General features: G+C 49.6%; 52 protein-coding genes (2 of these 52 cut by a window edge). 18 read left to right on the top strand and 34 right to left on the bottom strand.

Annotated elements, in window-relative coordinates; all coding sequences use genetic code 11:
• The 3 genes in view from arcB to ACXAG2_RS11630 are tightly spaced (at most 8 nt apart) and all read left to right on the top strand, a layout consistent with a single transcriptional unit that may run on beyond the window.
• On the top strand, positions 1-991 hold the 3' end of the coding sequence (gene arcB / locus ACXAG2_RS11640) for an aerobic respiration two-component sensor histidine kinase ArcB (RefSeq protein WP_474843124.1). It extends 1,370 nt beyond the left edge of the window; the window shows 991 of its 2,361 coding nt (coding positions 1,371-2,361); its start codon lies off the left edge, out of view; the stop codon is at positions 989-991.
• A gap of 8 nt (positions 992-999) precedes the next feature.
• Positions 1,000-1,545 carry a PH domain-containing protein gene (locus ACXAG2_RS11635; RefSeq protein WP_474843122.1) on the top strand — a complete coding sequence of 182 codons (546 nt, stop codon included), beginning with the start codon at positions 1,000-1,002 and terminating at the stop codon, positions 1,543-1,545.
• Positions 1,545-3,110: a PH domain-containing protein gene (locus tag ACXAG2_RS11630; protein WP_474843120.1), complete on the top strand. Its 1,566-nt coding sequence runs from the start codon at positions 1,545-1,547 to the stop codon at positions 3,108-3,110. Before ACXAG2_RS11635 ends, ACXAG2_RS11630 begins: the two co-directional genes overlap by 1 nt.
• Before the next feature lie 8 nt (positions 3,111-3,118).
• Here ACXAG2_RS11630 and ACXAG2_RS11625 read toward each other — a convergent pair whose 3' ends face one another.
• The 7 genes from ACXAG2_RS11625 to ACXAG2_RS11595 all read right to left on the bottom strand — a co-directional run bounded on the left by ACXAG2_RS11625 (position 3,119) and on the right by ACXAG2_RS11595 (position 11,121).
• A complete protein-coding gene (locus ACXAG2_RS11625; RefSeq protein WP_474843118.1) occupies positions 3,119-3,388 on the bottom strand; it encodes a hypothetical protein in 270 nt (89 codons plus the stop codon).
• 428 nt (positions 3,389-3,816) lie between these two features.
• Complete coding sequence (locus ACXAG2_RS11620) at positions 3,817-4,377, bottom strand: HD domain-containing protein (protein WP_474843116.1); 561 nt, start codon at positions 4,375-4,377, stop codon at positions 3,817-3,819.
• A 126-nt stretch (positions 4,378-4,503) separates the two neighbouring features.
• Complete coding sequence (gene prpF, locus ACXAG2_RS11615) at positions 4,504-5,688, bottom strand: 2-methylaconitate cis-trans isomerase PrpF (RefSeq protein ID WP_474867140.1); 1,185 nt, start codon at positions 5,686-5,688, stop codon at positions 4,504-4,506.
• A gap of 36 nt (positions 5,689-5,724) precedes the next feature.
• On the bottom strand, positions 5,725-8,316 hold the full coding sequence (gene acnD, locus ACXAG2_RS11610) for a Fe/S-dependent 2-methylisocitrate dehydratase AcnD (RefSeq protein WP_474867137.1): 2,592 nt from the start codon (positions 8,314-8,316) through the stop codon (positions 5,725-5,727).
• 54 nt (positions 8,317-8,370) lie between these two features.
• On the bottom strand, positions 8,371-9,492 hold the full coding sequence (prpC, locus tag ACXAG2_RS11605; protein WP_119502274.1) for a bifunctional 2-methylcitrate synthase/citrate synthase: 1,122 nt from the start codon (positions 9,490-9,492) through the stop codon (positions 8,371-8,373).
• Positions 9,493-9,556: 64 nt separating this feature from the next.
• On the bottom strand, positions 9,557-10,435 hold the full coding sequence (gene prpB / locus ACXAG2_RS11600) for a methylisocitrate lyase (protein WP_119502273.1): 879 nt from the start codon (positions 10,433-10,435) through the stop codon (positions 9,557-9,559).
• Between the two features lie 14 nt (positions 10,436-10,449).
• A complete protein-coding gene (locus ACXAG2_RS11595) occupies positions 10,450-11,121 on the bottom strand; it encodes a GntR family transcriptional regulator (RefSeq protein ID WP_474867258.1) in 672 nt (223 codons plus the stop codon).
• A 245-nt stretch (positions 11,122-11,366) separates the two neighbouring features.
• Here ACXAG2_RS11595 and ACXAG2_RS11590 point away from each other — a divergent pair, with 245 nt between their 5' ends.
• A complete protein-coding gene (locus ACXAG2_RS11590) occupies positions 11,367-11,912 on the top strand; it encodes a hypothetical protein (protein ID WP_303572795.1) in 546 nt (181 codons plus the stop codon).
• Between the two features lie 84 nt (positions 11,913-11,996).
• On the opposite strand, the gene ACXAG2_RS11585 is transcribed toward ACXAG2_RS11590, so the two are convergent.
• Positions 11,997-13,406: an MFS transporter gene (locus ACXAG2_RS11585; protein ID WP_474867135.1), complete on the bottom strand. Its 1,410-nt coding sequence runs from the start codon at positions 13,404-13,406 to the stop codon at positions 11,997-11,999.
• A 21-nt stretch (positions 13,407-13,427) separates the two neighbouring features.
• Positions 13,428-14,201 (bottom strand): IclR family transcriptional regulator, encoded by a 774-nt coding sequence (locus ACXAG2_RS11580; RefSeq protein ID WP_474867133.1) that lies wholly within the window; start codon positions 14,199-14,201, stop codon positions 13,428-13,430.
• A gap of 260 nt (positions 14,202-14,461) precedes the next feature.
• Between ACXAG2_RS11580 and ACXAG2_RS11575 the strand changes: the two genes are divergently transcribed.
• Positions 14,462-15,100 (top strand): RpiB/LacA/LacB family sugar-phosphate isomerase, encoded by a 639-nt coding sequence (locus ACXAG2_RS11575; protein ID WP_119502269.1) that lies wholly within the window; start codon positions 14,462-14,464, stop codon positions 15,098-15,100.
• Between the two features lie 163 nt (positions 15,101-15,263).
• Here ACXAG2_RS11575 and ACXAG2_RS11570 read toward each other — a convergent pair whose 3' ends face one another.
• Genes ACXAG2_RS11570 through ACXAG2_RS11555 form a run of 4 tightly spaced genes read right to left on the bottom strand, consistent with a single transcriptional unit; the run spans position 15,264 to position 18,863 of the window.
• The gene (locus tag ACXAG2_RS11570; RefSeq protein WP_119502268.1) at positions 15,264-15,851 is read right to left on the bottom strand and encodes a BON domain-containing protein; all 588 of its coding nucleotides are present in this window, start codon (positions 15,849-15,851) and stop codon (positions 15,264-15,266) included.
• The gene (locus ACXAG2_RS11565; RefSeq protein WP_119502267.1) at positions 15,851-16,450 is read right to left on the bottom strand and encodes a phosphoheptose isomerase; all 600 of its coding nucleotides are present in this window, start codon (positions 16,448-16,450) and stop codon (positions 15,851-15,853) included. Before ACXAG2_RS11565 ends, ACXAG2_RS11570 begins: the two co-directional genes overlap by 1 nt.
• A 54-nt stretch (positions 16,451-16,504) precedes the next feature.
• On the bottom strand, positions 16,505-16,849 hold the full coding sequence (locus ACXAG2_RS11560; RefSeq protein WP_349588611.1) for a YraN family protein: 345 nt from the start codon (positions 16,847-16,849) through the stop codon (positions 16,505-16,507).
• A 4-nt stretch (positions 16,850-16,853) separates the two neighbouring features.
• Positions 16,854-18,863 carry a penicillin-binding protein activator gene (locus tag ACXAG2_RS11555; RefSeq protein WP_474867131.1) on the bottom strand — a complete coding sequence of 670 codons (2,010 nt, stop codon included), beginning with the start codon at positions 18,861-18,863 and terminating at the stop codon, positions 16,854-16,856.
• A gap of 212 nt (positions 18,864-19,075) precedes the next feature.
• Between ACXAG2_RS11555 and rsmI the strand changes: the two genes are divergently transcribed.
• Positions 19,076-19,918 carry a 16S rRNA (cytidine(1402)-2'-O)-methyltransferase gene (gene rsmI, locus ACXAG2_RS11550; protein ID WP_474867129.1) on the top strand — a complete coding sequence of 281 codons (843 nt, stop codon included), beginning with the start codon at positions 19,076-19,078 and terminating at the stop codon, positions 19,916-19,918.
• 102 nt (positions 19,919-20,020) lie between these two features.
• Positions 20,021-20,287 carry a hypothetical protein gene (locus ACXAG2_RS11545; protein WP_303572802.1) on the top strand — a complete coding sequence of 89 codons (267 nt, stop codon included), beginning with the start codon at positions 20,021-20,023 and terminating at the stop codon, positions 20,285-20,287.
• Between the two features lie 129 nt (positions 20,288-20,416).
• Here ACXAG2_RS11545 and nspC read toward each other — a convergent pair whose 3' ends face one another.
• The 4 genes from nspC to ACXAG2_RS11525 all read right to left on the bottom strand — a co-directional run bounded on the left by nspC (position 20,417) and on the right by ACXAG2_RS11525 (position 24,292).
• Positions 20,417-21,547, bottom strand: a complete 1,131-nt coding sequence (gene nspC / locus ACXAG2_RS11540; protein ID WP_474867126.1) for a carboxynorspermidine decarboxylase — start codon at positions 21,545-21,547, stop codon at positions 20,417-20,419.
• Between the two features lie 14 nt (positions 21,548-21,561).
• The gene (locus ACXAG2_RS11535; RefSeq protein ID WP_119502261.1) at positions 21,562-22,764 is read right to left on the bottom strand and encodes a saccharopine dehydrogenase family protein; all 1,203 of its coding nucleotides are present in this window, start codon (positions 22,762-22,764) and stop codon (positions 21,562-21,564) included.
• Positions 22,765-22,858: 94 nt separating this feature from the next.
• Complete coding sequence (locus ACXAG2_RS11530; RefSeq protein ID WP_119502260.1) at positions 22,859-23,260, bottom strand: hypothetical protein; 402 nt, start codon at positions 23,258-23,260, stop codon at positions 22,859-22,861.
• 129 nt (positions 23,261-23,389) lie between these two features.
• Positions 23,390-24,292, bottom strand: coding sequence for a 1-aminocyclopropane-1-carboxylate deaminase/D-cysteine desulfhydrase (locus tag ACXAG2_RS11525; RefSeq protein WP_474867124.1), 903 nt, complete (start codon positions 24,290-24,292; stop codon positions 23,390-23,392).
• A 111-nt stretch (positions 24,293-24,403) separates the two neighbouring features.
• Here ACXAG2_RS11525 and ACXAG2_RS11520 point away from each other — a divergent pair, with 111 nt between their 5' ends.
• From ACXAG2_RS11520 to ACXAG2_RS11510, 3 genes are all read left to right on the top strand, one after another.
• Complete coding sequence (locus ACXAG2_RS11520; protein ID WP_474867121.1) at positions 24,404-24,934, top strand: chalcone isomerase family protein; 531 nt, start codon at positions 24,404-24,406, stop codon at positions 24,932-24,934.
• Positions 24,931-25,470, top strand: coding sequence for a DUF3833 domain-containing protein (locus tag ACXAG2_RS11515; protein ID WP_474867118.1), 540 nt, complete (start codon positions 24,931-24,933; stop codon positions 25,468-25,470). Before ACXAG2_RS11520 ends, ACXAG2_RS11515 begins: the two co-directional genes overlap by 4 nt.
• Positions 25,471-25,637: 167 nt before the next feature.
• Entirely contained in the window at positions 25,638-26,342 is a 705-nt protein-coding gene (locus ACXAG2_RS11510; protein WP_474867115.1) for a GNAT family N-acetyltransferase, read from the top strand.
• Positions 26,343-26,498: 156 nt separating this feature from the next.
• Here the strand turns inward: ACXAG2_RS11510 and ACXAG2_RS11505 are convergent, their stop codons facing one another.
• Positions 26,499-28,970, bottom strand: coding sequence for a membrane-bound PQQ-dependent dehydrogenase, glucose/quinate/shikimate family (locus ACXAG2_RS11505; protein ID WP_474867113.1), 2,472 nt, complete (start codon positions 28,968-28,970; stop codon positions 26,499-26,501).
• A 443-nt stretch (positions 28,971-29,413) separates the two neighbouring features.
• Here ACXAG2_RS11505 and ACXAG2_RS11500 point away from each other — a divergent pair, with 443 nt between their 5' ends.
• Positions 29,414-30,913, top strand: coding sequence for a DUF3360 family protein (locus ACXAG2_RS11500; protein WP_474867112.1), 1,500 nt, complete (start codon positions 29,414-29,416; stop codon positions 30,911-30,913).
• On the opposite strand, the gene ACXAG2_RS11495 is transcribed toward ACXAG2_RS11500, so the two are convergent.
• From ACXAG2_RS11495 to ACXAG2_RS11470, 6 genes are all read right to left on the bottom strand, one after another.
• Positions 30,914-32,323, bottom strand: coding sequence for a HAMP domain-containing sensor histidine kinase (locus tag ACXAG2_RS11495; protein WP_474867109.1), 1,410 nt, complete (start codon positions 32,321-32,323; stop codon positions 30,914-30,916).
• Positions 32,320-33,000 (bottom strand): response regulator transcription factor, encoded by a 681-nt coding sequence (locus ACXAG2_RS11490; RefSeq protein ID WP_303572813.1) that lies wholly within the window; start codon positions 32,998-33,000, stop codon positions 32,320-32,322. Before ACXAG2_RS11490 ends, ACXAG2_RS11495 begins: the two co-directional genes overlap by 4 nt.
• Before the next feature lie 141 nt (positions 33,001-33,141).
• Entirely contained in the window at positions 33,142-34,860 is a 1,719-nt protein-coding gene (gene aceK, locus ACXAG2_RS11485) for a bifunctional isocitrate dehydrogenase kinase/phosphatase (RefSeq protein WP_474867107.1), read from the bottom strand.
• 127 nt (positions 34,861-34,987) lie between these two features.
• Positions 34,988-35,662 (bottom strand): SDR family oxidoreductase, encoded by a 675-nt coding sequence (locus tag ACXAG2_RS11480; RefSeq protein WP_474843061.1) that lies wholly within the window; start codon positions 35,660-35,662, stop codon positions 34,988-34,990.
• 652 nt (positions 35,663-36,314) lie between these two features.
• Positions 36,315-36,608, bottom strand: a complete 294-nt coding sequence (locus tag ACXAG2_RS11475) for a DUF2845 domain-containing protein (RefSeq protein ID WP_474867105.1) — start codon at positions 36,606-36,608, stop codon at positions 36,315-36,317.
• 128 nt (positions 36,609-36,736) lie between these two features.
• A complete protein-coding gene (locus tag ACXAG2_RS11470) occupies positions 36,737-37,279 on the bottom strand; it encodes an NUDIX domain-containing protein (protein ID WP_474867103.1) in 543 nt (180 codons plus the stop codon).
• A gap of 357 nt (positions 37,280-37,636) precedes the next feature.
• On the opposite strand from ACXAG2_RS11470, the gene ACXAG2_RS11465 reads away from it, so the two are divergent.
• Entirely contained in the window at positions 37,637-40,201 is a 2,565-nt protein-coding gene (locus ACXAG2_RS11465; RefSeq protein WP_474867100.1) for a TonB-dependent receptor plug domain-containing protein, read from the top strand.
• Positions 40,202-40,269: 68 nt separating this feature from the next.
• Here ACXAG2_RS11465 and ACXAG2_RS11460 read toward each other — a convergent pair whose 3' ends face one another.
• Entirely contained in the window at positions 40,270-42,003 is a 1,734-nt protein-coding gene (locus tag ACXAG2_RS11460; RefSeq protein WP_474867097.1) for an alpha-amylase family glycosyl hydrolase, read from the bottom strand.
• A 567-nt stretch (positions 42,004-42,570) separates the two neighbouring features.
• Between ACXAG2_RS11460 and thrA the strand changes: the two genes are divergently transcribed.
• From thrA to ung, 4 genes are read left to right on the top strand one after another with little or no spacing between them, the layout of a single operon-like run.
• On the top strand, positions 42,571-45,036 hold the full coding sequence (gene thrA / locus ACXAG2_RS11455) for a bifunctional aspartate kinase/homoserine dehydrogenase I (protein WP_474867094.1): 2,466 nt from the start codon (positions 42,571-42,573) through the stop codon (positions 45,034-45,036).
• A gap of 16 nt (positions 45,037-45,052) precedes the next feature.
• Positions 45,053-46,003, top strand: a complete 951-nt coding sequence (gene thrB / locus ACXAG2_RS11450; RefSeq protein WP_474867091.1) for a homoserine kinase — start codon at positions 45,053-45,055, stop codon at positions 46,001-46,003.
• A gap of 18 nt (positions 46,004-46,021) precedes the next feature.
• Positions 46,022-47,305, top strand: a complete 1,284-nt coding sequence (thrC, locus tag ACXAG2_RS11445; RefSeq protein ID WP_474867090.1) for a threonine synthase — start codon at positions 46,022-46,024, stop codon at positions 47,303-47,305.
• Positions 47,302-47,958, top strand: coding sequence for a uracil-DNA glycosylase (gene ung / locus ACXAG2_RS11440; RefSeq protein ID WP_474867087.1), 657 nt, complete (start codon positions 47,302-47,304; stop codon positions 47,956-47,958). The genes thrC and ung overlap by 4 nt, the downstream gene beginning before the upstream one ends.
• A 59-nt stretch (positions 47,959-48,017) precedes the next feature.
• On the opposite strand, the gene ACXAG2_RS11435 is transcribed toward ung, so the two are convergent.
• The 3 genes from ACXAG2_RS11435 to tal all read right to left on the bottom strand — a co-directional run bounded on the left by ACXAG2_RS11435 (position 48,018) and on the right by tal (position 51,064).
• Entirely contained in the window at positions 48,018-48,194 is a 177-nt protein-coding gene (locus ACXAG2_RS11435; protein ID WP_303572827.1) for a DUF3545 family protein, read from the bottom strand.
• A 230-nt stretch (positions 48,195-48,424) separates the two neighbouring features.
• The gene (gene pgi, locus ACXAG2_RS11430; RefSeq protein WP_474867084.1) at positions 48,425-50,074 is read right to left on the bottom strand and encodes a glucose-6-phosphate isomerase; all 1,650 of its coding nucleotides are present in this window, start codon (positions 50,072-50,074) and stop codon (positions 48,425-48,427) included.
• Between the two features lie 30 nt (positions 50,075-50,104).
• Positions 50,105-51,064: a transaldolase gene (tal, locus tag ACXAG2_RS11425; RefSeq protein WP_474843025.1), complete on the bottom strand. Its 960-nt coding sequence runs from the start codon at positions 51,062-51,064 to the stop codon at positions 50,105-50,107.
• Positions 51,065-51,417: 353 nt separating this feature from the next.
• Here tal and yaaA point away from each other — a divergent pair, with 353 nt between their 5' ends.
• Positions 51,418-52,194, top strand: a complete 777-nt coding sequence (gene yaaA, locus ACXAG2_RS11420; protein WP_474843023.1) for a peroxide stress protein YaaA — start codon at positions 51,418-51,420, stop codon at positions 52,192-52,194.
• A 21-nt stretch (positions 52,195-52,215) separates the two neighbouring features.
• Here yaaA and ACXAG2_RS11415 read toward each other — a convergent pair whose 3' ends face one another.
• Together ACXAG2_RS11415 and ACXAG2_RS11410 are read right to left on the bottom strand one after the other, a co-directional pair.
• Positions 52,216-53,403, bottom strand: coding sequence for a pyridoxal phosphate-dependent aminotransferase (locus tag ACXAG2_RS11415; protein ID WP_474867082.1), 1,188 nt, complete (start codon positions 53,401-53,403; stop codon positions 52,216-52,218).
• A gap of 409 nt (positions 53,404-53,812) precedes the next feature.
• Positions 53,813-54,811, bottom strand: a complete 999-nt coding sequence (locus ACXAG2_RS11410; protein WP_474867079.1) for an NADP-dependent oxidoreductase — start codon at positions 54,809-54,811, stop codon at positions 53,813-53,815.
• Between the two features lie 146 nt (positions 54,812-54,957).
• Here ACXAG2_RS11410 and ACXAG2_RS11405 point away from each other — a divergent pair, with 146 nt between their 5' ends.
• Positions 54,958-55,593 (top strand): glutathione S-transferase family protein, encoded by a 636-nt coding sequence (locus ACXAG2_RS11405; RefSeq protein ID WP_474867077.1) that lies wholly within the window; start codon positions 54,958-54,960, stop codon positions 55,591-55,593.
• Between the two features lie 28 nt (positions 55,594-55,621).
• Here the strand turns inward: ACXAG2_RS11405 and ACXAG2_RS11400 are convergent, their stop codons facing one another.
• The 4 genes from ACXAG2_RS11400 to ACXAG2_RS11385 form a co-directional block, all read right to left on the bottom strand.
• Complete coding sequence (locus ACXAG2_RS11400; protein WP_474867256.1) at positions 55,622-56,026, bottom strand: DUF4426 domain-containing protein; 405 nt, start codon at positions 56,024-56,026, stop codon at positions 55,622-55,624.
• 114 nt (positions 56,027-56,140) lie between these two features.
• Positions 56,141-56,686 carry a YggT family protein gene (locus ACXAG2_RS11395; RefSeq protein ID WP_119502229.1) on the bottom strand — a complete coding sequence of 182 codons (546 nt, stop codon included), beginning with the start codon at positions 56,684-56,686 and terminating at the stop codon, positions 56,141-56,143.
• A gap of 27 nt (positions 56,687-56,713) precedes the next feature.
• Entirely contained in the window at positions 56,714-57,535 is an 822-nt protein-coding gene (gene proC / locus ACXAG2_RS11390; RefSeq protein ID WP_474867074.1) for a pyrroline-5-carboxylate reductase, read from the bottom strand.
• 50 nt (positions 57,536-57,585) lie between these two features.
• Positions 57,586-57,671: the 3' end of a YggS family pyridoxal phosphate-dependent enzyme gene (locus tag ACXAG2_RS11385; protein WP_474867072.1), read on the bottom strand. The gene runs 601 nt beyond the window's last position; 86 of the gene's 687 nt are visible here — the last part of the coding sequence; the start codon falls outside the window, past its right edge — the gene reads right to left on this strand; the stop codon is at positions 57,586-57,588.

Genomic DNA, 57,671 nt, shown 5'->3' with positions numbered 1-57,671 from the left:
TTTCGCCATGTATTATCAGGTAGACCATCCGGATCATCAGTCTGCAACAGGTACCGGTATCGGTCTGGCTATCTGTAAGCAAATGGTCGATCTGATGAACGGCGATATCCGCGTTACGTCAGAAGTCGGCAAGGGCACACGCTTTGAAATTGAGCTGCCGTTACAGATTTCTAACCGTCCTATGCAGGTTTCCAAACTGCTGGTGACCGATCTCAACATTCTGCTGGTGGAAGACATTGAGCTGAATGTGATGGTGGCAAAAGCGCTGCTTGAGAAATTAGGTCAGACAGTCGATGTGGCCATGACCGGTCAGGAAGCGATCGATAAGGCCCGCGAAAATCACTACGACCTTATCCTGCTGGATATTCAGTTGCCGGATATGACAGGGTTTGATGTGGCCAACACGCTGCGCGATGAAGATTTGGTTATGGGTACGCCGATGGTGGCATTAACGGCTAACGTGATTAAAAAGCGTGAAGAGTACCTGCAAAACGGTATGGATGACGTTATCGCCAAACCTATCAAGAAGAGCCGTGTGATTGAGGTGTTCAACAGTTTATTTGCTGAACCGGCCGCACCGCTGCATACAGAAGTGGAAAACAAGCCTAAGAAAACTGATAACAGTAAAGCGCTGTCCAATATTCTGGATATTGAATTGCTGCAAATGCTGGTGGATACCATTGGTGAAGATATGGTCCGCGCCAGCGTAAAAGTGTTCCAGGATAAAATGCCGGAGTACATGGAAATTCTGCAGTTAAGCCTGAGTGCTGACGAAAAGTCTGAAGTGTGTTCTCAGGCCCATAAAATAAAAGGTGCCGCCGGCTCTGTCGGTCTTGCCCGTGTGCAACGCATTGCCAATCAGATCCAGCAGGGGGATCACCCTGCATGGTGGCAAAATGTGCATGACTGGGTTGAGGAGCTTCAGATGGCAGTTGCTCACGACATGAAAGCACTGCAAGAGTGGCTTAACTCACAAATGATTGAGGACTGATACAAAGCATGACCACGGAAGGTGAAGCCTTTTCAAATACGGTTGTCTCTGCAGACCAACTGCCGTCTCTGGACACGCTGGTTTATGAGCCTTTGTCGCCGCGTTACAGAACACTGAATCTTGCTATCGCGGCGGCAATCTTCATCACCCTTCTGGTGGTCGTAAACTTCATCCGCTTTCAGCCTTTTGTCACATTGCCGGAAGGACTGTTATTTGCCTGGCCATTCGTGACGGCGGGTCTCGCAGCCTTGTGGGGACTGCTGAGTGTTTATCACTGGCTTGCTGATCCGTTGTTGCAGTTCTCACTCAGAGAGCAGGATTTATCTGTTCACAAGGGACTGATATTCCGCAGCATCACCTGCCAGCCGGTACTTCGCATACAGCATATTGAGCTCAAGCGCGGTCCGCTGGAAAGGCTGGCCGGACTGGCAACTTTGCAGGTCTTTTCTGCCGGTGGAGCAGGGCATACCTTTGAAATCCCGGGCCTGCCCGTGGCTCAGGCACAGAAAATCCGCCAGTTCATTCTTGATCACAAGGATGTGGGAGCGCGCTGATGCGGTCACAACAGGAAGCCGCTGTCTCCACCGGCGTTAACTGGCGCAGACTGGCACCGGTTGCGGTTATCTATTTCATTGTCTCCAATGTTCTCAGTTTTATCCGCCAGTTTATTGTGGTGCTTTCTGTACTTGCCTGGTCTGCCAGCAGCTTTGACTATCAGCAGTCGTTCTGGTTTATACCCGTCATGGTGGCTATCTTTCTGGCAACTATCGTCAGTGGCGTTGTGAGTTATTGGTTTTATCAGTACCGCATCCGCAATGAACACATTGAAATACGTAGCGGACTGTTCAGGCGTCGTAATATTAATCTGCCGTTCTGGCGCATTCAGAATGTAAAAATTGAACAACCGTTTTACTTTCGCCTTACCCATTACACCGTGGTGGTGCTGGATACAGCAGGTTCATCCGGAGAGGAAGCGAAAATTGTTGCTGTAGAACGGGATTATGCGCAGCAGCTCCGTCAGGCGGTGTTGATCTCCGGCAGACAGCATCAGGCCAGGACCACAGAGGACAACAAGCCAGAGGCAGTTGACACCGCGACGTCACCGCTAGCGGATGATGAGAAGGTGATTAACCGCCGCAGCCTTTCCGATCTCATCATTCACGGACTGACCAATAACAGGGTGTGGATCCTGCTTGGTGCACTGACGCCTTTTTATGACGAGATATCCGGTTTTGTTTACGACTTTGTGGATGATCTCGGGTTATCCATGGATGCACTGTTCGCTGACCAGCAAGTACTCTGGTGGCAGGTCGGTTTGTATGTCATTTCCACCATGCTGCTGATCCTCAGTGTGATGGCCATGGTGTCGGTAGCCGGCTCGGTGATCACGTATTATAACTACACGCTCACACGCACATCGGACCGGTATATCCGTCGTTCAGGGCTGTTCAGTTTGCAGGAAGTCAGTATGCGTGAGTCCCGTATACAGATGATTTCCGTCAGACAGGACTGGCTGGATTATCTGCTTAAGCGAGCTAATTTCTTTTTTGAGCAGAATAAGACCGGTGACAAACAGGAGCAGGAATTACATGCGACTCACAAGATGCTGGTGCCGTCCGTCACACTTGCTGAGGCACAGGCTCTGGCTACAGATGCAATGCCGGATAACAAGGTGTATCACACCGGCTATAGCAGGATCAGCACCCGCTTTATCAGTCGCTGGATCCTGACACTGGCACTGCCTGCCTGTGCGCTGGTGTCGGCCATGGGCTATGCCCGTGAAGGCTGGCACATTTTCCTTGTCACCATTCCGGCTTTTATGCTCGCCTGTGCAGGGATTTATTTGCGCTGGCGGCGATGGGGATTCGCCTGCGATGATACTTACTGTTATATCAGAAAAGGTATGGCAGGGATTGACCGCTACAGTTTTACACTCTTTAAGGTTCAGCAGGTGGCACTGACTCAAAGTGTGCTGATGCAGAGAAGAGGGCTGGCCAACGTGCATTTTATTCTGGCCAGTGGCAGTATCACCATACCATACATTCCTTATGCGGTTGCCACAGCGCTGGCTGACAAAGCGCTGTGGCATGCCGAATCAGGCCGCCGCTCCTGGATGTAGCAACAGCCCTATTTCGTTTCCTCTTTCTCTGCTTGCTCTGCTTTCCACGCTTTAAAATCTTCATAACGTTGTTCGTAACGCAGCACTTTGCTGTGTGGATCGGCAACAACGGTATCTTTCGGTAGCGCCGGTACACGACGGGTTTTCACCATATCGATAGTTGTGACTTTTCCGTCGATGCTGACGTCGAGAGGCATAGGAAATGGTAAGTCATTTTCAGTCTTCCACGTAAAGGTGACGCCGTTGTCGTCGCGGGTAGTGTTTTTCCGTTTAACCACACCGAAGTGATGGTGAAACGGGTATCTAAATCCACAGAAAGATGTGTTTGCGGGTTGTCTGAGTTAAGCGTGAGTGTGGTATCACCAAATAACACTTCGTTCGTAAAATCGAAGGAAAAATTGAGTCTGGCGTGGCTAACCGACAATCCCTTTTGATACGGGGCGATCTCACCGCCGCTTTTTAACGTGTACGGTGTTGATTCAGTATTGTTGTGAGAAGAGGACGTTGCAGCACAACCACTCAGCAGAGCGGCTGTCATTGCAATAGCAAGGGCATGTTTTTTTCATTGTTCTTGTCCGGGTATCTGTGTGGTTTCCATTCTTCACAGATATCCCGAAAGGTACAAACAGAACAGGAAAAATGTTGTGTAATACAAGTTATATACAGGAAATCAATAGGTTGCCAAGTAATTTGCTGTTCAGACTGGCTAGCTCACCTGATGCAATGCAAGCGGAGAGGCAGGCTGGTTAACCAGCCATCGTTCTACCATTTGTATTAATGCACTATTGGCTTGCGGGAATAGTGGTAAATGCCGGGCAAGCCACTGGCTAAACCCGGGCAGCATGCCGGATTCAAACTCGGTAACCGTTTGTGCCAGTACAAACACGTCAGCGAGTGCCATAGTTTGTAAAAGGGCCGGAGAGGCCTGAATCGCCGGGAAATTCGTTTGTGCAAGGGTTTCGGGGGCGCCGCTGTCCGGCAAATTGAAACTGCGCATGGCAGATACCATGTCTGCAACCTTCTGACCAAAACACATCTCAACTTCATCACTGTCTGCGTAGTCGTCCTGCATGGAGCGTGTCAGCCAGGCCGCAGCCAGCATTTCCCGGTTGTGGGGAAGTTTACTTAACAGTACCGCCAGTTCCCGCGGATGGTGGATAAAGGTTGCGCCATTGTGGCGGCGTAAATGACCGGCTAATGCATACTTGCGTGCGGTAAACAGTGCAGCTGATGATACGTAATCATCTTCAACGAGTAATGCCTGCATAAGGACCTCTTACCTTCAATGTGTTATTGACAGCGGACGCTCTGAACGGCGGCCTTTGAAGTCCTCATTACAAATAGTGTGCCTGTTTTTTCGCCGGTTTTTTGGCACCGTTTTTTCACCCGGTTTTCAGGGCGTCAGAACATCAGCGGGAACCCGCACCCATCCTTCCATCAGCACCCTTGCGCTGCGGCTCATTATCACTTTCTTCACTTGCCACTGGCCGTGATGATATTCAGCCTGTGCGCCGACTTTCAGTGTGCCGGAAGGATGGCCGAATACCACCTGACTGCGTTCCCCGCCACCGGCTGCTTCATTAACCAGTGTGCTGGGAATACAGGCGGCAGTAGCAATGGACACAGCAGCAGTACCCATCATGGCATGATGTAACTTACCCATGGATAAGGCCCGGACATTCAGGTCAATATCCTGCTTCGCTATGTGCTTCCCGCTGGATGCCGTGTAATCTGCAGGCGGGCTGACAAACGCGACTTTCGGCGTGTGCTGGCGCGTGGCTGCCTCATCAATGTGCCCGATGAGGCCCATTTTCACCGCGCCGTGAGCCCGGATAGTTTCAAACATTGCCAGCGCTTTTTCATCACTGTTAATGGCATCCTGTAACTCTGTGCCGCTGTAGCCGCAACTTTCAGCATCAATGAAAATTGTCGGAATACCGGCATTGATCATCGTTGCTCTGAGCCTGCCAACACCCGGGACATCGAGATCATCAACCACATTGCCGGTGGGAAACATCGCGCCATCATCATCCGCCGGGTCCACAAAAGCGATTTCTACTTCTGCCGCCGGAAAGGTAACTCCATCCAGTTCAAAGTCACCGGTTTCCTGTACCTCACCATTGGTCACGGGCACCTTTGCAATAATGCTTTTGCCGATATTCACCTGCCAGATTTTCACGGTGACGATACCATTGTGTGGTATTGAGTCCTTATCAACCAACCCGTTGCTGATGGCAAATGCGCCCACCGCGGCGGTGAGGTTGCCGCAATTTCCTGACCAGTCTACAAAGGGTTTATCAATAGCCACTTGTCCGAACAGGTAGTCCACATCAAATCCTTCCCGTTCACTTTTCGACAGAATAACGGTCTTGCTGGTACTTGACGTTGCACCGCCCATGCCGTCAGTTTGTTTACCGTACGGATCAGGGCTGCCAATTACCCGCAGCAATAACGCGTCTCTTACCGGGCCGGGTTGCTGTGCGGCTTCGGGCAAATCGGTGAGTTTGAAAAACACGCCTTTGCTGGTTCCGCCGCGAATGTAGGTAGCCGGAATTTTGATTTGTGGGGCGAATGTCATGGGTCTTTTCTCTTGTTAGATGATGCGGGGTGTTTGTCAGACGTTTTCTGATTCCAGGAAGTCCTGAGCAAAGCGCTGCAACACACCGCCAGCGGAATAAATGGAAACTTCCTCAGCGGTGTCTAAACGGCATTTCACTTCTGCTTTGTCCGTTTCGCCGCCGGCGCGATGGATGATTAACGTCAAAGTGGCGCCGGGTGAAATATCCCCCTCTACATCGAAGGTTTCAGTACCGTCGATATGCAGGGTTTTGCGTGTTGTGCCCGGCTGGAATTCCAACGGCAATACACCCATACCAATCAGATTGGTGCGGTGTATGCGCTCAAAGCCTTCTGCCACAATCACTTCCACACCAGCAAGCCTTACGCCTTTTGCTGCCCAGTCACGGGATGACCCCTGACCGTAGTCAGCACCCGCTACAATGATCAAAGGCTGCTTGCGGTTCATGTAGGTCTCAATGGCTTCCCACATGCGTACCACTTTTCCTTCCGGTTCGATGCGCGCCAGTGAGCCCTGAACCACTTCACCGTTTTCCGTTACCATTTCATTAAACAGCTTCGGGTTCGCTAACGTAGCGCGCTGGGCGGTTAAATGGTCACCCCGGTGGGTGGCGTAGGAATTGTAATCCTCTTCCGGTACGCCCATTTTTGACAAATATTCACCGGCGGCACTTGACGCCAGTATGGCGTTTGAAGGTGATAGGTGGTCAGTGGTGATGTTATCGCCCAGCACGGCAAGGGGACGCATGCCTTTCATCGTACGCTCTGCTGCCAGCGCACCTTCCCAGTAGGGGGGACGGCGAATATAAGTGCTCTTCGGACGCCATTTGTAAAGCGGATCCAAATCCTTGCCATAGTCGACTTTCAGATCGAACATGGGCTCGTACACTTGTCTGAACTGCTCAGGCTTAACCGCGCTGGCGACAATAGCATCAATTTCTTCATCTGAAGGCCAGATATCTTTCAGCGTGACCGGGTTACCGTCACTGTCTGTACCCAGCACATCTTTTTCGATATCGAACCGCACTGTACCAGCAATGGCATAGGCCACAACCAGCGGCGGAGAGGCTAAAAATGCCTGCTTGGCATAGGGGTGAATACGGCCGTCAAAGTTCCTGTTTCCTGACAAGACAGCAGTGGAATATAAATCACGCTTAATGATTTCTTCCTGAATCTTCGGATCGAGGGCACCGCTCATGCCGTTACAGGTGGTGCAGGCGAACGCGACAACACCAAAGCCCAACTGTTCCAGTTCAGATAACAGGCCGGCTTCTTTCAGGTAGAGTTTTACTGTTTTAGAGCCCGGCGCCAGCGAGCTTTTTACCCAGGGCTTTCTGATCAGTCCTCTGGCATTGGCATTGCGGGCAAGCAATCCGGCGGCAATAACATTGCGGGGGTTGCTGGTATTGGTACATGAAGTGATAGCCGCAATAATGACTGCGCCATCCGGCATTTTGCCATTTTCCTGTTCAACATGACCGGCAATGCCTTTACTTGCCAGGTCTGCCGTCGCCAGTCTTGCATGAGGATTAGACGGGCCGGCCATATTTCTGCCTACCTTCGACAAATCAAAGGTCAGTATCCGTTCATATTCCGCTGTCGCCAGGTCATCAGCCCAAAGGCCGGTGGCTTTCGCGTAAGACTCAACCAGCTCAACCTGTTTGTCTTCACGACCGGTAAGCTTCAGGTAGTCGATGGTTTGCTCATCAATATAAAACATGGCAGCTGTGGCGCCGTATTCCGGCGTCATGTTTGAAATCGTTGCGCGGTCGCCCACGGTCAGCGCCGACGCGCCTTCGCCGTAGAATTCCAGATAAGCAGATACAACACGCTCTTTACGCAGGAATTCTGTCAGCGCCAGTACGATATCAGTGGCGGTAATACCGGGTTGTGGTTTGCCGGTTAATTCTACGCCGACAATGTCAGGCAGGCGCATATAGGAGGCGCGGCCCAGCATGACACTTTCTGCTTCCAGGCCGCCAACGCCCACGGCTATGACCCCAAGTGCGTCAACATGAGGGGTGTGACTGTCTGTACCGACCAGGGTATCAGGAAAGGCAACGCCGTCTCTGGCGTGGATCACAGGGGACATTTTTTCCAGGTTGATCTGGTGCATGATGCCGTTACCCGGGCCAATCACATCCACGTTTTTAAACGCCGTTTTGGTCCAGTTAATAAAGTGAAAGCGATCGTCGTTACGGCGGTCTTCCACTTCACGGTTTTTTTCAAAGGCTTCCGCTTCAAAGCCTGCATGTTCTACAGCCAGTGAATGGTCGACAATCAGTTGAGTCGGTACGACGGGGTTCACTTTAGACGGATCGCCGCCCTTCTCAGCGATAGCATCCCGCAATCCGGCTAAATCGACCAGTGCGGTCTGGCCCAGAATATCGTGGCAAACCACGCGGGAGGGGAACCAGGGAAAATCGAGGTCGCGCTTGCGATAAATTAACTGCTCCAGTGAAGCAGTGAGGTGTTCGGGCTGGCATTTTCTTACCAGGTTTTCCGCCAGCACTCTGGACGTGTACGGCAGCTTTTCATAAGCCCCCGCTTTAATGCTGTTTACGGCTTCACGGGTATCGTAGAAATCTAACCCGGTCTTTAAAAAGGGTTTGCGATAGTCCATATTCATAGTCGGTCTTCTCCGGCAGGCAAAGGCGGGCTGTGGCGGCCCGCCCGCAGCGCATCAGCGTTGTTCGATGGGGGTAACGGGACGTAATTCTTCGCCGGTATATTCGGCAGACGGACGGATGATGCGGTTATCCGCCCGTTGCTCCATCACGTGGGCAGCCCAGCCGGTGAGTCTGGACATAACAAAGATTGGTGTGAATAACTTCGTCGGGATCCCCATAAAGTTATAGGCAGAGGCATGGAAGAAATCGGCATTACAGAATAGTTTCTTTTCACGCCACATCACTTCTTCACAGCGCACAGATACCGGATAAAGCACTTTATCACCAACGTCTGCAGCCAGTTTTTCTGACCAGCCTTTGATGATTTCGTTGCGCGGATCGGATTCACGGTAAATGGCATGACCGAAGCCCATGATCTTCTCTTTGCGGGCAAGCTTACCCATCATCTGTTCTTCAGCATCGTCCGCCGAGGTGAAGCCTTCGATCATTTCCATGGCTGCTTCGTTTGCGCCGCCGTGCAACGGGCCGCGCAATGAACCGATTGCACCTGTAATGCAGGAATGCATGTCTGACAATGTGGAAGCACACACTCTGGCAGTAAAGGTGGAAGCGTTGAATTCATGTTCCGCGTAAAGGATCAGGGAAACATGCATAACCTGCTCGTGAAGTTCACGGGGCTTTTCACCATGCAGCATGTGTAAGAAGTGAGCGCCGATGGAGTCATCATCAAGTTCGGTATCAATGCGTACGCCATCGTGACTGAAGCGGTACCAGTAACAGATGATACTTGGGAAACAAGCCAGCATGCGGTCGGTGACTGCAGCCTGCTCAGAAAAATCCTGTTCCATTTCAAGGTTGCCCAGTACCGAGCAGCCGGTGCGCAACACATCCATCGGATGGGCATCTTTGGGGATGCGTTCGAGGACTTCTTTCAGCGCTTGTGGCAACCCGCGCTGGCTTTTCAATTTTGCTTTGTAAGCTGCCAGTTCGCCGGAGTCCGGTAATTTTCCTTTCAGAATAAGATGGGCGACTTCTTCAAACTGACAATGATTTGCCAGGTCTTTCACATCATATCCGCGATACGTCAGTCCTGAGCCTGACTGACCAACGGTGGAAAGTGCTGTTTTGCCTGCAACTTGTCCGCGAAGTCCGGCGCCGCTTAATTCTTTAGCCATGATCTTGTCTCCCGATTTTCATCGTGTGTAGGGTCAAATGTGGTGTGTTATTAATTTCGTCGTATTACGCCTTTGACTTTGAAAACAGCGCGTCGAGTTTTTGCTCGTAATCGTGATATCCCAGATAGTCGTACAGCTCCATGCGGGTTTGCATAGTATCGACAACTGCCTTCTGGTCGCCATCGGTGAGAATGCTCTGATAAACCCGTTCAGCGGCTTTATTCATTGCGCGGAAAGCACTTAAAGGATACAGCACCATGTCAGCACCCCATTCTCCGAGCTGCGCTTTATTCCATAATTCGGTTTTGCCAAATTCGGTGATATTGGCAAGAATGGGCACATCCAGCGCCTCAGCAAACGCGCGGTAGTGGGCTTCGGTTTGAATGGCTTCTGCGAAAATGCCGTCAGCACCTGCTGCAACATAGGCTTTTGCCCGTTCAATGGCTTTTTCCAGCCCTTCCTGTGCGAAGGCGTCTGTACGGGCCATAATGAAAAAGTCAGGATCGGTGCGGGCGTCAACCGCTGATTTGATCCGGTCGACCATTTCCTCTGTGGACACGATTTCTTTGTTAGGGCGGTGACCACAACGTTTCTGCGCCACCTGATCTTCCATGTGTACCGCCGCTGCACCGGCCTTTTCCATATCACGAATGGTTTTAGCAATATTAAAAGCGCCGCCCCAACCGGTGTCGATATCTACCATCAGGGGTAAATCACAGGCAGAGGTAATGCGCTGCACATCAACGAGCACGTCGTTTAATGACGTCATACCGAGATCCGGCAAGCCGTATGAGGCATTGGCTACGCCGCCACCGGACAGATAAATTGCCTGATGACCAATTTGTTTTGCCATCATGGCGGTGTACGCGTTGATGGTACCGACAATTTGCAACGGCTTGTTGTCAGCTAACGCCTGACGGAATTTCTTACCTGCACTGTGCATGAACTGTTCTCCGGTTAACTCTGTGATGTGATAAGTAACTTGCGTTCGATATTGTTTTTCGAATACAAAATGTGTCTGCGCATGAGTATTTCAGCCAGCTCACCGTCACGGTTTGCAATGGCCTGAACAACGTGACGATGTTCGTCGTAAGCGGTGGTGACGCGGGGACCGGCCATACCAAACTGCACGCGGTACATGCGCACCAGATGATAAATACCGTCAATTAAAACGGTAATCAGGTGGGTGTTTTTACTGCCCAGAACAATGCGGTAATGAAAGTCCACATCGCCGGCTTCCTGATAATAAGACTCGCCGCCTTTTACCTCGTCAAAATGATCGTTGAGCAGGCCTTGCAGCGCGTTAATGTCCTGATCTGACATATTCTGTGCTGCCAGCCGCGCCGCCATGCCTTCAAGTGCTTCCCGTACCTGATACAGCTCAATTAAACCTTGCGGTGTGAGAGTCACGACCCGGGCACCGACATTGGCCTTGCGTTCTACCAGATGGCTGGCGGTAAGACGGTTTATTGCTTCACGGATAATGGCCCGGCTAACGTCGTATTTTGTCGACAATTCGGTTTCACTTAACTTGGAACCTGACGGAATGACCCCTTCAACAATGTCGTTGCGAAGCTTGATAAACGTGCGATCCGCCTGTGTAACGGGGCTTTCAAAAGCGAGTTCCATAAACCTGTCAGTCACAATAAATATGCCTAAAGTGTCGACAATGTAGGCGGTTTTGGAGAGATAGTCAACCAAATGGTGGTCGATTGTCGACAATCCCTGATACTCGTTTAAGTCGGATTGTTGCGAGGACATGAGATAATGCGTATTCTGCCTTCGCCACAAAATGAAACTATGAAGGTGATCTCAATCTTCTGGCATTGCGGCAATAAATATAAAAAAATTTAGTAGTTATAATAAGGATGTATATGTATAAAATTATTGGAATGGCTGCATTTTTGATGCTTACACTAAATCTTGCCGGATGCGCAGGTTTGGGCAATATGAAGGAAATTGAATTTAGAGAAGCTCCGGAACAAAATCAGGCTACAGTAAACTTCGTTCGCCGTTCTATCTTCATGGCGGATGGGGCAAATAGTGAAGTGTGGGATGGTGATGAATTTGTTGGCACACTTAAAGCTGGTACGTTGATTCAGTATCAGACTACGCCGGGGAAACATACTTTTATGGTTAGTCTGCAAGGCCATTGGGCTGTTGCTGAAGGTGAACTGGAAGCAGGTAAGAGTTACTATCTTAAACTCAACCTCACAGGCTGGGGGCCGATCATATTGGGCGTGGCAGACTCTATGGATTCCAGAATTGAAGAGTGGAATACAATGAAAACTGTAGCCAGAGATGATGCAACTTCAAAACCTGTGCCGCCGAAATACATTGAGCAGGCGCGGGCAACGCTTAAACGTGTTGAAGATGGTAATGCGAACGTAACTCATATCACGAGTGAACATGCCAGATAGTTTACCCGGATAAGTTGTCGTTACTTGAGGCCTGCTTTTAAGCAGGCCTTTTTTTTAATTTATACTTTTAAGTGATACTACGGTTCAGGACACCTTTGCGGCCCGCTTATTTAGAATAGCATCACCTGCGTTAGCAGGTAGTTTTGCGCTGTCTATGAGCGCAAGTAAAGAGACTGCGGCCATCATGTAAAAGGTCAGGCTGAAATCAAATACTGACGGATTTTCCGTTGAGGAGCCGGTGATCACGGTGGCCAGCGCAAGGGCGAGGGCACCGGTGGTGATACCCAGACCACGTGTCATCTGCATGAGTACAGCACCTAAGGTATTGGCATCCCGCATTTCATTCTGCGGAATATCTGCGAAGCTGATGGTATTCAGAACGGTGAGGTGCATTGAGCGGTTCATGCCGCTGATAAACAGTACCAGCGCCATTAACCATGACGGAGTGGAAGCATCAAACTGGGCGATAGCGGCGAATCCGGCGGCAATAAATACAGTATTGGCCAACAGTACAGTGCGGAATCCGAATGTATTCATGATCCAGGTTGTTGCCGGCTTGATGGCCAGGTTACCTGCAAATAACCAGAGCAACAGCGTACCGGCTTCTACCGGTGTGAATCCCAGCGCCAGTTGGAGCATCAGGGGAATAAGAAACGGTGCGCTGGATAAGCCTATCCGGATTGCTGAACCGCCGATAACGGTTATTCTGAATGTGGCTACAGACATCGCCTTCAGTGAAAAAAGCGGGCCGGGTGAAACAGCCATGTGTCTGAAAGTGAGAATTAACAGTACGAGTCCGCATGAGGTGAGAAGGCCGGGCACCAGCAGAGAGTCAGGCCGGCCGCTGAATGATTCCAGTCCCGCCATGAACAGGCCGAAACCAATCCCGCTTAAAAGAAATCCCGTGACATCGAAGCGGTGCGGCTCACTTTTATGGTTTTCAATCAATACCATGCCTATGGCCAGAGCGATGATGCCAAGGGGGACATTCATTAAAAATATCCAGTGCCAGCTGAATGTCTGCGCTATCCATCCGCCCAGCACAGGGCCGATGAGCGGTGCAGCGAGGGCAGGCCAGGTAAGGATTGCCATGCCTCTTACAATCTGATTTTTCGGTAACGCCCGTAATACAACAAGCCGGCCTACGGGCACCATCATGGCTCCGCCGAGTCCCTGTAAAATTCGGGCTCCGGTGAAAGTATACAGGTTTGTACTGATGGCACAGAGTACCGAAGCAATCACGAATACACAGATTGCCGCACAAAAAACCGTTTTGGGACCCAGCCGGTCAGCCGCCCAGCCGCTGATGGGAATGAAAACCGTCACGGCTACCAGATAGGCTGATATGCCTACGGACAAATGGGCGGCAGCAACATTGAAGTCGGCAGCAATGATGGGCAGTGCTGTACTGATCACCGTTGCGTCAAGAATTTCCATAAACAGTGTGGCGGCAACCAGTAGTGCGGTTGCTGTTTTGCGGTCAAATTTACTCATTATTTCCGTTTAAATTTTTGGTCAGCCGTCGTTCTGACGACGCAATTGATAAGCATCTCTGTAGATACCACGGGCAGCTTCTTTCGCTAACTCTGCGACTTCACGGACTGATGCCTGAGTAAAAGTTACTGCCGGAGCCGTGATCCCCACTGCTGCCACGACAATGCCGCGGTTGTCCCGCACCGGCACCGCCAGACAACGCACATTTTCATTCAGCTCCCGTTCGTCGACGGCGTAGCCGAGAGCCGTAATGCGCTGAAGTTCCCCTTCCAGGCTGGCTTTGTCTGTTATCGTGTAAGCGGTATGTCGTTCCAGCGGATGCTCTGCAATATATAAATCCAGATTCTCTCTGTACAAAAAGGCCAGAAACACCTTGCCGGTGGACGAACAGTGCATCTGAGCCTGTCCGCCGGGACGTTTCGATACCATCAGCGGGTTCGGGCTGTCGACAACTTCCACGATCAGCACTTTCCCGTTATTGGGTACCGCAAGGTGTGCAGTATGACCACTTTTCAGTGCAAGCCGCTGAATGTGCGGGATTGCAAGCTGATGCATATGGTCTGCATTGATCATATGTAAACCAAGGCGTGTCAGTTCATTTCCGCAGCGGTAAATTTTTCCTTTTTTCTCCAGCATCTGCTCATGGCAAAGGGTACGCAGCAACCGGAACAGCGTCGTGCGTGGTAAATCGAGCTGCTGCTCAATGTCGTGCATGGTCATGCCCTGTGAGGAAGCTGCAAGTATGCGAAAGATCTGGCAGGCGTGAGTTACGCTGGGGATCAGGTATTTATCCATTATTCACCTTTTGTGCGTCTGCGGCCATGTCAATTTCGCTCCGGTGCAATGACATTCAAAAGAACCGCCCCGAAGGCGCTCTGAATCCGCAGAAACACTATTGTACATGTTATTTCATAAGACGCCGACATTGCTGACAGGATTACCTTTGAGAGGATTTTTCCATATATGAAACGAAACGGCGAAACACACCGCCGGGCGTTTACTTTGGCGGGAATTATCGCCACCATTTCCGCCATAACTTTGTTTGGAGATTTTCCATGCGTATTGCATTAATGAATGAATTTAGTCAGGCGTCCAAAAACGCCGTTGTACTTGAACAACTTGAGTCTGTGGCTGCTGAGCAGGGTCACGAAGTGTTCAATGTGGGAATGAAAGATGACAACGACCACCGTCTGACTTATATCCATCTGGGTATTATTTCCGCTTTATTGCTGAACAGCAAAGCGGTTGATTTTGTTATTTCAGGCTGCGGTACAGGGCAGGGCGCGCTGATGTCACTGAACGCCTGGCCGGGTGTTGTTTGTGGCTATTGTATCGATCCCGCTGATGCCTATCTGTTTGCCCAGATTAATAACGGTAACGCGCTGGCATTGCCTTTTGCTAAGGGTTTTGGCTGGGGTGCAGAACTGAATGTGCGCTATATGTTCGAAAAAGCGTTTACCGGTGAGACCGGGCTGGGTTATCCGCCGGAGCGTCGTGAATCACAGAATGCCAATGCCATCATTCTGAATGATGTGAAGGCGGCGACAAACAAGCCAATCCTTGAAGCACTGGCAGCCTTACCTGAAGACTTACTGAAAACGGCAACCGGCGGTGCGCAGTTCCAGGAATGTTTCTTCAGCAACAGTCAGGACGAAGCGCTGAGTGCCTTTGTTAAGGAAGTGGTAAACAGTTAATCCACGCAGCGGACAAAATAAGTTAAAAATTATCTGGTCCGGAAGTTAAAGCCGGAAATAAATAAACCGGATAATAAGTAACTTAAAAAACGACTACTCATAAAAAATGCTGGCACTGCCAGCATTTTTTATGAGTCTGTATCCGACCCGGATAAGCTGACGCTTACATGATCTCGAAGGCGCGGATGACCCGTGTAACACCATTTACGTTACGGGCAATGTCGACCGCATAGGTGCCTTCCTGATTTGTAACTCTGCCCATTAAGAACACTTCGCTGTTCTGAACAATCACCCTGACCTGCAAAGAAGGAACCCGCTCGTCGGCAACCAGCTTGGTTTTTACTTTTGATGCCAGCCAGATATCGTTGGCCTGTGTCGAGGCGTCAATGGGCATTGCCTGGCGGATCTGGTTGTGTACTTTTTTAACGTACTCTACTTTCTCCACACCGGCTATGGCTTCATCGATGAGGATCTGACTGGGAGCCTGTCCTGTGATGAGGGCGACACCGTTGTAAATATCGACCTGAAGATTTGCCCCTTTCTTCAGCGCTTCACTTTTGGACCACTGATAGGACACCTGACCTTCTGCTGTCTGGTCGTCCAGCTGGGTACCTACTGTTCGCCGGTCATTGGCGACTTTTGCTGTCAACGCGCCGGCTGCGCCAACGGCCACCACTGCGCAGCCCTGAACGCTGCTGAGCAGAGAAAATATAACCAGAGCGGATGCTGCCTTCCTTGTACTACACCACATTAATGTTCGTCTCCGTGATCTGCAGGGAATAATATATCATCTATACATTCACATAAATTGTGAATCACAAGTAGATGAACTTCCTGAATTCGCGCCGTTCTGTTAGACGGCACCCTGATTTCAACATCATGCTCACTGAGGAACCCGGCCATTTCACCGCCATCTTTTCCGGTCAGTGCGACGATAGTCATATCCCGGGAAAGTGCGGCTTCCACGGCTGCAATGATGTTTCTTGAATTGCCACTGCTGCTGATGGCCAGCAGGATATCACCCGGTTGACCGAGTGCACGTACCTGACGGGCAAACACTTCATCATAACTGGCGTCATTAGCGATGGAGGTCATGGTTGAGGTATCGGTATTCAGTGCGATGGCCGGCAGGCTGGGACGATCCCTTTCAAACCGGTTAAGCATTTCCGATGAAAAGCGTTGCGCTTCGCTGGCCGAGCCGCCGTTACCACAACTCAGAATTTTATTTCCTCTGATCAGCGCATCAACCATCATATACGCGGCTTTACCAATAGCTTCCGGTAATACCTCGATAGCAGAAATCTTGGTTTGAATACTCTCGGTAAAATTTTCTTTTATTTTTTCTATCATAGTATTTCACTGAACGTCCGCGGGCGTTCACGTTCAGCGAACCACTCACGGTTTTCACACATTCTTAAGCCATTGTAACTTATCACCATCCAATGCTACCACATCCACTCTTGCGAGTGTGTGTATCGGGTTAAGACCACATGACAGTATATAATGTTCAAAGGTGCGTTTGACTTTTCTGAGCTTGGAAGGCGTAACAAACTCTGCAGCGCTTCCGTAGCCGTCGTCATCGCGATACTTTACTTCAATACAGACTAGGGTGTCATTTTCCCGCATCACCAGATCCAGTTCGCCGGTTTTCGCAGTGTAATTTGAGCACAAAAAAAGCAGGCCCTGTCCTTCGAGGTAGTGGCGGGCTGTTTGCTCAGCCCGTAAACCGGTATCTCTGGCAGTGGCCATAATATCAGTGTCCCGGTGCGGCAGCCTTTCCTGAGGAGAGCATTTGAACCGCTTCGTTGCTGATCACTGCCTGGGGCAGGGTACGAACTACATCGCCCTGACTGTTAATGCTGAGTGTACCGGTTAATCCGGACAGTTTCGTTTGCGGTAAAGCCATCATGGATGGCATGTAAGGAAGCAGATTATACGCGTCTACACCGAAGGCGAACAGCCTGGACATTTGCGTTGAACGCTGTGGCCAGAGGGTTTCTGAGCGGCTTTGCAAGGTTTGCCATTGATGCTGTGGCAACATCCAGGGCATGTCCAGGAAGCGCACATTCTGCAAATCACGCCACTGGTTTTTGGTGTCATCATACTCAATAGAACGGGAGGTGGCGAAAACCGGCACTGTCTGCCCGTTGAAAGGGCTCAGGCTGGCTTCTACCATGGGGTTCAGCAATTCAGTCTGCTCAGGCGATGCAAAAACAATGATGGCGTCTACGTCCCGGCGGTTGCGGGGCACGTTGTACAGTTTTTCGTTAACCATGTACTCAATCTGCTTAATTCTGTCGTGACTTTGAGCCACGTCCAGCGACTGAGTAATGCCTTCACGCAGGCTATTGCTGTCGGTAAATTGCACGGTGGTTAATTTAACCTGTTTTCCCTGTGCTTTATTGCCATTTAATTCCTGCCAGCGGGTAGTGAACGCAGTTTCCATACGTTGATTGATGCTGTTCCGGGCAGAAACGACGATTGGCGTTTTAAATCCGTTCTGGTAAATATAATCAGCAAGCTGGGTTGCTTCATCTTCCGGTGCAAGGGCAAAGAAAGCGTGCTGACTGTTGGCTGCGGGCTGAAGATTAAGGGCATTCCTGGCCTGTTCAGTGATGTCTGCCAGCGAAGGGACATCGGACGTCAACGTATTACCTGTTACGCTTTGCTGGTTATCACTGGCTGCTACCGCGTCGGCGCGGTTAAGGGCTAGCAGGTGAGTGCCGGCAGGAATACGGTGCATAATGCCTTCGACATTTTCCTTCAGTAGCGGTCCAATCACCCATTTGTAGCCATGAATTGCGCTAAGCAATTCATCCGCTGTTTTGTTCTGTGTATCAATAAAGTTCAGTGATACCGGCTGTTCACCGGCGCGCAGAGCGCTGGCCTGGTCGTAATAAGCAGAAAGCAAACCTTCTTTAATTGTTGTGCCCGTTGCGCCAAGTTTGCCGCTTAAAGGCAATAATACGGCAACTTCCCGGGGGTGCTCTGTGCGTAATTCCGCACCGGCAACGACACTGGCGGGTATATACTCACTAACAGGATGTCCGCGATAAACCTGATTGAACTGAACCAGTGCGCGGCTCAAGCCTGCCGGAGATAAACCTTCCGTTGCTGCCAGGTCATACAGAGCAAGGTAAGGCCGGAGAGTGGCTGAGGAGGTCTGAGCCTGTTGTCGCTGAGACGGTGTGGCACGGTTAACCAGTGCCCAGATTTTCTCCACACTTTCTGCAGAAGGCTCCAGTGATTCTGCATACGCTTCTGCTGCTCCCGTCCAGTCATGCTTTCGCTCAAGTATCGTTGCACGCAGCGCCTGCTGACGGCGCTTCAGATCACCGGCTGTAGCAAGAGGAGACAGCAGTGACAGTAATTCGTCATCGCTGGCAGCGTCATCGCCGTTATACAAAGTTGCAATCAGGAAATTCAAACGAAGGCGGTTTTCTTCTGCTACGCCATCTTCTTTTAATGACAGCAGTATTGCCTGTGCTTTATTGCTTTCATATTCTTGCAGGTACAGGTCTGCGGCATCAAGCAGATAGCGGTTACGCTGAACGGCATCATGGTTGTCCTCCCATGCAGACCGCGCTTTCTTAATCAGCGACTCCGGAGAGTCGTCTATGTTCACTACAGGTAACTGAGTGTTTGATTCAACCGGCGTGCGGGATTGCACGGTTTTAGGTGTACTGCCACAACCGGCGAGTACTAACGCGCTGGCAATGAGAGTGAGTTGTGAGAAGCGGAGGCAACCTGCAGACAAATTCACCGAAAATTCCTTCTGATGAGAAACCACGTCAGTGTAACGAAAACACACAGAAAATCTATGTTTGCAGCGATAAACTGTCCCTTCGTCATGCTACAATCCGGATACAACAGCTCCTGCCAGGCTGCCCGACGGGCTATGCATCCGCTGCGCCGGTTTCAGCGCCGCCGCTAATGTCAGTTACCTGCGCTTTTTATTTTGTATGAGATAACACTATGTCTGAATCTGCAACGCTTTATATTGTTCCCACTCCGATTGGCAACCTGGATGATATTTCACCCCGGGCATTAACCGTTTTGTCGGAAGTGGACTGGATTGCAGCAGAAGATACCCGGCATACTCATAAACTGTTGCAGCACTTTTCCGTGAATACACGCACGCTGTCATTGCATGAGCATAATGAAGATAAACGCACTGCCATGTTATGCCAGCGTTTAAAAGACGGGGAAGCTGTTGCTCTGGTCAGTGATGCCGGTACGCCTCTTATCAGCGACCCGGGGTTTATACTGGTTCGCCGGTGCCGTGAAGAGGGGATCCCTGTTGTGGCATTACCCGGCCCTTGTGCCGCGATAACCGCGCTGAGTGCTTCCGGTTTGCCCACCGATAAATTCATGTTCGAAGGCTTTTTGCCACCCAAAACCGGACCGCGTAAACAAGTACTGGAAGGGTTGAGCGAACGGACATTCACAACGGTGTATTACGAGGCGCCAAGACGGGTACTGGATACTGTACAGGATATTTGTGAGACCCTTGGCGAACACCGTCATATTGTACTGGCAAAGGAGTTGACCAAGACCTTTGAGACTTACGTTGATGGTGCAGCAAAGGATGTGGCTGAGTGGCTGCAGGAAGACCCGGTGCGTCAGAAAGGGGAATTTGTACTGATGATCAGCCCGGCTGCTGCTCAACAAAAAGCGTTGCCGCCGGAAGCATTATCGCTGCTGGCATCACTCAAGCCGTTGCTGCCGCTGAAAAAAGCGGCAGCCATTGTTGCGGAACACTACAACCTTAAAAAGAATGCACTGTATCAGGCTGGTCTGGAGATGGACGGGGAATAACCGGAAAACGGAGAAACATCCATCACAGATGAAGATTATTGATCCGCAGTTCATGCATGTGGATACAAATCTTCATAGTAATCAAGGAAAACAGGAGCGACCATGATTGAAAAGACGTTGTCTATCGAAATCAACAAGGGAACATGGATGCTCGACGTAGTGGCCGAGCGTAATGATGACGGTGTTTATGATCTGATTTACCCGCATAAAGAAGCGAAGATCCATGTGCACGAAGAGCACATGTACGGGCTGGAGTACAGTATCAGTGCTCCGGAAGGGACGGAGTTTAAGATTCTGCTGGACGGAGAATTGCTGCTGGACGACCGCGTCAGCCACACCGGTATCTGCCGCGGTAGCTGTGTTATCTAAACCTCGTTCTTTTTCACCAGGGCGTCACGGATTTCCTGCTTTGAGCCCGCCGGCGGAAGTTCAGCTTGCAGGCATAAAAAAAGACTGCTGACTTCTCAAGGCAGTCTTTTCGTTTATTGCCGGCGCGTTTTAAGACAAACGGCCTTTAAAATCTTCGTAGCTGAACTGACGGATCAGATCAAAGGTTCCGTCTGACCGCAGTATGCCAATCCCCGGATGCTCAACACCGTTGAAGAACGTGGTTTTCACCATTGTATAATGGATCATGTCTTCAAACTGCAATCGGTCACCAATTTCCAGCGGTTTATCAAAGGAATAGGTGTCAATCACATCACCCGCCAGACAGGAATTACCGCCTAAACGGTAGTCGTGAGCTTTTTCGCCCGGTTCACCGGCACCCAAAATGGCAGGACGGTAAGGCATTTCAAGAACGTCCGGCATGTGTGCAGTGGCGGAAATATCAAGAATGGCAATTTTGCCTTCATTCTCGACAATATCGACTACTTCGGCGATCAATGGTCCGGTCTGCCAGGCAACGGCAGAACCCGGTTCCATAATTACATCGAGGTGAGGATAACGGGCTTTGAAGTCTTTCAGCGTTGCAATTAAATGATCAACATCATAACCAGCACGGGTCATCAGGTGACCACCGCCCAGATTGAGCCATTTCAGTGACGGCAGCCATTTAGCGAACCGTGCCTCAATGGCCTTCAATGTGCGCTCAGTGGCGAAGGAATCACACTCACACAGGTTGTGACAATGAAAACCTTCAATACCTGTCAAATCCACACCTTCAAGCTCAGAAGCACGGATCCCCAGGCGGGAGCCGGGGGCAGCCGGGTCATATAACGGGGTATCAGCTTCCTGATGTTCAGGATTGATACGTAAACCCATGGATATGCCGCCCAGCGCTTCACGGTGGGTATGCCACTGATTGATGCTGTTAAACGAGATATGGTTGACCAGATTTTTCAGCTCAGCAATATCAGCCTGCTTGTAAGCCGGAGAGTAAGCATGGACTTCTTTGCCCATCTCTGCGGCCAGTTTAGCTTCCCATACTGAGCTTGCTGTTGCACCGTGCAGGTAAGGTTTGATGATGTCAAAGCTGGACCACATGGAGAACCCTTTGAGCGCAAGAATAATACGCACGCCGGATTCATCCTGAACACGCTTCATCAACGTCACATTACGAATTAACTTTTCCTCTTCCAGCACATAGCAGGGAGAAGGAATATCATTTCGCTGTGTTAAATCAGTCAACCTGTTGTCTCCAATTAACGTTTGAACGGACTTTCGTCACACTCAATAACATGCCACGGTAAACCGTGAATGTTCAGCTGCTCCATGAACGGATCCGGATCAAATTGCTCCATGTTCCATACGCCTGGCGCTTTCCACTTGTTCTGCAGCATCATCATTGCGCCAATCATTGCCGGTACACCGGTGGTGTACGATACGGCCTGAGCGCCCACTTCTTCGTTACAGACTGCGTGGTCACAGTTGTTGTAGATGAAGATAGTTTTCTCTTTGCCGTCTTTCACACCGGTAATATAGGTACCGATACACGTTTGACCTGTGTAGCCTTCAGCCAGTGAACCCGGGTTAGGTAATACCGCTTTCAGGAACTCCAGAGGGACAATTTTCTGACCCTGGAAATCAACAGGCTCAATGCTGGTCATACCGATACCTTCAAGCACGCGCAGATGATTCAGGTAAGCATCACCGAAAGTCATCCAGAAACGGGCACGTTTCAGGGTAGGGAAGTGCTTAACAATCGATTCCAGCTCTTCGTGGAACATGAGGTAAGACGCACGGACACCAATGTTCTGGTAATCCAGATCTTCACGTACGCTCAATGGATCAGTTTCTTTCCATTCGCCATTTTCCCAGAAACGGCCGCGCTGAGTGATTTCACGGATATTAATTTCAGGGTTAAAGTTAGTCGCGAATGCCTGACCGTGGTCGCCGCCGTTACAGTCGACGATGTCCAGATAATGGATTTCATCAAAGTAGTGCTTTGCAGCGTAAGCGGTGTATACGTTCGTTACGCCGGGATCAAACCCTGAGCCTAACAACGCCATAATGCCGGCATCTTTGAACTTATCCTGATAAGCCCATTGCCAGCTGTATTCGAATTTAGCTTCGTCTTTGGGTTCGTAGTTCGCAGTATCCAGGTAATCTGTTTTGGTTGCCAGACACGCGTCCATGATTGGCAGATCCTGATACGGCAGTGCCAGATTGATCAGCAAGTCAGGCTTTACTTCGTTAATCAGTTTTTCAACTTCAGCAGCATTGTCTGCATCAACGGCATAAACCGCTTTTACGCGATCCGCACCGACTTCTTTTTGCAGGGCTTCGCACTTGGATACAGTACGGCTGGCCAGATAAATTTCATCAAAATATTCTGGCAGGCGGGCACATTTTTTCACTGTTACAGCGGCAACACCGCCAGCACCAATAATTAAAACGCGAGACATATTTTTATTTCCCGTGACGTTAGGTAAATTTGCGCTGAATGCTAGCAGACATCAACTTTTTGGCAAGCAAAGTTAGCCGGTAACCAGCAATTTTTCAGCCCGGAATTGGCGGGGATACCACAATCTTTTTCCCGACCCGGAAGTAGGGATACAGTAGCATAGTTTCATCGCCGTTTGGATGACCGGCATTGATGGCAATGGCGTTGAGTTGTTTGTGTCTGTCTGTGGTAACGGTAGCGGCGTATACCAGCACACTGTAGCTGTCGGTGTCAGTGGTGGTATCGATGATTCGCCATTGAAGCTGTTCGATAAGGTAACTTTCATTTTCGCCGTGGCAACGGTCGTCGGCAAACAGGCAGCCGACGCGGCCATCTTCATAAATTGCAGCAAAAGGATACAACGCGCTGCAGTGAGGAAGCATAAGTTCACAAAGATGAAGTGAGCGGTTAACCAGCAATTGCAGTGGTTCGGGCAATTGTTGCGGATTATTAATCAATCTGGTTCTCCTGATAAAACGTGTTGATTTTTAAGTGTAAAAATTCAACTAAAAAGATAACCCTGCGCATAATCTTTTAGCAGACAGAATATGTGCATTGAAACGGAGAAAATGCCCGTACAGATCACATCACCGTGCGCCCTGAAGACCTCCAGTATGCACTAATACCACAACAGAACCAGAGGAAAATTGACTGTTGGCAATCATATCTTTAACGGCAGCAAACATTTTCCCTGAATAGACCGGCTCAACAGGTATGTTGTAGCTGCGCTGCATATCATTACAAAACGCTTTCAGTTCTTCCGGCGCTTTGCCATAACCACCGCAATGATACTGATGATGAATTTGCCATGCAGGCATCGCGGTGTCCGGCGGAAGCAGGCTCTCTACCAGAGATTCAAGGTACGCTTCACCTTTCAGCACTGCAATGCCTGTTGCGCTCTGTGTTTTTTTTAGTGCGGTAATTAACCCTGCCAGGGTCGCGCCGCTGCCTACGGGGACGATGACATGGTCAAATTCCACATCACATTCTTCAATAATCTCTGCCACGCCTTTCAGCGCGAGATGCTGACTGCCACCTTCCGGAATAATTACTGAACCGGGATAACGTTGAGATAAAGACGAGAGCCAGTCAGGATCATCCCGCAGTTTGTAGGTTTTCTTATCAACGAAGCGGATGTCCGCCTGCCAGCGATACAAATCTTCCAGCATGGGAGTAAGGTTCGCTGAGTAATCTCCCCGCACAATTGCCGTGAATGGTAAACCTGACAATGCACATAAAAAGCCGCAGGCATGAAGATGATTAGAAAAGCCGCCACCAAAACTGATGATGCGTTCGCAACCGGCTGGCAGAGCATCGAAGGTATATTTCAGCTTTCGCCATTTATTACCTGATATAACCGGATGGATGAGGTCATCCCGTTTTATATACAGATTCAGTTTTTCCGCACCCGGCCAGTCAGGGTGGAATGGTTGCAACGGTGAAGGCAGCAATAGCTCTCCGGTATCGTGCAGAGAAATTGGTGAGGTCATTAATACAAATTGTTCTGAACAGCTACATTAACAGATGTTAATGAATGATCAGGCCGGGTGCAAAGCTTGTAATCACTATTAGTTACCTGTTCCGGATAACGGAGGTTGCCCATGTTTACGAAAACGGCCGGTGCGCTGGCATTGTCGGTATTTATGTATTCTGCCGCTGCAGATCCAGTTTCTGATCCAGAGAGAGGCTTCTGGCCGGACAAAGCAAAACTGGCCGGAGAATCACGGCTCAGCTATCTGTTCTGGGATGTATACGACATCAGATTGTTTACCGCTGATGGCAGCTGGCAGGATAAGCGACCGTTCGCCCTTGAGCTCACCTACCTGCGCGATTTTAACGGCAAAGACATTGCAGAGCGGTCGGTGAAAGAGATGAAGGGGCAGGGGATCTCTGACAAAGCCGTTCTCGAACGCTGGGAAAAGGAAATGAAAGCGCTGTTTCCTGATGTTGAAGAGGGGGACCGCCTGACAGGGGTGGCTGACAGTCAGGGAAATACACAGTTTTATTATAACGACGAACCGCTGGGCAAAGTTGAGGAAGAAGCGTTTACTGACGCATTTTTTGCTATCTGGCTGGCGGAAAACACCTCAGAGCCTGCTGTTCGCAAAGCCCTGACCGGAGAGAGAAAATGAAATCAGTTTTACGTATTTTAGTTGCTGTTACCTTTGTTACAGGACTGGCAGGTTGCGCCGGCGCGCCTGAGGGCGATACCTACCGTCAGCAAACGCCTGCATTCGATTTGTATCAATTTTTCAGCGGTGACGTTAAAGCCTGGGGCATTGTGCAGGACCGTTCTGGTGAAGTGGTGCAGCGCTTTATCGTCGATATAAATGCCCGTCAGGAAGGCGATGTACTCATTCTTGAAGAGGCCTTCACTTATCAGCTCGGTGACGGCGTGAAAAAGCGCACCTGGCGCATTACTCCGCAGGGAAATGGCCGGTACGCCGGTGAAGCGGGCGATATTCTGGGCACCGCAAAGGGCACCAGTTACGGCAATGCCTTCAACTTTACCTACAGCATGGATTTGCCTGTTGACGACACCACCTACGAAGTTGCTTTTGATGACTGGTTTTTTGGCATGTCTGAAGACACCATGATGAATCGTTCTTATATAAAGAAATTTGGCATCACCATGGCGGAAGTGACTATTTTTATGCAGAAGCAATAGAGCTTTATAACTGCAAAGTCCTGCATGCTGTTCTATACCGGTAAGCGGCGACTTAAATTTCAGTCGTCGCCAGCTGATGGTGCTTTAAAGTGAAAGAATAGTGGCACTTACTACAGTTCCGGTGGTAGCGTACTTTCAGTTCAAATTAACTCCCGCAAAAGTATAAAATGAAACTGAATGAATACGGACAGCCTGTTGGCGATGCTTTGCCAGACTGGCGACCTGTGGAGCCGCCTGCAGCATTACGCATTGATGGCAAGTTTTGCTGTCTGGAACGTCTCGATGCACAACGTCATGCTGAAAGTCTCTTCCATGCTTTTCAGCAAAGTGATGACGGGCGGAGCTGGACCTATTTACCTTACGGACCGTTTGAGTCATTGCAGGAATACCGCGACTTTCTGCTTAGCATACAGGCTAAAAAAGACCCTTATCAGTTTGCCATAATCGATAAAGTCTCAGGTCGTGCAGCCGGTACCGTTTCTCTGATGAGAATCGATGTGACAAATGGCGTAATCGAAACCGGCCATCTGGTCTATTCACCTTTGATGCAGCGCACGGCGATTTCTACAGAAGTGATGTCTTTGCTGCTTGAATATGTGTTCATCACACTCGGATACCGCCGGCTGGAATGGAAATGCGATGCATTAAATGCCCCGTCCAGAGCAGCAGCGGAGCGTTTCGGCTTTACTTTTGAAGGCATTTTCCGCCAGATGCTGGTCTCACAGGGGCGAAATCGTGATACCGCATGGTATGCGATCCTGGATTACGAGTATGCAAAAATGCGGGCCGGATATGCAGCCTGGCTTGCGTCTGATAACTTCGATGCAGCAGGGCGACAAAAGCAAAGATTAGCTGAGTTTCTTCAAAACTAAAGGCATGTGTTTGACGGCTGTTTAAGTTCCTCCGTTTGCCGGGATTGATCCCGTAAAACAGAGACCGGTACATAAACTGGCAAAAGCTTTCCCTCACCGGCATGCGGAGAAGGGAAGCTTTTGAGATTAGAGAGAAGACCCCTTACTAAACAGCTATCACAGCTGCTCTGATATACTGCCTGCACCGGAAGCACTGCGGGCGATGTTATCGGGCAAGGCATAAGCTATGACATAGTCACCCACCGGCGTTTCCATAAAATGGTGGCCGCCTGCCATGATCACCAGATACTCTTTGCCGTCCTGTTCATACACCATCGGATTGGCCTGAGCGCTGGTGGGAAGTTCATCCTGCCATACCGTGTCACCGGTATTAATGTCGATAGCACGGATAAGCCCGTCAGTGGCTGCCGCAATGAAAATCAGATCACCGGCTGTCACTACTGCGCCACCGTTGTTTGGTGTGCCGATATTAATTGGCAGGTGAGAGGCAATACCGAACGGACCATTATTACGGGCGGTACCAAGAGGTCTGTCCCACAGGGTTTTGCCGGTGGCGATATCAATGGCACGGATCCCTCCGTAAGGCGGTTCTTTACACAGTAATCCGGTAAATGGCAGGCGCCAGCCAGCATTCACATCAATGCCGTAGGGCGTGCCTACTTGTGGATCGCCTGCACCTTCAGCGCCGCCTGCAGGACCACCGAACTTTTCATTCTCTTCTGCACGGGTCAGCCAGCCTTCTTTATCAACTATGTCGCGGGGAACCAGTTTGTTATACATGGGCATATCATTGTAATTGGCAATCATAACGCCGCGCTCAGGGTCGATAGCTACACTTCCCCAGTCAGAACCGCCATTGTAGCTCGGATACTGGATCCAGCGTTGATTGACAGTGGGAGGCGTATACATACCGTCATAAGCGGCTTCCTGAAACTGTATGCGGCATGCCAGTTGATCAAATGGAGTGATCCCCCACATATCCTGCGCTGTCAGCGGTGGTTTGCGCAAAGCATGATATTCACTTACCGGCTGCGTGGCTGAGCGCTCTTCCGGCTCCACACCACCCTGAGCCACAGGTTTTTCAGTCACCCCGGTGAGAGGCTTGCCTGTTCTGCGGTCAAGCACATACAAATCGCCCTGTTTGGATGGCAGCATCAACGCAGGCACCGTACCGTTTTCAACAGGGAAGTCGAGCAGAGTAACCTGAGAACCTAAATCATAATCCCACACATCGGCATGCACGGTCTGAAAATGCCAGACGGGCTTACCGGTGTTTACATCAATAGCGACCAGTGAGCTTGAATATTCATGCTCTTCTTTGCGGCGCATGGAGCTGTAGTAATCAGCAGTTGAGTTACCCATAGGCAAATAAACCAGACCAAGTTCGTTGTCGCCCGTACCTGTAGTCCACATGTTCGGTGTACCTCGGGTGTAGGTTTCACCCTCAGGAGGAATGGTGTCTATGTCCGGGCGAACCATATCCCATGCCCATTTCAGTTCGCCGGTCACTGCATCGTAGGCCTTAATGACGCCTGACGGTTCGTAGCGGGCTTGTCCGTCGATAACCTGATGGCCGGTGATAATCACTCCCTGAACAATGTTTGGCACACCGGTAATGGCTACATAACCGTCGGGAGTTTCTCCCATATGTTCCTTGATGCTTACCTGGCCGTGGTCGCCAAAATCTTCGCAAGGTTTGCCGGTATCCGCATCCACTTCGATAATACGGCCGTCCAGGGTGCCTTCGACAATACGGGCTTTACAGGTTGTCTGTCCTTCTGTCATCGCACTGGCCGGTGTTTCGTAGTACGCCACTCCGCGGCAGGCGGCAGTGTAAGGAATGTCTTTTTGATCCAGCCCGGCATCGTACTTCCAGATTTGCTTCCCGGTTTTACTATCCAGTGCAAACATATTGTTCAGGCCAGAGCACAGATAAAGCCGGTCGTTCACTTTGATAGGCGTGGTTTCCGCTCCCCAGCTTTTTACATCCATCTCGCCGGTTCTGAACTCCCAGGCTCGGGTGAGGCCGGATACGTTACCTGTATTAATTTGTGTGAGGGGAGAGTACCGGGTAGCTGCATTATCGCGTCCGTAGGCCGGCCAGTCTCCGCTGGCAGGTTGATCCGCTTTATCAAGCTGACCGGTGTAAGTTGAAAAAGAGTTTTTTGCCATAGCGGGAACGGCATCGTATTGATTAAAGCCGTAGGGAACAAAAGCGAGGGCAAAGGCTACAACAAAAATTGCCACAGATGCGCCGGCATACGTGTAAGACAACGTTTTACTGAATGGTTGTTTTAACCGGGGCATGGTTAAGGCGACCAGGAGCGCCAGCACCATCACTACATCAAGCCTGGGTACCCAGCGCCAGTAGTCCAGCCCGGATTCCCATGCGGACCATAAAACAGTGCCCAGCACAACCAGGCCATACATCCACACACCGGCACGTGATTGTCTGGCCAGAAGAAAAGCAGATATCAGCATGCCAATACCCGCAAGAAGATAGTACCAGCTGCCACCTGCGGCAGCGAGCCAGCCACCGCCAACAAGCAATGGCAGACCGCATAAAACCAGCAGGGAAGACACAAATAATGTGTACTTGCTGGCAGAAGTCTGACTGGAAGTCGTCACAGTAAAATCCTTCTTAAAAATTGTAAGAAAAGGCCTCTGATGCAGAGGTCTGAAACAGGGCGCGCACAGAACGACGCGACGGGAAGCGGGCTGCGCATTCAGATGTTGCGGTTGCCCGTTACAATTTTGGTTACGGCATGGCGGTGTTTTGGTTCAGCGGGCAGGTAAGAGATAGATGATCAGTCCAGTTATTACGCTTAACAGCATCTATACGACTAATAGCTTATATCGTGGTGTTATATAAATGTTAATTAAAGGTTCTCGTTGTTACTTCTTTTCTGTGCTTTGTTAACGCAGGTTTCCCCGTTGCTCATTGTTCGGCGACGACCATTTATGTCCTTTAATGTTTGTTTTATGTTTATTTTTTCAAGTTATATTAACAATTGGCGGGTGGTGTTTGCTCTAGGATGGCTTTTTTCTTAAGCCAGACATGCGGAGAAAGTATGGGATCAGGTAGCGGGTTTACAAACCCATCTTCAAATCATCAACAGCCTTCAACTTCAGATTACGCAGAACAACACAAGCCTTCTTCAGAGTTTTCAAGCCGGGATGAATACCTTGAGCATGAGTTACAAATCATGTCTCCCAAAAGGTGGCGGCCGAATTTGCCATTCAGGGATTATCGCTTTGAGTGGGAAGACACGATTCCGGCACTCGCCGGCACCATTGGTAAGGTGGTGATGGTAGGTGCCATTGCTGCCACGTTTGCCGGTCAGTTGGGGCTTGGTGATGCGTTTATTCTGGAGAACGTGCGTTACGAGCTGGTGATTGTGGCGTTCTTCATATTACTGTTTTCCGGCTTTTTACTGCCCACCGCAAACCTCGCCGGTACTCACGGCCCGTTAATTCCGCTTATCCCTATTGTGGTTGCAGCCGGCGGACATCCCATGGCATTCGGACTGCTCATCGGGATCTTCGGCATGCTGCTGGCCATCAGTAAAGGCGGAAGTTTGCTGGCTAACCTGACAAGTAAAGGGGTGTGCGGGGGACTCCTGCTGTATCTGGGGTTCATCGGCACTACCTCGCAGGTGAAAAAGCTGTTTGCATGGGCGCAGGGCATAGACATGGCGCACATTGCCTTTGTGGTAATACTCAGCACAATTGTACTCTATGCCTTACTTGAGCACTGGAAGAAGCGCTGGCTGGCAGTGCCGCTCAGTTGTCTGCTTGGCGGCGGGCTGGCCTTTTTGCTGGGCGCACCGTTTGAGTTTCATACCTCTCCGGGGTTACCAAATATGAATCCGGCGTACTGGTGGGGAGAAAACACCGGCTGGATGCTGGGCTTGCCGGGGATTGAGCAGTTCATTGTGGTGCTGCCTTTCGCAGTACTGGCTGTGGCAATGTGGTCACCGGACTTTCTGGGACATCAGGTGTTTCAGAAAATCAGTTATCCGGCAAAAACTGAAAAAGTACAGATGAACATTGATGACACAATGGTGAGTGCAGCCACCCGTCAGGTAGCCGGTTCACTCATGGGAGGCGCTAACTTCACCTCTTCCTGGGGGACGTACATTGTTCCTGCTGCTATTGCTAAACGTCCGATTCCCGCCGGTGCTATCTTAACGGCGCTGTTCTGTGTTGCTGCAGGGCTTCTGGGTTATCCCATGGATCTTGCTATCTGGGAGCCTGTGCTGTGTGTAGCACTGATTGTGGGCGTATTTGTGCCGTTACTTGAAGCGGGCATGGAAATGACCAGAGAAGGAAAAACCACCCAGTCGGCAGCCATCGTGGTATTTGCCTCATCACTTGTAAACCCTGCATTTGGCTGGTCACTTACCATGTTACTGGACAATCTGGGCTTAATCGGATGTAAAGAACGCAGCGCGGAACTGTCAAAAATGAACCGCTGGATCATTCCCGGCATCATGTTCGTTGTTCTGACCGGTGTTATGGCGCTCGTTGGTTTGCTACCCGGCATTCCGGCTATTTTGAATCACGGCTGATTAATCTGCTGACGGTCGTTTTGCCTTTGTCTGCCGCAGGGGCAAACTCATCACAACACCGAACCCGCTGTGAGTACACAGCGGGTTATCGATGAACCAGAGCTTGCCATAGTGAAGGGATGTGACAGCACTGACCATGGATAAGCCCAGACCATTGCCGGGCGTTGTACGGCTTTGCTCTGCGCGGTAAAAGCGCCGGTCGAGGTTTTCAAATTCGCGGGGAGGAAGGCCTTTCCCGGAATCAAAAACAGCGATGATGATCCGGTGTGAGGTTTTCATCAGGTTAACTTCAATACGGCAGTTATTTTTGGCATGTTTCAGGCTGTTATCCAGCAAATTGCTCAATGCCTGAAACAGCAGGTGCATATCACCTTCAATTTCAACGGGCTCAATATTGCTGGTCAGAGATACCTGCTGATCTTCCACCAGAGGTTCGTATAAATCCACCACATCGGCAACAACAGTATGCAGGGCCACGTTGTCGAATCCGGCACGCTGCCGCTCACTTTCCACGTCGGCAATACGTAGCAGGCCGTTAAAAATAGCCAAAAGGTTGTCGGCTTCAGCCAGCGCCTCGTCCCGTAATTCCCCTTCATCCATGCGTTCCAGTTTGCTGCGTAAGCGGGAAAGCGGGGTGCGTAAATCGTGGGCGATATTGTCTGAAACCTGTTTGATATTTTTGACGGAGTTTTCAATCTTATCCAGAGTTTTGTTAAACACGATAGCCAGTTTGCTTAAATCATCCCAGTTGCTGTCGATTTCCATGCGGGCACTGAGATCGCCGGTATCCATGATGTCGCTGGCCGTGTGAGACATGCGGTTGATTCTGTTCACCACATACAGGGCAACACCGAAGCTGAGTGCAGCAATCATCACCAGCATGACGGCGAAGATCCAGCCAAGAGCACGGCCAATTTTCTGTTTGCTGTACAGCGCTTCAACGTTGCGGGCTATAAAGATCTTATGATTGCCCAGGGTCACTACATCGTACAACAGGTTACTAGCGTCCGGATTTTCTGTGCGCAGAGACATGTCTTCACGGAGATAATCAGGTAGCGACACCGGTACTATGGCCGGCATGGTGTCAGTGGTCAGCGGGGGAAGTTTCGACAGGTTTCCGGCCAGAATGGTGTTGTCCGGCCCGAGCAATGCAAGGAGTGAGTCGTTGTCAGAACTGGCGGCGCGGCCTTCAAGACTGGAGGTGAGTGCGGAAAGTCCGCCCTGTGCGTAAATTTCACCAAAAGCAAAACGTTCTGCGGCAAGGGCTGCGCGGGCTTCTGTAAGCAGTTTGTCGTCGTCCGACAACGACCAGAAATAAAGAATAAATAAAATGCCCGCAGAAGACAGGGCGGTAAATAATGCGCCTACCCTGAAGCTGGAACTGCGGGTAAACGCACCAATTGCTATCAAGCGATACCCTCTGAAATGCGGTAACCGGTACCGCGAACAGTTTCGATGAGGGGGATATTAAACGTTTTATCTACTTTTTGTCGTAACCGGCTGATATGAACGTCTATTAAATTGGTTTGCGGATCGAAGTGATAATTCCATACCCGTTCCAGCAACATGCTGCGGGTCACCACTTTTCCGCGGTTTCTCAGCAAACATTCCAGCAGCTGAAATTCTTTGGCCTGCAAATCGATTTCCGTTTCGCCACGGGTTACTTTCCGGCGCAGCAAATCCAGGGTCAGGTCGCCCACCGATAATTCCGTTTCTTTTGCACTGGTGGCAGTGCGGCCGGTTAAGCCTTCAGCCCGCGCCAGCAGCTCTTCAATGGCAAAGGGTTTGGTGAGGTAATCATTTGCGCCTGAGCGCAAGCCCCGCACCTTATCATCAACCTGACTCTTGGCACTTAAAAGCAGTACCGGTAAACCGGAAGACGAAGAACGGATGTTGTCCAACACCGTAAAGCCGTCCATCTCAGGTAACATGATATCTAAAATGACCAGATCGAATTGCTCATCAAGGGCACGGTTCAGTCCGCTTTTACCGTCACTTTGATGAAAGCATTCATGTCCGGCCGACTCAAGACCATTGCGGATGTGATCTGCAACGGTGTGATCATCTTCAATTATTAATGCTCTCATACGTGTGGTTCTACCATCAGAAATGTCAGTAACTAATACGCCATAAACGTACTTGCCTGATCACCAGAATAATCGATTTCCAGTTAAATTTAGTCTTTATGACAATCTTTTAATGATAGCAGACTGTGAGAAACTGATGGTTCAGGTGCGCCGGTTACTGAAGCGCATGGCCGGATTGTACGGGGTAAAATTCTGAACTTCACCGCGGGCCGTAATTGCCTGCACACTTTGCCAGTATTCGGGCGTCATCAGATCGCCGTGATATTCTTTGAGGATATCCTTGAACTGCTTTTTACCCACAATGAAGTGTTCGAACTGTTCGGGGAATACATCATCGGGTGCCACGGAAAGGGTATCCAGAGCGTAAGGATCGTCGGATTTGGGCAGTGTTCTGAAGTTACGATCTTTCATCAGACAAATTTCGTCGTAATCATAGAATATTACCCGACCGCCTTTGGTGATGCCGAAGTTCTTGTGCAGCATATCGCCCGGGAAAATATTCGCCAGCGCAATTTGTTTTATGCACAAACCCAGTTCGTAGATAGCGTGACGCAGTTTGTCTTCATCGGTTTCCTGAAGCAGATACAGATTAAGCGGCGTCATCTTCCGTTCAATGTACAGGTGACGGATGATAAGTTCGTCACCGGTAAATTCCAGGCTGGATGCACAGGTGTCTTTCAGTTCCTGAATCAGGTCCGGATGCATGCGTGACAGGGGGAAGCGAAAGTTCACATACTCATGGGTATCAGCCATTCTGCCCACACGGTCTGACATTTTTACCATCTTGTAGCAGTCTTTCACGTGCTGACGGGTAATCTTTTTGCTTTCTGCAAATTCATCTTTGATGATTTTGAACACCACGCCGTATGACGGCAGATGGAACACCATCATCACCAGACCGCGTGTTCCCGGTGCCCGCTCAAAAATGTCGTCGCTGTTATCCAGATGCTGCAGGTAATTGCGGTAAAACACGGTTTTGCCGTGTTTGTGGTGGCCCAGCGACATATACAATTCAAAATGCTTCTTATGCGGCAGCAGCTCCTGCAAAAAGGCAGCGATTTCGGCGGGATACTGGGTATCCACCATAAAGTAGCTGCGGGCAAACCCGAAGATAACACTCAGATCCTGACGGTCCGTAAGCAGGGCATCCACATAAATTTCCTGATTGTCATTGGTATGCATGGAGATGACAAAGGGCAGAGTTTCGCAGGGCATGCAGATACGACCGATAAGGTACGCCGATTTGCCGCGGTAAAATACCGGTTTAAGGATTTCCACCAGTTCCACGCTGGCCAGTTGTTCCTTGTTCAGACGCTTGCGCAGCGCTGTTTCAAGGTGAGCCATATCACGGGGATAATCTTCGAAGGCAAGGTTGAAGCGGTAAAGTTTGTAAATAGATTCATACATTTGTGCCACGGTGGTCGTGGTGTCGAGGCTGTTAATCACCTGCGCCCTGTCGCGGCCGGGAAGAAAGCACCGGCTGGGCAGTACAAACATCACGTCATTATCAAAGCTCTGGTGACGGAACAGACGGCCGATGATGGAATTATAGAATGTTTCAGCCAACTCAAACTGGGGATGGGTTTCAAGGTGGCGGGTGAATGACTCCTTTAATTCCTGCCAGAAGCTGCGATCCCGCTGGTGGACTTCCACCAGGTGATAGATATCAGCTACCGCGTCGGAAACACTTTTCTCATAAATGTTCAGTCTGTCTCTGGACGCGGTTTGGGTGGCAGACCACTCGCCATTTTCAAAGCGCTCTTTTGCGCCACGGGTTATACGGGTGAACCACCGGTAACTTTTATCAAAGTGGGTAAGAATTTGAAATGCGATTTTTTTCGCCAGGCGGGTATCTGTCATGGCCGGTGCTCATTAAACTTTTACACCATAACCCTAGCACATGGCGTGTCAGGGCAGTAACACTCTGGTGAATAGTAATTATAAGTCTGTCAGCAATCAGACAGACTTATATTACTACCTGTGCCACTCAGTTGGCCGGCATCAGATAGATTTCCCGTACACTATTGCGCGGGTCTGCATTGATGGCAAAAGCAACGGCATCAGCCACATCTTCAGGTTGAAGTTTGTCTTCTTTGGGTTCGTCAAAGAACGGCGTATTGACCATGCCGGGGCATATTGTGGTACACCGGCCCTGCCATTCTTTCATTTCTTCTGCAAGGTTCATCCCGAAGCCATAGGCAAACCACTTAGTCGCTCCGTAGACTGACCCTTTAATTGACACTTTACCTGCCGCAGAACTGGTGAGCAGGAAATGGCCTTTTGTTTCTTTCAGGTGTGGAAGCGTTAGCTTAGCCGTCCAGAGCAGCGCCTTAATATTGATATCAACCATGGTATCCCATTCCTCAGGATCTCCATTTTGAGTACCGGCGGCGTTCACACCCTTGCCGGCATTAGCGAAAACGGCATCCAGGCGTCCGAAATGGTCAACGCCAGTTTTTACTACCTGTGAAAGTGCCTCAAAATCGGTGGCATCAGCAGCCACAGCAAGGACGTTTTGAGAGCCAAGTTCATCGGTTAACTTTTCGAGTTTATCGCTACTTCGTGCAGTGATAATCAATCTATGTCCACCGGCAACTAACTTTCTGGCTGTTGCTTCACCGATGCCACTGGATGCGCCGGTTATCAGTACCACTTTACTCATCGTCAACTCCTTCCTCTCGGGTGAATTTTTTCAAGTTAGTGTTGGTACTTATGGGAGAGAAGGTTTGATCATGATTCAACTGACAGGGCAGCAGCATGCCCATTTTTTATTGCTAACCTGCTCTTAGTAATGATAGTTTGGTTTCAAATAAGAAATACCTTGCCTTAATCATGAATGTCATTCACTGGCGGGGGTTTTTGTGTCTGAAAATAATAAAGAAAGTTCTGTATTCTTCCGTTTGGCAGTAAGTAAAAACACGCAAGCGCGCGGTTTAAAATCTGCCTCTCTCTTATCAAAATTCATTTCGAAAGTATCAGCTATGTATCGCAGGAGAAGCACAGCCGCTTTGCCTTCAACCAGAATATGGGCATTTCCAATACAGTGAACGGCATGCTATTTTCTGACACTGAAAGACGATGGCTATGTGTATGACGGTGAAACGCTGCCGTTTAAAACGGAAACCAGGCATTATAAAGTGTTGCAGGAAGGTGGCTCCTTTGAGGATAAAACCCTTGAGCTGAGACAGTCTGCGCATGGTCCTGCGTTTGTTCATGATGACGGTATGGCCGGAGCAAAAGCGCCCGTTTTTATAATTCCAGCTTACAGAGTGGCAATCTCGAGCATGCCACTTCCCGTAAGCCATTTCCTATGACTACTGACGTGGTCCGTCAGCGATTTTGATTAATTTACCATTGTGAAAATCGAGCAGGCGCAGAAATTTACCGTTACCCATGTCATAAATGTAGCGGGTCACCTTGACGTAATCCTCCCGCTTGCGAATAAAACCGAGATCTTCCTGCGAATCCGGCTGGCCGCACTTCTGAATGACGTCATAGGTACTTTCTCCTTCCAGTACCAGCTTTGTTCCGCACCGCAAACCATTTGCGCTGGTCGCGGTTGAAAGCAGGAAGGTAAGGGCCAGAAAATGGCTCTTTCTTATGCGCATGGTAGCTCCTTGCTGACAGTTTTTTGAAAAACACCTATCCACTATAGCGCACCGGCTACAGCAATGCCTGCCAGAACAGCCTGTTTCCGCTGAATAGAGCAACGGAAGTGTGACGCGCAGCAATAAAACTAAATAAGTCCTTTCAGACGCGCCAATCCCAGCGCATTGCAGGTGGTGGCATCAAGAATTTCACCTTTTTTAATCATTCCATCCAGATCGGATAAAGCAATGCGGTGGCAGGTCAGGCCTTCTTCTTCAGGATCGAGATTTTGTTCGGTCATGGTGAAACCTGTGGCAATCCAGATGTGATACCCCTGATTACAAAAACCGTAAGCTAAATACTGATAACCCACGTGAGTCCAGTTTTTTGCCAGCAGGCCTGTTTCTTCCTGTAGTTCGCCGGCAGCTAGTTCTGCCGGATCGGCTTGTCCATTCTCTTCCCAAGTGCCCTGGGGGAATTCCAGCTGACGCTTTTCAACCGGGTAACGGTATTGTTCTACCATGTACACATATCCGTCCTGCACGGGGATAACAACGGTGAAGTCCGGTTTTTCCATCACGCTGTAAATGCCTTGCTGACCACTCGGGCGTTCGATGGCGTCTTCCCTTACCCGCATCCACTTGTTTTCATACACCACTTTGCTCGACAGGGTTTTGATTTCTGCTGACATCAGTTTTGCTCCTGAATTGTTTCTTGTATTTGAACATCTTAGTTCCCGCGTTCCACAGAGATTCATCGGTTATTTTTGTTTATCTGCCGAGGAATAAATTAATATTTCAAACTCCCGCTTCAGTTAACTCATGATTTATGATTTACTCCGCCCGCAGCACTACTGACCAGTTGTTCAGGTTTTGACCTGACCGTTCTTCATGCTGCCACGCATATAATTCTAAGAGTCTCATCAAGGCTCATCAAAGGGCTTTCGGGCCGTACCCTGACTTCAGAAACGGATGCCATGACATCCCGCTTATCAACTTCGATAAGGCGTATTTTCGATTCAATAATAAATTCTTAGGGAACACTTTTTATGTTACAGGACAAATCCCGGTCGTCTGCATTTCGACTATCTCTTCTTTCTGCCGCAATCATCGGATTACCGTTAGCCGTTTCTTCTCAGGCCGTCGCACAGGAGCAAACTGATCCGGCTGCAGATGCCAGTCTGGAAAAAATTCAGGTAGTGGGTTCACGCCGCGTGGGACGCACAGTGAATGATTCACCGGTGCCTATCGATATCATTGATGCGTCCGCTATTGCTGCGACAGGTTTAACTGAAACCAACATGATTCTGAACAACCTGCTGCCCAGCTTTAACTTTCCGCAACCTTCTATGACTGATGGAACTGACCACGTGCGTCCGGCACAGCTGCGCGGTCTGGCTCCTGACCACACTCTCGTTTTAGTTAATGGCAAACGCCGGCATACCAGCGCACTGTTAAACCTGAACGGTTCTGTTGGCCGGGGTTCTTCTGCGGTGGATTTAAATGCGATTCCGGCTAACGCCATTAAACGTATCGAAGTTTTACGTGACGGTGCGGCTGCCCAGTACGGTTCTGACGCTATCGCAGGTGTGATTAACATCGTACTGAAAGATGCCAGCGAAGGTGGCGAAGTGTCTGCTACCTACGGTGCCAACGTGACAACTATGGATGGTGTGCCGGAGTTAACCGGAGTCAGTGTCGGTGATGATGGTGATCTTGCTTTCCAGACCGGCTCCGACCGCTCTTTAACGGATGGTCAGACAGCCACACTGCGCGGCAACATCGGCTTCGAATGGGGCAATGACGGCTTTGTAAATGTGTCTGCTGAATACCGCGACCGGGGCCAGGCCAACCGTGCCGATTACGATCCCCGTGAAAACTATGCCCGCGACGAAGAAGGGAACCTTGATCCCCGTGAGTTAACGGTGGACCGTTACAACCATGTATTCGGTAACGGTGACGTGGAAGACTATGCGTTGTTTGTGAATGCCGGAAAAGCGATTAATGATAAGGTTGAGTTTTACGGTACAGCCGGTGCCAGCAAGCGTAATTCTGTCAGCGGCGGCTTCTACCGCAGAGCAAAGGATTCACGGAATATTACATCCATTTATCCTGACGGTTTCCTGCCGCAAATTACCACTGATATCAAAGATTCGTCTGTACTGGCCGGTATCAAAGGTTACGACGAAGTCTGGAATTACGATTTATCTGTCACTCATGGTGAAAACGAGCTGGAATACGGTGTAGCCAATTCCCTGAATACGTCTTTGGGCCCTGACAGCCAGACAAGTTTTGACGCCGGCTCTTTAGAGTATCAAACCACTGTAGTGAATGCAGATGCGTCACGCCTGGTTGATACCGGTGTATTCTACAGCGAAATGAACTTCGCAATGGGTGCTGAGTATCGTCATGAAAGCTATGAAATTACCGCAGGTGAGGAAAGCTCTTACATTCAGGGTACGTTCGGTCCCGGCGGTGCGGTTTCTGCAGATGGCTCCTTAGGTGCGGCGGGTTCCCAGGTATTTCCGGGTTTCACACCGGAATCAGCGGGCAAGAGCAGCCGCCATAACTACAGCTTGTATGTCGATTTGGAAGCAGATGTACTTGAGCAGTGGAACGTTGCCGTTGCGGGCCGCTTTGAAGACTATTCCGATTTTGGCAGCACCTTTAACTGGAAGTTGTCTAACCGGGTAACTGTCACCGATGAGTTTGCTTTACGTGCATCGGTATCTACCGGTTTCCGCGCTCCGTCATTACAGCAACAACATTTCACTGCTATTTCTACCGTTTTTGTAGACAGTGTTCCGGTAGAAACAGGTACCTTTGCACCGTCCAGTGATGTTGCGCAGGCGCTGGGCAGCCCCGGTCTGGATGCAGAAGAATCAGTTAACTACAGCGCAGGCTTTACCTATTCACCGTCTGCAGACTTTAACCTGACAGTAGACTTTTACCGCATCGATATTGACGACCGCATTGTGTTGTCAAACAACCTGTCCGGCGACGCAATAGCCGCGTTACTTGAAGGCACCGGTGCGACCAGCGCGCGTTTCTTCTTAAATGCGATTGACTCCCGTACGCAGGGTGTCGATATTGTGTCGACGTATACGCTGGACACAGCAGAGTGGGGCGCATTTAACTTCAATGCCGGCATAAACTTTAACGACAATGAAGTCACCCGCGTTATCGATGCACCGGATGTGCTGCAGGGCGCCGGTTTTGACCAGAGTAACTTGTTCTCTGATGTTGAGTTGCGCCGGTTCGAAACGGCTTCGCCTGAAAGTAAAGTTAATTTAGGCGTCACCTGGTCGTTTGACCGCTACACCACAACGTTAAGAACAACCCGTTACGGTGAAGTGGAAGATCCATCCTCCACCGCTGAGCTGAATGAAATCATTCCGGCGGAGTGGGTAACCGATCTGGACATTAATGTAGCGTTAACGGAAGGGTTGTCTGTGTCTGTGGGCGCAAACAACGTATTTGATGTGTATCCTGAGGCAAGCCGCTACACGGTAGAAGCGCCGACCACCTTTACTTACATCATGCCTTATTCAGGCTTTTCGTCTTACGGCTTTACCGGCCGCTATGTTTACGGAAAAATCACTTACCGTTTCTGATGATGTGAACCAGGTAATAACAACGTGATATACGCGGTGCACAATGCACCGCGTTTTTCGTTCCGGCCTCAGCTGCCGGAAAAAATCATCGCACTGTAAGCCGTAAGATGGATAAGGTTGTCGTTCAGTTGCACATCGTTTGTTGTAATGCCGTCCTGCCAGGCAAACAGGCAGGCTGCATCCGGCGGCATGCCATTTAACCGGTAGCCTTCCACATCAGCGCCTGAAAAATTAATCATGACATAGACATGTTTGTCATCAAGGCCATTACTTCGTTTGTAGATCAGCACTTTGTTGTCATCGTCCTTATGCACAATTTCTGTGTCACCGCCGGTTAATGCTGCACTGTTGCCGTTTTTGTTGGTACGTAAACCGACCAGTTGCGTAAATGCTTCTGCATACTCAGCAAAGCGGGTTTTGCGTTCCCAGTCAATATCACTGGTATCATCAAACCAGCCGGACTCTTTAAAATCCTGCCCCTGAAACAGCATGGGAATACCCGCGGTTGTGAGGGTAAGGACGCCGGCTAAAATGCCTTTCTGACGGGCAAAGTAGTTGTCATCCACACCGCCCGGCGCTACTTCCTCAACCAGTCTGGCCTGACCGTTAGCGACTTCATCATGGGATTCGGTATAGACCACTCTGGCAAACGGGTTTCCGCTGACCACTCTGGTAATCGCGTTAACCACCATGCTCAAATCGACATGACTGTCTTCGGTTTTTGTCAGTGTATCGCGGACAGGATGAACGAAACCTGCGGCCCACTGTGCCGTATAGCCACAACCGCCCTTGTCTAAAGGATCGGTAATGTACTCATGACTGTGAAGATCTTCTGCAATGGTCATTTTACCCGGGCAGGACGTCTGAATACGGTGATTGATGGTTTTAATCAGATAGTAGGCTTCAGGGATATCGTCATCGCCGGTATCGGCACCGGACACACTGCGCATATAAGGCACCATATCCATCCGCAATCCGTCAGCTTTAAATTCGTTCAGCCACATCAGTGCATTGTCGGTGAGATAGTCCCGCACCTCCTGACGGCCATAGTCAGGTCGCGTATCTCCCCATGGCGTGGCGCTGCGGTAATCATTGTAGAAATAAATGCCGCCCTTATCGTTCTCGTGCCAGCCGTCAAACTGCCAGATATCCAGGTCGCCCGGGCCTAAATGGTTGTAAACCACATCAAGAATTACACCGATCCCCATGCCGTGAGCTGCATCGATAAAGGCCTTAAGTCCGTCAGGACCGCCGTAGGCCTCTTCTACTGCAAAGGGATAGGCAGGGTTGTAGCCCCAGCTGATATCGCCGGCGAATTCATTCACAGGCATGAGTTCAACCATCGTCACGCCCAACGCTTTCAGTTCAGGCAGCTTTTCTATAGCTGATGCAAATGTGCCGTGGCCATCTTCGGGCTTATTAAACGTACCAATGTGCATTTCATAAATGACCCGCTCATGGAGGGGGGCAGAGTCAAATTCTGTGTGTTGCCACTGATATTCATCATCGTAAATAACACTGTTTCCCACACTGTTTGTGACCTTACGGGCACGGGGATCGTTCTTCAGCAAAAGCTCATCCTGCAAGGTGGTGATAGCAAACTTGTATTCATCACCGTTTTTCGCGTTGTCAGCAAAACCAACCCAGATTCCGCCTTCACGGGATTCAAGAGGATTTGCAGTCTCGTCCCATTCATTAAATGTTCCGGTTACACATACAGATTTGGCGTTCGGCGCCCACACTGCAAACTGATAACCTGACTCTGCCTGGCTGACGCCTAAAACTCCGTTAAACGCTGACATAAGGACTTTCTCCGGGAAAAATAAAATCTGATAGGGATGTGTAAGCTGAGATAGCAAAGACAGTGCCGCAACGCGCCGGACGTTGTACCGGAGAGTACGGCGCTTTTTATTCACTAATAATATGAAAAATATAAAGTTATTCCCGGGCTGAATTTCATTGCCCTGGCCTGAGCGGGGTGTTCATTGAGCTCAGGAAGAAAAAATTACGGAATGCTCCGGCAAAATGTACGCAATAAAATTCCCGTTTTTCCTGTCAAAATATGATGAATTGCAATATGAAAAGGCAGAAAAAGGCTCTCTTTAGGAGTAAATTGTCTGTTCTGACGGTGTTTTACACAGAAAAAGCAAAATCGCGGTTGACAGATAGACGTCTATACGGCAAATTGTCCGTATGAAAACAATGATTAGCACCACCGGCACGATGATTATTACCACCTCTTTGAGGGCGGTCGCTGGCTAGTGCGCAACATTGCAACCAGACATCGAAAGCCCGCCCTCACCAGGAGCGGGTTTTTTTTTACGCAATTGAGCGTTGATGTAGCAAAATAAAACCGAAAGGAGCATTACATGAAAGTCTTAAAGTTTGGTGGATCTTCTCTGGCCGACGCACCCCGATACCTGCGTGTGACTGAGATTTGTATGACCACCCACCAAACCGATGGCGCAGCAGTAGTGCTTTCTGCGCCAAAGGGCGTGACCAACGCGCTTTCTTCTCTTTGTGAACAGGCTGCCGCAGGGGATGACTTCCAGCCTCTGTTCGAAAAGTTAGAGCAAACTGTTCAGGGTATTGCTGACGAATTAAACACCACCTTAGATAACTTCGCCCACGACCACGTTTCTTCATTTATCTCAGAGCGCTTGTCTGCGCTTAAGCAACAACTGGAAGGCATTAAGTTGCTTGGTTGTGCTCCGGATTCTGTGGCTGCCGGCATCTTAAGTATCGGCGAATACATCAGTGTGACGCTGTTCAGTGCGATTTTGCAAAGTAAAGGTGTGGTTAACAGTATCATCGACCCGGTCGAATACGTGCTGGCACACGGCGAATATCTCGACAGCATTGCTGATGTGGCAATGAGTAAAGCCCGTTTCAGTGACGTAAAGAACGACGGTTCAGTATTACTGGTTATGCCCGGCTTTGTTGCTGTTAATGAAGAGGGTGAGAAAGTCACGCTTGGCCGTAACGGTTCTGATTACTCTGCTGCCATCCTTGCGGCCTGTATCGATGCAGACTGCTGTGAAATCTGGACGGATGTCGACGGGGTTTATAACGCTGACCCGAATCAGGTTGAAGGGGCAGTATTACTTGATAAGCTGACTTATCAGGAAGCCATGGAGCTGTCTTACTTCGGTGCCAAAGTATTGCACCCGAAAACCATTGGTCCTATCGCTCAGCACCACATTCCCTGCCTGATCAAAAACACCCTGAATCCTTCTGCGCCCGGCACGCTAATCAGTAACGAAGCCAGCGAGAAATGGACGTCAGTGAAAGGTATTTCGCAGCTCGATAACATCACGATGTTTAATGTTGCAGGACCAGGTCTCAAAGGCATGGTAGGCATGGCAAGCCGTGTGTTTGAGGTGATGAGTAACGCCAATATTTCCATCAGCCTGATCACCCAGTCCAGCTCGGAATACAGCATCAGCTTCTGTATACAGGAAAAAGATGCGGCCCGTGCACAGCAACTGCTGGAAGATGCCTTTGCTCTGGAATTGCAAAACCAGTTGCTTGATCAGATTGAAGTGCGTCACGATTTAGCCATTGTTACCCTGGTCGGCGATGGAATGCGTCATACGAAAGGCCTGGCAGCCCGTTTCTTTGCTGCGCTGGCGCAAGCCCGTGTGAATAACGTAGCCATTGCTCAGGGATCTTCAGAGCGTTCCATCTCTACGGTTATCGAAGCGAAAAAGGCGAAGAAGGCGGTACGGGTTATTCACCAGAATTTCTTCTCCGATCGCCACACCATTGACGTATTCCTGGTTGGCTGCGGTAACGTAGGTAAAGAGTTACTGGGTCAGATTTCCCGTCAGCAACCTGCACTGTTGAAGCGCAATATTCAGTTACGTGTATACGGTATTGCCAACAGCCGCAAACTGCTGCTTAACGCGCAGGGCATTGATGTGTCAGGCGACTGGCAGTCTGCACTGGCAGCTTCTGAAGAGTCGTTAAGTGTTGAGCGTTTGCACCAGTTTGTTAACAGCAACAGTCTGGTAAATCCGGTGATTGTTGATTGTACCAGTCACGAAGCAGTCGCTTCACAGTACGTGGATATGATGGAGCAGGGCTTCCACGTAGTGACGCCTAACAAAAAAGCCAACACCGACACCATGGCGTATTACCGTCAGCTGCGCAGAACCGCGCAGAATACAAATCGCCAGTATTTATATGAAACTACCGTAGGTGCGGGCTTGCCGGTTATCGATAACCTGCAGAAACTGTTCGCTGCCGGTGACGTGTTGCATCAGTTCGAAGGCATCTTATCCGGTAGCTTATCCTATGTATTCGGTAAGCTTGAAGAAGGTATGAGCTTGTCTCAGGCTACCAGTGCAGCAAAAGAAAATGGCTATACCGAGCCGGATCCACGTGACGACTTGAGCGGCATGGACGTGGCCCGTAAACTCCTGATCATGGCACGTGAAGCCGGCCTGGTGCTTGAACTGTCTGATATTCAGATTGAATCTGTGTTACCGGAAGGTTTTGCAGAAGGTGCATCAATTGATGAGTTTATGCAGCAGTTACCTGAGCTGGATGCAGCATTTGGTCAGCGGGTGGATGAAGCCAAAGCCAACGACAGTGTGTTGCGTTATATCGGCAGTATCGATGGTGACAAGTGTAAGGTAACCATTCAGGCGGTGCCACTCACACATCCTCTTGCGGCGGTGAAAGACGGTGAGAACGCGCTGGCAATCAGCAGTGATTATTACCAGCCAATTCCTTACGTTATCCGCGGCTACGGAGCGGGTGGTACGGTAACCGCTGCCGGCGTGTTTGCTGATATTCTGCGTACCATGCCGTGGAAACAAATGGCGCTGTAATTGAAGGATGAGTAGTATGAAAACCACCCGCGCTTATGCGCCAGCCTCCATCGGCAATGTAAGTTTAGGTTTTGATGTGTTGGGTGCCGCACTGGCACCCGTTGACGGCACTGAGTTAGGCGATGTTGTTGAAGTTAAAGATGCAGATGCATTTTCTCTGACCGCCACCGGCCCGTTTGCCCACAAGTTACCGGCTGGTGCCGATAACAACATTGTTACCTTGTGCTATGCCCATTTCTTTGAAGAAATGGTAAAAGCCGGCAAGCCCACCCGTCATGTTGAACTGATTTTGCATAAGAACCTGCCCATTGGCAGCGGCCTTGGCTCCAGTGCCAGTTCTATCGTTGCAGCCTTTCATGCACTGAATGCACACTTTGATTATCCCTTTGATGAGAATGCGCTTCTGTTAATGATGGGCGAGCTGGAAGGGCAGATTAGCGGCAGCATTCATTATGATAATGTTGCTCCCTGTTATCTTGGCGGATTAACCCTGATGACCGGCAATGATGCCGAAGTGACGGTGAAATTACCGGTTATCGGCAGTTGGTACTGGGTTGTGTGCTACTCTGGAATAAGTGTTTCCACATCGGCGGCCCGGAATATTTTGCCGAAAGAAGTGGCGATGGCAAATGCGCTGACTTTTGGTCGTCAACTGGGCGTGTTCGTGCATGCGCTGCACGCGCAGAACGCGGGCCTGGCAGCCAGTGTGATGCAGGATGTAATAGCTGAACCTTACCGCAAGTCATTATTGCCCGGCTTCGACGAGGCCAGAGCGTTCAGTATGGAAAATGGTGGATTAGCATTCGGGATCTCCGGTTCTGGTCCGACAGTATTTGCTGTCTGTGACGATGCTGAAAAAGCCGAAGCGATTCGTGAATGGCTGCAGGCCAATTACGTACAAAATGAAGATGGTTTTAGCCACGTTTGCCGGATCCCTGAGAAGGGTGCGGTAGAGCAGCAAGTGTAAAGATTAAAGGTATCCCAGGTGGAATTAGTAAATTTAAAAGTAGCATCAGACACCGCTTCCTTTTCAGAAGCAGTAAAGCGCGGTTTAGGTCAGGAGCAGGGCTTATTTTTCCCAACTGACATTCCGAAATTAGACGACATCGACGGCTTGCTCAAAAAGCCTTTTGTTGAGCGCAGCACAGAAGTGCTTACCGCCTTAATTGGTGATGAGCTGGGCGAAGGCACCATTGGCAGTATTGTTGAAGAGGCGTTTACTTTTCCGGCTCCTGTGGTCAGTGTCAATGACAAAGTCGCCACACTGGAATTGTTCCACGGTCCTACACTGGCGTTCAAAGATTTTGGCGGCCGTTTTATGGCGCAGGTGCTTTCCCGCATCAGCAATGGCGAACCCATTACCATCCTTACCGCCACGTCCGGTGACACCGGTGCCGCTGTTGCCCATGCGTTCCACGGTATCCCGAACATCAATGTGGTGATTTTATTCCCGAAAGGAAAAATCAGTCAGCTGCAGGAAAAGCTGTTTACCACTTTAGGTGATAACATTCATACCGTTGCTATCGAGAGTGATTTCGACGCCTGTCAGGCGATGGTTAAACATGCGTTTGACGATCCGGATGTACGTGAAGGTTTGCATCTGAATTCAGCAAACTCTATCAACATCAGCCGTTTGCTGGCGCAGGTTTGTTATTACTTTGAGGCGGTTAGTCAGCTTGCGCCGGAACAGCGTGAAGAGCTGGTTATTTCGGTGCCGAGCGGTAACTTCGGTAATCTGACAGCAGGTATGATTGCCAAGTCTATGGGCTTGCCCATTAAGCGTTTTGTTGCGGCAACGAACCTGAACGATACAGTTCCCCGTTACCTGAAAACCGGCGAATGGGCACCCAATCCGACGGTTGCAACCATGTCTAATGCAATGGATGTCAGCCAGCCAAACAACTGGCCCCGCATCGAAGCGCTGATTGAGCGTGGTTACCTGGATAAGTCGTGCCTGCGCGGTGAATGTGTAGATGAAGAATATACACAAATCGCCATGCGTCAGCTTGCGCAACAGGGATACACCAGCGAACCTCATGCTGCCATCGCTTACCGTGCGGTAAGTCACGATCTGACGGATAATGAGTATGGCCTGTTCCTTGGTACTGCACATCCGGCTAAATTCCGCGAAACCGTTGAGAATGTTCTCGGACAGCCTCTGAGCCTGCCTCAGGCACTGGTAGAGTGTTCCAGTAAAGAAAGCCAGGCTGTGCCACTGCCAGCTGACTACGAAGCGCTAAAAGCGCACATGTTCTCTATATTGAAATGACAACATGGCAAGATGTGCTGGGACCTGAAAAGTCCCGGCCTTATTTTAAATCACTGATGGCCAGGGTTGATGAGGCCAGGGCTGCATCAGTGGTGTTTCCTCCTGAACCGGATGTATTCAATGCATTCGCTCTCACCCCCCTGAATAAAGTGCGGGTTGTGATCCTGGGACAGGATCCCTACCACGGGCCGGGACAGGCGCACGGATTATCTTTTTCCGTACAGAAAGGTGTAAAGCTGCCACCATCGCTGAAGAGTATCTGCAAAGAACTGGAAACGGATATTGAAGGGTTTTCTATGCCTTCTGACGGCGATCTCACGTCGTGGGCTGAGCAGGGTGTATTGTTATTAAATACGGTGCTGACGGTGGAGCAGGGGAAGGCACACAGCCACGCAAGGTTTGGCTGGGAAACGTTTACCGATCACGTCCTAGCCGCCATTAACGAACACACCAGCAATGTGGTGTTCCTGTTGTGGGGCAGTCATGCGCAAAAGAAAGGCGCAAATATCGACAAACAGCGACATCTGGTACTGGAAGCACCACATCCGTCTCCGTTGTCGGCCTACAAAGGTTTTTTCGGGTGTCAGCATTTCAGTCAGACAAATGCCTGGCTGCGCAAACACGGGCAACCTGCCATTAACTGGCAGATATAAAAACCTGCAGGGTGATATAATGAAAAACGGCCACCTGATATCAGGTGGCCGTTTTCATTTTATCTTTCCATCGATTCCAGTTCGTACTCAAAACCGTAGTCGATTTCTGCCAGTTCTTTTTCCAGTTTGAATCTGTCCTGTAAGGCTTCGATCTCTCTCCACTTTCTTTTCTTGCTTTTAGTTTTAGCCGGAGTTTCTTCAATATTTAACATCGCAAACAGATCTGACTTATCCACTAGGATCTCCTTTTGTTTACCACTAACATCAGTGTCAGAGTTGAATGTTTTTTCATCCTTCTGACTACTTTTGTATCACAGTCGACACAATAATAAAATGATTAAGTTTACCTTTTATTAACAAAATGTGACGATTGCATGACAGCGTGTGGTTTGCCCAATGAAAACGGCCAGTAAAAACCGGCCGTTTGTCAGATGCACTTATTTGGCGTGAACCAAATTAACTTTCCTTAAGTTGGTGCATTGGCGTTTCTGAAGCGATTAATGAGTTGCCGGGTAGAAGCGTCAAACGCATCGTCTTCTGCTTTACCCTGAATGCCGTCAAGAACCTGATTACCAAGTACTTTTCCTAACTCGACACCCCATTGATCGAAGGAGTTCACCTGCCAGATAACGCCCTGGACAAATACCTTATGTTCATACATTGCAACCAGCGCGCCAAGTGTTTGCGGATCCAGTTTTTCGAACAAAATTGTATTGCTGGGTTTATTACCGGGCATCGTTTTATGCTGTGCCAGTGCTTTGCGCTCACTTTCATCAGACACCTTACCTTCAAGATCAGCGTAGCATTCTTCGAAGGTTTTTCCTTGCATAAGTGCCTGAGTCTGACCAAAGCAATTCGATGCCAGCATGGCATGATGCGTGTCGTTCTGATTAGGCACATTCAGCGGCAGCATAAAGTCTGCGGGGATGACAGAGGTACCCTGGTGGATTAACTGATGGAAGCTGTGCTGACCATTTGTGCCTTCACTTCCCCAGATAACCGGGCCGGTTTCCCACTCAACCACATCGCCGTTCTGCGTGACCTGCTTACCGTTACTTTCCATATCAAGTTGCTGCACATAAGCTGGCAGTCCACGAAGATAATGATAGTAAGGCAACATGACGTGAGACTGTGCATCGAAGAAATTACGATACCAGACGCCGAGAACTGCAAGAATAACGGGCAGGTTGCTTTCAAATGGTGCATCACAGAAATGTTTGTCCATTTCATGGGCGCCTTCGAGCAAGCCTTTGTAGTTTTCAAAACCCAGTGATAGTGCGATGGGTAAGCCAATCGCAGACCACAACGAATAGCGTCCGCCAACCCAGTCCCACATGGGGAAAATGTTTTGTTCCGCAATTCCGAACTCAGTGGCTGCTTTAACGTTTGAGGATACGGCAACAAAATGTTTGGCGATATCTTCCTGAGTGCCGCCCTGTTCCAGGAACCAGGCTTTCGCACTTAAGGTATTCTGCAACGTTTCCTGAGTGGAAAACGACTTGGACGACATAACGATTAACGTTTCTTCGTGATCCAGAGACGTCAGCACATCATGAATGTGACAGCCGTCTACGTTTGCCACAAAGTGCACTTTAACGGCATCATGGGTGTACGGCTTCAGCGCCTCAGTCATGATTTTAGGGCCCAGGAATGAACCGCCGATACCAATGCTGACCACGTGTTTAACAGGTTTGCCGGTATAACCTTTGTGCTCACCGGAATGCACTGAAGCCGTAAAGGCTTCAATTTTGTCCAGCGTAGCCAGCACTTCCGGCATCACATCTTCACCGTCAACCATAACAGGCTTGCCACTGAAGTTACGCAGCGCTGTATGCAGTACAGCACGTTTTTCAGTGTTGTTGATGGTGTCACCGTCAAACATGGCTTTACGGTGAGTGTCCACGCCCTGTGCTTTCGCCAGTGCAAACAATTGTGCAAGCGCTTCTTCGTTAACACGGTTTTTTGAATAATCAATAAACAAACCACAGGCCTGCGCCTGCATGGTGTCTGCACGCTCAGGCTGCGCGTCAAACCAGTCACGCATGTGAGTCTTTTTGATGTCTTCTGCCAGCTTCGACAAATTAGCGAAAGCTGGCTGTTGGGTAAAATTTGTCATTGTTTGAATGTTTCCTGATACCAGCGAAGTTTATTGACCCAGTTTTTCTTTCAGCATGGTTTCCAGTTTTTCCTGGTCAGCTGCAAAGTTGCGGATCCCTTCTGCCAGCTTTTGTGTCGCCATGGCATCTTCGTTCATGTCCCAGCGGAAACCTTTTTCGTCCAGTTTCGTGCCCGGTGTTGCTGTGGCGCCTTCGTCTTTCAGTTTCACAGGCAGCGCTTCGGTGCTGTTTTTGAGTTCTTCCAGCAGATTCGGGCTGATGGTCAGACGGTCGCAACCGGCCAGCGCCTGAATTTCACCAATGTTACGGAAGCTCGCGCCCATGACTACCGTGCTGTAACCATGCTCTTTGTAGTAGTTATAGATGCGGGTTACTGAAACTACACCCGGATCTTCTTCTGCGGTGTACTCTTTCTTATCTGTGTTTGCTTTATACCAGTCAAGAATCCGGCCTACGAAAGGAGAAATAAGATAGACACCGGCTTCCGCGCAGGCACGTGCCTGTGCAAAACTGAATAACAGTGTCAGGTTACACTGGATCCCTTCCTGTTCCAGAATTTCAGCAGCCTTGATGCCTTCCCAGGTGGAAGCGATTTTGATCAGAATACGTGACTTATCGATACCTTCATCGTTGTACAGTTCAACCAGACGTTTTGCTTTAGCAATAGTCGCGTCGGTGTCGAATGATAAACGGGCATCTACTTCTGTAGAAATACGACCCGGGATTACGCCGGAAATTTCTTTACCGATAGTAACGGCAAGCTTGTCAGAGGCATCTGTTAACTGCTGAGCCGGATCCTGTGACTGTAATTTAGCCCATGCCACTGCATCGTCAATGTAACCCGCATATTCAGGGATACCTGCGGCTTTAAGTAAAAGAGACGGATTCGTCGTAGCGTCTACAGGCTCGTACTTTTTGATCGCTTCGATATCGCCGGTATCGGCAACGACGGTAGTGATTTCGCGCAACGCGTCTAATTGATTGCTCATCGTTTCTCTCTGAATGTGTGACCTAAATATAAATGAACAGCCCGCCACCGGAAGGGGGCAGACTGATTGAATATGTTGGTTGTAAACAACTGAATCAACCACTATGTAGGGTTTGTATGTCCGGACGGTTAAACCAGATCGAATTTAGTAAATTTATAACAGACTGGCGGGTTAAATAACACAGCAAAGCGCTAAATTATCCCGCTATAGCGTATAAACATAACGGTTTGACCCCAATCTGGCAGGTAAAAGGGCAAAAACGCGGGGCAGACCGTGATATTCTTTGCGCCGGAGTTTGATAAGCCCGATGAATATGTTACTGCGGTGTCTGATAGTAAAGAGGAAATTGAATTATGTTAGTTGTTGTTTCACCGGCTAAGAATCTGGATTTTGAAACGCCGGTGCCGGTAGCGTCGTTCACGCGGCCTGCCATGTTGACATCTGCTGAAGCACTGGTAGAGACCTGCCGGAAACTGACGCCGGCAGACTTGTCTTCTTTGATGAAGATCAGCGATAAACTGGCGACACTGAACGCCAACCGTTTTGACTCTTTCACTACCCCGTTTACCAAAGACAATGCACGTCAGGCGCTTTACGCCTTTAACGGCGACGTGTATACGGGCTTAGATGCTTATTCATTGTCTGAGCAGGACGTGGAATATGCACAGCAACATTTAAGAATGCTTTCCGGCCTTTACGGTCTGTTGCGTCCGCTGGACTTAATGCAGCCTTACCGCCTGGAAATGGGGACCCGCCTTGAAAATCCTAAGGGTAAAAATCTGTATGAATTCTGGGGAACAGATATCACCCTTGCGCTGAATAAGGCGCTGGAAGAGCAGGGCGATAATGTACTGATTAATCTGGCTTCAAATGAGTACTTCAAGTCAGTTAAGGCGAAGTCGCTGGACGGCATGATCATTACGCCACACTTTAAAGATAAGAAAAACGGTCAGTATAAGGTGATTAGTTTCTTTGCTAAAAAGGCGCGGGGATTAATGGCCAGATATGTGATTCAGAAACGTATTGAAGACGTAGCGGGCTTAAAGGCGTTCAGCGAAGCGGGTTATGTCTTTTCGCCAGAGCAGAGCACTGAAACGGATTTGGTATTTTTACGGGATGAGGCTGAATAAGCCTCACCCCGACACAGACACTTAAGCCAGTACTTTATTTAATGCGGCTGCACAGGCATCGGTTTCTTCCGGTGTACCCACGCTGATGCGTGACCAGGAATCATAGCCTGGCCACGTACGGCCAACTACTTTGATACCTTCATCTTTCATCTTCGCAGCAAACTGGTCGTGGGGCATGCCGGTATCCACGTAGATGAAGTTGCCCTGCGGATTTTTCGCGTAAGGACGACCCAGTTCTTCAGCAACTTTCGTCAGTTTAGTACGCTCGGTTTTGATGCGATCGCGCATGGTGTTCAGGTTTGCATGGTCATCCATACTCGCCATTCCGGCCACCAGTGCCAGATAGTTAACACCACCCATACGCAGTTTTCCGCCCAGAGATTTAGCCTGATCTGCCGGCATAATGGCATAACCTAAACGTTGTCCTGCCATAGCATGAATTTTTGAAAACGTACGGCAGATAACCACGTTATGGCCTTCAGCAACCAGCTTAGATTGCACGTTTGCCGGATAGGCATCAGACATTTCAATGTAGGCTTCGTCGATGAACACCTGCGCTTTTTTCGATACCCGTTTGGCAAACGCTGTCAGTTTGGCAGGGTCGACCATGCAGCCGGTGGGGTTGTTAGGGTTACACACGTACACAGCCGTGGTTTCGTCAGTAACTTCAGCTTCAATGGCATCTAAGTCGAAACCCATTTCTGAATCCAGAGGCACGTAGGTGACATTGGCACCCATATACTCGGCGCCTCGGGGAATACCTTCATAAGTGGCCATCGAGGTAACGAGGTTATTACCGTTTTCAGTTATCCATTCGGCATAACCGAATAAAATAGGTGATGAACCATTCGTAACAACAATTTGGTCTTCAGAGACACCTTCCTGCGCGGCAATTTTCTTTTTCAGCACATCGACAGTAGCATCTGTGTAACGGGCGAGATTAAAAAGTTCACCCTGCATCGCTTCAACGGCCTTCTGTGAAGGACCAAAAGCATTTTCATTCGAAGACAGACGAACCAGACCGTCATTAACATTTGGCGTTGCAGACGGGAAATGTTCAGTTTTCATTCCCGCTGCCTGCAGCTCTTTTACACCGGTATCGAAACAACCCGTAAGGGCAACTGCACCCGCACCTAAACTAAATGTTTTTAACCATTTACGGCGCGAAGCACCTTCAGCAGAAATGTTCCCGGTTAATTCTTCAGACATGAGTTCCCTCTTATTTTGGGTGGTGGTAGTTGAATGACCAGTGTTTTCTTGTTGTTATCACCTGGGTGTACGTACTCATGTAATGCAACAGATATTCCAGAAACCTGTGAGGCATGCCGGTGGGCTGCTAATGGAGGATAAAGCGCAGTTTAATAGCGGTGAAGTGCCGGTTACAGCACAAAAGTCAGTGGCAGACGTGGGCCGGCAATGCAGGAAATGTTCTAATCTGATGCGGCACTTGAACCAAAATGGTGAAAGGCTTATCAGTAATGGTAATAACGCTGGCTGTCTTTATATAAAGATGAAAGTGCGGATAGCGGAGAAGGGTTACTAAGAAAGATAATTGAAAGGGAGTCAAAGGCAGTGAAGAGTTGCCTCACTGCCCGTGATAGTGCTCAGCTAACAGGGGTTATAATTTAACAATCATTTTCCCTGTGTTCTTGCCGTCGAACAACATATTCAGGCCGCTCTGTGCATTTTCCAGCCCTTCAATGATATGTGCCCGGTATTTAATTTTACCCTGCTGCACATAAGGCGTGAGCTTTTCAAGCAATTGCGGGATCTCGCCCCAGTGATCAGGCATAGCAAACCCCTGAATGGAGACACGTTTTTTGATAAGCGGGATCCAGTTGGGGCCGGGGGAAGGGTTGTCAGACTGGTAATCTGCAATCATTCCGCAAACGACAATGCGCCCGTGCTCGTTCATCCGGTTAACGATAAGCTGTTGTACAGGGCCGCCGGTGTTTTCAAAAAATACGTCAATACGGTTGGGGGTGAGGGCATCCAGCTGCGCCTTCAGGTTATCCGTCTTGTAATTAATGGCGCCGTCGAAACCTAACTCGTTAACAATCCAGTCTGCTTTCTCATCGCTGCCCACAACGCCGATCACCCGTAATCCGTCAGCTTTAGCTAGCTGACCAACGATGGAGCCCACAGAACCGGCAGCGCCGGTTACAATCAGGGTTTCACCGGCCTCAGGTTTGCCGAACTTATATAACCCCGTGGTGGCTGTCAGACCGGGTAAGGCAAACACACACAGGGCCATCTCTTCGCTGATCCCGGGTTGTAACTTGTTGAAGCCCTTACCATCACTGACAAGGTATTCCCGCCAGCCTGTCATACCCATTACTTTGTCGCCTTCAGAAAAATCGGGATGGTTAGATTTTATGACTTCACCCACACCGCTGGAGCGCATTACCTCACCGAGCTCCACGGGCGGGATGTAACTTTCTCTGTCTTCACTCATCCAGCCCAGCATGGCGGGATCCAGCGACATATGCGTTTGTCTGATCAGTATTTCACCCTCACCGGGCATGGGAACCTGCTTTTGCTCTGTGCTGAACAGGGATGCGTCAATCTGACCTTTCACCGGACGTTTAACGAGTTTGATTTCTTTATATTCAGTCATAATGCCTCCTTTAATCGAATAGAAAGAGTGTGGGGATGAAATTTGCGCTTGCAATAGTCGCATGGGATAACGGAACAAATTGATGCGCTGAAGCCGGTGATTTGTGTATAGTTTCAAGCAATCAAAATCACCGGACAGGAGAGGGTATGTATACATTATACGGATTTGCTAAAACGCGTTCAGTGCGTGTGGCATGGGCACTGGAAGAGTTGGGCCTGCCTTATAACTATAAGTTTATAAACTTACGTAAGGGGGAGCATAAATCAGCAGATTTTCTCGCGCTTAATCCTGCGGGTAAAATTCCTGCGCTGATGACTGATTGCGGGCCAATGAGTGAATCTGCAGCTATCGTGACCTGGCTGATGGATAAGCATGGTTACGAAGAATTTATGCCTGTATTGGGTAGCAAGGCCCGTATGCTGTACGAACAGGCAATGGCATTTGTGATAACAGAACTGGAGCAACCGTTATGGAACAAGGCAAAGCATGACTTTGCATTACCGGAAACACAGCGACTTGAAGGCATGAAAGATGTCAGTATTTACGAATTCGGTGTGGCGCTGAAAGGGTTTTCTGCGTTGCTCGGAGACCAGGATTTCCTTACCGGACACATGTTCAGCGGAGTAGATATCGTCGCCGGACATGTGCTGTCATGGGCGAAAGGGTCTGGTATGGATTTGACGTTTGATAATGTGAAACAGTATGCAGAGCGGGTACTTTCCAGGCCTGCTTATGAGAAGGCCTGGCGAAACGAAAAAGCGCATATGCCCGCATCGCTGTAACGTCGCACTGACAGTTTGACGTCGGAGATTACTCGACGAACATCTCCTGCTGAAACTTAAGTGTCTGAACTTCATTGCCCCGCTGAATATCGACGTTGAAGCGAAAGGTTTCTCTGTCATTAAAGGAAAGCGGGGCAAGATAGTAAATCGCTTCGCCTTCTTTTACCCGTTTGAAATTCAGTGTTTTGCTGTTGCCTAAAAGGTTTCTCGCCTGACCCTTAACGGACACAACCTGAGCTTCTCCTGTTGTGCTGTCGAGCACCGAAATATTCACCAGCGCATTATATTTACTGCGCACAATGCCGTAATTCTGCGCGGTTTCCGGGGTGAAAAACGTGGTGTTCACTACGATGTAATGTACATCCCATTTTCCCAGCGTTTGTTTTTGTTCGGCTAATGCTGCAGGTACGGTACACAGTATAGTTAAGAGCAGGCAGAGGGCCGGCAGACGGGCAAGGTAGTTCACAGTGTCTTCACCAAATTCAACTAATCACACAAAATCAATACAGAAACAAAAAGGGTAGCGAAACCGCTACCCTTTTAAAACTTAGTATAAACCAAACGTATTTTGCAAAAGGATTTGCAGGAACTGTAATCCGATGATGGCTATCAATACCGATAAATCCAGACCGCCAATGGGCGGAATAATACGGCGGATAGGAGACAGAAATGGTTCTGTCAGTTGATACATCACGTACTCAATAGGATTTTGTCCCTGCGATACCCAGCTGAGGATGGCGCGGATAATCAGGATCCAGAACATCAGCGAGAGGGTTTCTTTCACTACGGTTAAAAACGCCAGCAGGATAATAGATGCCGGATTGATGTTTCCACTGCCAAACAGCATGACCAGCGTCACAAATTTCAGTGCCGCGACAAGCAGCGCTAGCACGAACGTTGCCGTATCAAAGTTACCGACAGACGGGATGATACGGCGAAGAGGCCCCACTATGGGGTGTGTTGCTTTAACGATAAACTGGCTGGCCGGGTTATAAAAATCTGCCCTTACCAGTTGTAACCACAATCGTAATATCACCACCATCAGATACAAATCAAACAAGGTACTGATAAGAAAGACCGACGCGTTGCTCATTAACTGTTTTTCCTGTGAAGCTTAAACTTAAAGTTGTTTCGCCATTTCTTCGGCTCTGTCGACTGCGGCACGCATGGCTGCGCTTACCGTGTCCTGCAAGCCTTTATCGATAAACGTATTGATCGCTGCAGCGGTTGTGCCGCCCTTAGAAGTAACCTGAGCTCTTAACTCGCTTAATTCAATATCCGGATTGTGACAAACCATTTCAGCCGCTCCCAGCATGGCTTGCTGAACCATGTTTCTGGCGGTCTGCGCATCAAAACCCATTTTCATGGATTCTTCCTGCATGGCCTGCAAGAACAGGAAGAAATACGCGGGGCTGCTGCCTGCGGCGGCGATGACGCCGTTAATGCCGTCTTCTTCCTTTACCCAAACCGTTTCACCCACTGCGCCCATGACGTCGTCAGCGTACTGGCGGTCTGCGCTGCTTACTGTGTCGTCAGCGTACAGGCCCGTCATACCTTTACCGATGAGACTTGGGGTATTGGGCATAATGCGCACCACCGGATAATCGCCACCCAGCATTTCCTGCAGGCGTGATACCGGCAAACCGGCTGCAATGGATAAAAACAGTTTACCGGACAGGTCGCTTTTTTCCTGTAAGGCGGCAAGCATGTCGCCCATCATTTGTGGCTTTACCGCCAGCACAATAGCATCGGCAAACTCACAGGCTTCATCATTCGACTGCGTGATCCGGATGCCAAACTCTTCCTGTAGTTTTTCCAGCTTGGGGGTTGAGGGATTACTGGCAAGAATATTGTCTTTGTCGTAGCCTGACTGGATAAGTCCGCTGATGATGCTGCGACTCATGTTACCTGCGCCGATAAATGCCAATTTTTTCTGTTGCATGAAAACCCTTATGTATTGCGTTTAAAACTCGTGAATAGCGACCCGGTCAATCAGTTACGCGCACCAAAAATAGCGCTGCCTACTCTGACCATGGTAGAGCCGTGTTCAATGGCGGCTTCAAGATCGCTGCTCATTC

This window comes from Alteromonas sp. ABH4_456 (genome assembly GCF_056160645.1).
Note: the sequence above shows the minus strand (reverse complement) of the source record. Positions and strands in the feature narration are given on the sequence as shown.

Bases quoted from the DNA above. Each gene is read 5' to 3' on its own strand.
- ACXAG2_RS11635 (WP_474843122.1), top strand. From the start codon at position 1,000: ATGACCACGGAAGGTGAAGCCTTTTCAAATACGGTTGTCTCTGCAGAC.
- ACXAG2_RS11630 (WP_474843120.1), top strand. From the start codon at position 1,545: ATGCGGTCACAACAGGAAGCCGCTGTCTCCACCGGCGTTAACTGGCGC.
- ACXAG2_RS11620 (WP_474843116.1), bottom strand. From the start codon at position 4,377: ATGCAGGCATTACTCGTTGAAGATGATTACGTATCATCAGCTGCACTG.
- prpF (WP_474867140.1), bottom strand. From the start codon at position 5,688: ATGACATTCGCCCCACAAATCAAAATTCCGGCTACCTACATTCGCGGC.
- acnD (WP_474867137.1), bottom strand. From the start codon at position 8,316: ATGAATATGGACTATCGCAAACCCTTTTTAAAGACCGGGTTAGATTTC.
- prpC (WP_119502274.1), bottom strand. From the start codon at position 9,492: ATGGCTAAAGAATTAAGCGGCGCCGGACTTCGCGGACAAGTTGCAGGC.
- prpB (WP_119502273.1), bottom strand. From the start codon at position 10,435: ATGCACAGTGCAGGTAAGAAATTCCGTCAGGCGTTAGCTGACAACAAG.
- ACXAG2_RS11595 (WP_474867258.1), bottom strand. From the start codon at position 11,121: ATGGAACTCGCTTTTGAAAGCCCCGTTACACAGGCGGATCGCACGTTT.
- ACXAG2_RS11590 (WP_303572795.1), top strand. From the start codon at position 11,367: ATGTATAAAATTATTGGAATGGCTGCATTTTTGATGCTTACACTAAAT.
- ACXAG2_RS11585 (WP_474867135.1), bottom strand. From the start codon at position 13,406: ATGAGTAAATTTGACCGCAAAACAGCAACCGCACTACTGGTTGCCGCC.
- ACXAG2_RS11580 (WP_474867133.1), bottom strand. From the start codon at position 14,201: ATGGATAAATACCTGATCCCCAGCGTAACTCACGCCTGCCAGATCTTT.
- ACXAG2_RS11575 (WP_119502269.1), top strand. From the start codon at position 14,462: ATGCGTATTGCATTAATGAATGAATTTAGTCAGGCGTCCAAAAACGCC.
- ACXAG2_RS11570 (WP_119502268.1), bottom strand. From the start codon at position 15,851: ATGTGGTGTAGTACAAGGAAGGCAGCATCCGCTCTGGTTATATTTTCT.
- ACXAG2_RS11565 (WP_119502267.1), bottom strand. From the start codon at position 16,450: ATGATAGAAAAAATAAAAGAAAATTTTACCGAGAGTATTCAAACCAAG.
- ACXAG2_RS11560 (WP_349588611.1), bottom strand. From the start codon at position 16,849: ATGGCCACTGCCAGAGATACCGGTTTACGGGCTGAGCAAACAGCCCGC.
- rsmI (WP_474867129.1), top strand. From the start codon at position 19,076: ATGTCTGAATCTGCAACGCTTTATATTGTTCCCACTCCGATTGGCAAC.
- ACXAG2_RS11545 (WP_303572802.1), top strand. From the start codon at position 20,021: ATGATTGAAAAGACGTTGTCTATCGAAATCAACAAGGGAACATGGATG.
- ACXAG2_RS11535 (WP_119502261.1), bottom strand. From the start codon at position 22,764: ATGTCTCGCGTTTTAATTATTGGTGCTGGCGGTGTTGCCGCTGTAACA.
- ACXAG2_RS11525 (WP_474867124.1), bottom strand. From the start codon at position 24,292: ATGACCTCACCAATTTCTCTGCACGATACCGGAGAGCTATTGCTGCCT.
- ACXAG2_RS11520 (WP_474867121.1), top strand. From the start codon at position 24,404: ATGTTTACGAAAACGGCCGGTGCGCTGGCATTGTCGGTATTTATGTAT.
- ACXAG2_RS11515 (WP_474867118.1), top strand. From the start codon at position 24,931: ATGAAATCAGTTTTACGTATTTTAGTTGCTGTTACCTTTGTTACAGGA.
- ACXAG2_RS11510 (WP_474867115.1), top strand. From the start codon at position 25,638: ATGAAACTGAATGAATACGGACAGCCTGTTGGCGATGCTTTGCCAGAC.
- ACXAG2_RS11500 (WP_474867112.1), top strand. From the start codon at position 29,414: ATGGGATCAGGTAGCGGGTTTACAAACCCATCTTCAAATCATCAACAG.
- ACXAG2_RS11490 (WP_303572813.1), bottom strand. From the start codon at position 33,000: ATGAGAGCATTAATAATTGAAGATGATCACACCGTTGCAGATCACATC.
- aceK (WP_474867107.1), bottom strand. From the start codon at position 34,860: ATGACAGATACCCGCCTGGCGAAAAAAATCGCATTTCAAATTCTTACC.
- ACXAG2_RS11480 (WP_474843061.1), bottom strand. From the start codon at position 35,662: ATGAGTAAAGTGGTACTGATAACCGGCGCATCCAGTGGCATCGGTGAA.
- ACXAG2_RS11475 (WP_474867105.1), bottom strand. From the start codon at position 36,608: ATGCGCATAAGAAAGAGCCATTTTCTGGCCCTTACCTTCCTGCTTTCA.
- ACXAG2_RS11470 (WP_474867103.1), bottom strand. From the start codon at position 37,279: ATGTCAGCAGAAATCAAAACCCTGTCGAGCAAAGTGGTGTATGAAAAC.
- ACXAG2_RS11465 (WP_474867100.1), top strand. From the start codon at position 37,637: ATGTTACAGGACAAATCCCGGTCGTCTGCATTTCGACTATCTCTTCTT.
- ACXAG2_RS11460 (WP_474867097.1), bottom strand. From the start codon at position 42,003: ATGTCAGCGTTTAACGGAGTTTTAGGCGTCAGCCAGGCAGAGTCAGGT.
- thrA (WP_474867094.1), top strand. From the start codon at position 42,571: ATGAAAGTCTTAAAGTTTGGTGGATCTTCTCTGGCCGACGCACCCCGA.
- thrB (WP_474867091.1), top strand. From the start codon at position 45,053: ATGAAAACCACCCGCGCTTATGCGCCAGCCTCCATCGGCAATGTAAGT.
- ung (WP_474867087.1), top strand. From the start codon at position 47,302: ATGACAACATGGCAAGATGTGCTGGGACCTGAAAAGTCCCGGCCTTAT.
- pgi (WP_474867084.1), bottom strand. From the start codon at position 50,074: ATGACAAATTTTACCCAACAGCCAGCTTTCGCTAATTTGTCGAAGCTG.
- tal (WP_474843025.1), bottom strand. From the start codon at position 51,064: ATGAGCAATCAATTAGACGCGTTGCGCGAAATCACTACCGTCGTTGCC.
- yaaA (WP_474843023.1), top strand. From the start codon at position 51,418: ATGTTAGTTGTTGTTTCACCGGCTAAGAATCTGGATTTTGAAACGCCG.
- ACXAG2_RS11415 (WP_474867082.1), bottom strand. From the start codon at position 53,403: ATGTCTGAAGAATTAACCGGGAACATTTCTGCTGAAGGTGCTTCGCGC.
- ACXAG2_RS11410 (WP_474867079.1), bottom strand. From the start codon at position 54,811: ATGACTGAATATAAAGAAATCAAACTCGTTAAACGTCCGGTGAAAGGT.
- ACXAG2_RS11405 (WP_474867077.1), top strand. From the start codon at position 54,958: ATGTATACATTATACGGATTTGCTAAAACGCGTTCAGTGCGTGTGGCA.
- ACXAG2_RS11395 (WP_119502229.1), bottom strand. From the start codon at position 56,686: ATGAGCAACGCGTCGGTCTTTCTTATCAGTACCTTGTTTGATTTGTAT.
- proC (WP_474867074.1), bottom strand. From the start codon at position 57,535: ATGCAACAGAAAAAATTGGCATTTATCGGCGCAGGTAACATGAGTCGC.